Annotated in this window: 47 protein-coding genes and 2 tRNA genes (2 of these 49 running past the window's edge); 19 read left to right on the top strand and 30 right to left on the bottom strand. The window is 36.4% G+C overall.

Features of this window, described 5'->3' with window-relative positions:
• Positions 1–122: the end of a TolC family protein gene (locus ACFO3O_RS10580; RefSeq protein ID WP_379978575.1), read on the top strand. 1,339 nt of this gene lie to the left of the window's left edge; 122 of the gene's 1,461 nt are visible here — the last part of the coding sequence; its start codon lies off the left edge, out of view; the stop codon is at positions 120–122.
• Positions 123–360: 238 nt separating this feature from the next.
• Here the strand turns inward: ACFO3O_RS10580 and cmk are convergent, their stop codons facing one another.
• From cmk to lon, 3 genes are all read right to left on the bottom strand, one after another.
• Positions 361–1,053: a (d)CMP kinase gene (gene cmk, locus ACFO3O_RS10575; RefSeq protein ID WP_379978574.1), complete on the bottom strand. Its 693-nt coding sequence runs from the start codon at positions 1,051–1,053 to the stop codon at positions 361–363.
• Positions 1,054–1,485: 432 nt separating this feature from the next.
• Positions 1,486–2,502 (bottom strand): type IX secretion system protein PorQ, encoded by a 1,017-nt coding sequence (gene porQ / locus ACFO3O_RS10570; protein ID WP_379978609.1) that lies wholly within the window; start codon positions 2,500–2,502, stop codon positions 1,486–1,488.
• A gap of 153 nt (positions 2,503–2,655) precedes the next feature.
• On the bottom strand, positions 2,656–5,106 hold the full coding sequence (lon, locus tag ACFO3O_RS10565) for an endopeptidase La (protein ID WP_379978573.1): 2,451 nt from the start codon (positions 5,104–5,106) through the stop codon (positions 2,656–2,658).
• Positions 5,107–5,719: 613 nt separating this feature from the next.
• Here lon and ACFO3O_RS10560 point away from each other — a divergent pair.
• The 4 genes from ACFO3O_RS10560 to ACFO3O_RS10545 are packed head-to-tail and all read left to right on the top strand — an operon-like array spanning position 5,720 to position 8,675.
• Positions 5,720–6,298 (top strand): RNA polymerase sigma factor, encoded by a 579-nt coding sequence (locus tag ACFO3O_RS10560; protein ID WP_379978572.1) that lies wholly within the window; start codon positions 5,720–5,722, stop codon positions 6,296–6,298.
• Positions 6,267–6,815, top strand: coding sequence for a hypothetical protein (locus ACFO3O_RS10555; protein WP_379978571.1), 549 nt, complete (start codon positions 6,267–6,269; stop codon positions 6,813–6,815). Before ACFO3O_RS10560 ends, ACFO3O_RS10555 begins: the two co-directional genes overlap by 32 nt.
• A gap of 22 nt (positions 6,816–6,837) precedes the next feature.
• The gene (locus ACFO3O_RS10550; RefSeq protein WP_379978570.1) at positions 6,838–7,923 is read left to right on the top strand and encodes a hypothetical protein; all 1,086 of its coding nucleotides are present in this window, start codon (positions 6,838–6,840) and stop codon (positions 7,921–7,923) included.
• A gap of 32 nt (positions 7,924–7,955) precedes the next feature.
• A complete protein-coding gene (locus ACFO3O_RS10545; RefSeq protein ID WP_379978569.1) occupies positions 7,956–8,675 on the top strand; it encodes a head GIN domain-containing protein in 720 nt (239 codons plus the stop codon).
• Between the two features lie 59 nt (positions 8,676–8,734).
• Here ACFO3O_RS10545 and ACFO3O_RS10540 read toward each other — a convergent pair whose 3' ends face one another.
• From ACFO3O_RS10540 to ACFO3O_RS10505, 8 genes are all read right to left on the bottom strand, one after another.
• Positions 8,735–9,487 (bottom strand): metallophosphoesterase, encoded by a 753-nt coding sequence (locus ACFO3O_RS10540; RefSeq protein WP_379978568.1) that lies wholly within the window; start codon positions 9,485–9,487, stop codon positions 8,735–8,737.
• 73 nt (positions 9,488–9,560) lie between these two features.
• A complete protein-coding gene (locus ACFO3O_RS10535) occupies positions 9,561–10,625 on the bottom strand; it encodes a hypothetical protein (protein WP_379978567.1) in 1,065 nt (354 codons plus the stop codon).
• 177 nt (positions 10,626–10,802) lie between these two features.
• Complete coding sequence (locus tag ACFO3O_RS10530) at positions 10,803–12,104, bottom strand: MFS transporter (protein WP_379978566.1); 1,302 nt, start codon at positions 12,102–12,104, stop codon at positions 10,803–10,805.
• A 66-nt stretch (positions 12,105–12,170) separates the two neighbouring features.
• Positions 12,171–12,998 carry a M48 family metallopeptidase gene (locus ACFO3O_RS10525; RefSeq protein WP_379978565.1) on the bottom strand — a complete coding sequence of 276 codons (828 nt, stop codon included), beginning with the start codon at positions 12,996–12,998 and terminating at the stop codon, positions 12,171–12,173.
• A 44-nt stretch (positions 12,999–13,042) separates the two neighbouring features.
• Entirely contained in the window at positions 13,043–15,439 is a 2,397-nt protein-coding gene (locus ACFO3O_RS10520) for a glycoside hydrolase family 31 protein (protein WP_379978564.1), read from the bottom strand.
• Between the two features lie 160 nt (positions 15,440–15,599).
• Positions 15,600–17,516, bottom strand: a complete 1,917-nt coding sequence (gene glgB / locus ACFO3O_RS10515; protein WP_379978608.1) for a 1,4-alpha-glucan branching protein GlgB — start codon at positions 17,514–17,516, stop codon at positions 15,600–15,602.
• A gap of 2 nt (positions 17,517–17,518) precedes the next feature.
• The gene (locus tag ACFO3O_RS10510) at positions 17,519–18,787 is read right to left on the bottom strand and encodes a glucose-1-phosphate adenylyltransferase (RefSeq protein ID WP_379978563.1); all 1,269 of its coding nucleotides are present in this window, start codon (positions 18,785–18,787) and stop codon (positions 17,519–17,521) included.
• A gap of 7 nt (positions 18,788–18,794) precedes the next feature.
• Positions 18,795–20,204: a glycogen synthase gene (locus ACFO3O_RS10505; protein WP_379978562.1), complete on the bottom strand. Its 1,410-nt coding sequence runs from the start codon at positions 20,202–20,204 to the stop codon at positions 18,795–18,797.
• A gap of 258 nt (positions 20,205–20,462) precedes the next feature.
• On the opposite strand from ACFO3O_RS10505, the gene msrB (ACFO3O_RS10500) reads away from it, so the two are divergent.
• The 3 genes from msrB (ACFO3O_RS10500) to lpdA all read left to right on the top strand — a co-directional run bounded on the left by msrB (ACFO3O_RS10500) (position 20,463) and on the right by lpdA (position 22,917).
• On the top strand, positions 20,463–20,945 hold the full coding sequence (gene msrB, locus ACFO3O_RS10500; RefSeq protein WP_379978561.1) for a peptide-methionine (R)-S-oxide reductase MsrB: 483 nt from the start codon (positions 20,463–20,465) through the stop codon (positions 20,943–20,945).
• Positions 20,946–21,017: 72 nt separating this feature from the next.
• A complete protein-coding gene (gene msrB, locus ACFO3O_RS10495; protein ID WP_379978560.1) occupies positions 21,018–21,410 on the top strand; it encodes a peptide-methionine (R)-S-oxide reductase MsrB in 393 nt (130 codons plus the stop codon).
• A gap of 130 nt (positions 21,411–21,540) precedes the next feature.
• Entirely contained in the window at positions 21,541–22,917 is a 1,377-nt protein-coding gene (gene lpdA / locus ACFO3O_RS10490; RefSeq protein ID WP_379978559.1) for a dihydrolipoyl dehydrogenase, read from the top strand.
• A 70-nt stretch (positions 22,918–22,987) separates the two neighbouring features.
• Here lpdA and ACFO3O_RS10485 read toward each other — a convergent pair whose 3' ends face one another.
• From ACFO3O_RS10485 to ACFO3O_RS10465, 5 genes are all read right to left on the bottom strand, one after another.
• Positions 22,988–24,805: a hypothetical protein gene (locus tag ACFO3O_RS10485; protein ID WP_379978558.1), complete on the bottom strand. Its 1,818-nt coding sequence runs from the start codon at positions 24,803–24,805 to the stop codon at positions 22,988–22,990.
• Between the two features lie 4 nt (positions 24,806–24,809).
• Positions 24,810–25,235, bottom strand: a complete 426-nt coding sequence (locus ACFO3O_RS10480) for a hypothetical protein (protein WP_379978557.1) — start codon at positions 25,233–25,235, stop codon at positions 24,810–24,812.
• Between the two features lie 156 nt (positions 25,236–25,391).
• A complete protein-coding gene (gene aroQ / locus ACFO3O_RS10475) occupies positions 25,392–25,808 on the bottom strand; it encodes a type II 3-dehydroquinate dehydratase (RefSeq protein WP_379978556.1) in 417 nt (138 codons plus the stop codon).
• A gap of 108 nt (positions 25,809–25,916) precedes the next feature.
• Positions 25,917–26,477, bottom strand: coding sequence for a porin family protein (locus ACFO3O_RS10470; RefSeq protein ID WP_379978555.1), 561 nt, complete (start codon positions 26,475–26,477; stop codon positions 25,917–25,919).
• A 188-nt stretch (positions 26,478–26,665) separates the two neighbouring features.
• Positions 26,666–27,229, bottom strand: coding sequence for a porin family protein (locus ACFO3O_RS10465; RefSeq protein WP_379978554.1), 564 nt, complete (start codon positions 27,227–27,229; stop codon positions 26,666–26,668).
• A gap of 301 nt (positions 27,230–27,530) precedes the next feature.
• Here ACFO3O_RS10465 and xerD point away from each other — a divergent pair, with 301 nt between their 5' ends.
• Complete coding sequence (gene xerD / locus ACFO3O_RS10460; protein WP_379978553.1) at positions 27,531–28,436, top strand: site-specific tyrosine recombinase XerD; 906 nt, start codon at positions 27,531–27,533, stop codon at positions 28,434–28,436.
• Between the two features lie 87 nt (positions 28,437–28,523).
• Here the strand turns inward: xerD and ACFO3O_RS10455 are convergent, their stop codons facing one another.
• The 8 genes from ACFO3O_RS10455 to menA all read right to left on the bottom strand — a co-directional run bounded on the left by ACFO3O_RS10455 (position 28,524) and on the right by menA (position 37,520).
• Positions 28,524–29,840, bottom strand: coding sequence for a M24 family metallopeptidase (locus tag ACFO3O_RS10455; protein ID WP_379978552.1), 1,317 nt, complete (start codon positions 29,838–29,840; stop codon positions 28,524–28,526).
• Between the two features lie 83 nt (positions 29,841–29,923).
• Complete coding sequence (locus ACFO3O_RS10450) at positions 29,924–30,394, bottom strand: hypothetical protein (RefSeq protein WP_379978551.1); 471 nt, start codon at positions 30,392–30,394, stop codon at positions 29,924–29,926.
• Positions 30,395–30,463: 69 nt separating this feature from the next.
• Positions 30,464–31,102, bottom strand: coding sequence for a vWA domain-containing protein (locus ACFO3O_RS10445; RefSeq protein ID WP_379978550.1), 639 nt, complete (start codon positions 31,100–31,102; stop codon positions 30,464–30,466).
• A gap of 68 nt (positions 31,103–31,170) precedes the next feature.
• Positions 31,171–33,363, bottom strand: coding sequence for a YfbK domain-containing protein (locus tag ACFO3O_RS10440; RefSeq protein ID WP_379978549.1), 2,193 nt, complete (start codon positions 33,361–33,363; stop codon positions 31,171–31,173).
• A gap of 115 nt (positions 33,364–33,478) precedes the next feature.
• Complete coding sequence (locus ACFO3O_RS10435) at positions 33,479–34,570, bottom strand: AMP-binding protein (protein WP_379978548.1); 1,092 nt, start codon at positions 34,568–34,570, stop codon at positions 33,479–33,481.
• Positions 34,571–34,637: 67 nt separating this feature from the next.
• Complete coding sequence (locus tag ACFO3O_RS10430) at positions 34,638–35,561, bottom strand: CPBP family intramembrane glutamic endopeptidase (protein WP_379978547.1); 924 nt, start codon at positions 35,559–35,561, stop codon at positions 34,638–34,640.
• On the bottom strand, positions 35,552–36,601 hold the full coding sequence (locus ACFO3O_RS10425) for an o-succinylbenzoate synthase (RefSeq protein ID WP_379978546.1): 1,050 nt from the start codon (positions 36,599–36,601) through the stop codon (positions 35,552–35,554). The genes ACFO3O_RS10430 and ACFO3O_RS10425 overlap by 10 nt, the downstream gene beginning before the upstream one ends.
• A gap of 10 nt (positions 36,602–36,611) precedes the next feature.
• The gene (gene menA / locus ACFO3O_RS10420) at positions 36,612–37,520 is read right to left on the bottom strand and encodes a 1,4-dihydroxy-2-naphthoate octaprenyltransferase (protein ID WP_379978545.1); all 909 of its coding nucleotides are present in this window, start codon (positions 37,518–37,520) and stop codon (positions 36,612–36,614) included.
• Between the two features lie 105 nt (positions 37,521–37,625).
• Here menA and ACFO3O_RS10415 point away from each other — a divergent pair, with 105 nt between their 5' ends.
• Entirely contained in the window at positions 37,626–39,320 is a 1,695-nt protein-coding gene (locus ACFO3O_RS10415; RefSeq protein ID WP_379978544.1) for an alpha-amylase family glycosyl hydrolase, read from the top strand.
• A gap of 43 nt (positions 39,321–39,363) precedes the next feature.
• Here the strand turns inward: ACFO3O_RS10415 and ACFO3O_RS10410 are convergent, their stop codons facing one another.
• From ACFO3O_RS10410 to ACFO3O_RS10400, 3 genes are all read right to left on the bottom strand, one after another.
• Positions 39,364–39,906, bottom strand: coding sequence for an NADPH-dependent FMN reductase (locus ACFO3O_RS10410; protein ID WP_379978543.1), 543 nt, complete (start codon positions 39,904–39,906; stop codon positions 39,364–39,366).
• A 98-nt stretch (positions 39,907–40,004) separates the two neighbouring features.
• Positions 40,005–41,522, bottom strand: coding sequence for an OmpP1/FadL family transporter (locus ACFO3O_RS10405; RefSeq protein WP_379978542.1), 1,518 nt, complete (start codon positions 41,520–41,522; stop codon positions 40,005–40,007).
• Between the two features lie 35 nt (positions 41,523–41,557).
• Positions 41,558–42,754: a hypothetical protein gene (locus tag ACFO3O_RS10400; protein WP_379978541.1), complete on the bottom strand. Its 1,197-nt coding sequence runs from the start codon at positions 42,752–42,754 to the stop codon at positions 41,558–41,560.
• A 102-nt stretch (positions 42,755–42,856) separates the two neighbouring features.
• Between ACFO3O_RS10400 and proS the strand changes: the two genes are divergently transcribed.
• The 6 genes from proS (at position 42,857) to ACFO3O_RS10370 (ending at position 48,571) form a co-directional block, all read left to right on the top strand.
• Complete coding sequence (gene proS, locus ACFO3O_RS10395) at positions 42,857–44,335, top strand: proline--tRNA ligase (RefSeq protein WP_379978540.1); 1,479 nt, start codon at positions 42,857–42,859, stop codon at positions 44,333–44,335.
• Positions 44,336–44,419: 84 nt separating this feature from the next.
• Positions 44,420–44,491 (top strand) — tRNA-Glu (locus ACFO3O_RS10390).
• Between the two features lie 82 nt (positions 44,492–44,573).
• Positions 44,574–44,645 (top strand) — tRNA-Glu (locus ACFO3O_RS10385).
• A gap of 30 nt (positions 44,646–44,675) precedes the next feature.
• Positions 44,676–44,927, top strand: coding sequence for a 30S ribosomal protein S20 (rpsT, locus tag ACFO3O_RS10380; RefSeq protein ID WP_379978539.1), 252 nt, complete (start codon positions 44,676–44,678; stop codon positions 44,925–44,927).
• Between the two features lie 214 nt (positions 44,928–45,141).
• The gene (gene rplS / locus ACFO3O_RS10375) at positions 45,142–45,492 is read left to right on the top strand and encodes a 50S ribosomal protein L19 (RefSeq protein ID WP_379978538.1); all 351 of its coding nucleotides are present in this window, start codon (positions 45,142–45,144) and stop codon (positions 45,490–45,492) included.
• An 853-nt stretch (positions 45,493–46,345) separates the two neighbouring features.
• Positions 46,346–48,571 carry an NADP-dependent isocitrate dehydrogenase gene (locus ACFO3O_RS10370; protein WP_379978537.1) on the top strand — a complete coding sequence of 742 codons (2,226 nt, stop codon included), beginning with the start codon at positions 46,346–46,348 and terminating at the stop codon, positions 48,569–48,571.
• Positions 48,572–48,686: 115 nt separating this feature from the next.
• Here ACFO3O_RS10370 and ACFO3O_RS10365 read toward each other — a convergent pair whose 3' ends face one another.
• From ACFO3O_RS10365 to ACFO3O_RS10355, 3 genes are all read right to left on the bottom strand, one after another.
• Positions 48,687–50,804 carry a DUF7619 domain-containing protein gene (locus tag ACFO3O_RS10365; protein ID WP_379978536.1) on the bottom strand — a complete coding sequence of 706 codons (2,118 nt, stop codon included), beginning with the start codon at positions 50,802–50,804 and terminating at the stop codon, positions 48,687–48,689.
• Between the two features lie 85 nt (positions 50,805–50,889).
• Positions 50,890–51,651 (bottom strand): LytR/AlgR family response regulator transcription factor, encoded by a 762-nt coding sequence (locus ACFO3O_RS10360; protein ID WP_379978535.1) that lies wholly within the window; start codon positions 51,649–51,651, stop codon positions 50,890–50,892.
• A gap of 3 nt (positions 51,652–51,654) precedes the next feature.
• Complete coding sequence (locus ACFO3O_RS10355) at positions 51,655–53,616, bottom strand: tetratricopeptide repeat-containing sensor histidine kinase (protein WP_379978534.1); 1,962 nt, start codon at positions 53,614–53,616, stop codon at positions 51,655–51,657.
• Positions 53,617–53,885: 269 nt separating this feature from the next.
• Between ACFO3O_RS10355 and ACFO3O_RS10350 the strand changes: the two genes are divergently transcribed.
• The 3 genes from ACFO3O_RS10350 to ACFO3O_RS10340 all read left to right on the top strand — a co-directional run.
• Entirely contained in the window at positions 53,886–56,261 is a 2,376-nt protein-coding gene (locus tag ACFO3O_RS10350; protein WP_379978533.1) for a TonB-dependent receptor, read from the top strand.
• Positions 56,262–56,306: 45 nt separating this feature from the next.
• Positions 56,307–57,194 carry a DUF4249 domain-containing protein gene (locus ACFO3O_RS10345; protein ID WP_379978532.1) on the top strand — a complete coding sequence of 296 codons (888 nt, stop codon included), beginning with the start codon at positions 56,307–56,309 and terminating at the stop codon, positions 57,192–57,194.
• A 66-nt stretch (positions 57,195–57,260) separates the two neighbouring features.
• Positions 57,261–57,671, top strand: the beginning of a protein-coding gene (locus tag ACFO3O_RS10340) for a DUF4249 family protein (protein WP_379978531.1). Its footprint extends 486 nt past the window's final position; 411 of the gene's 897 nt are visible here — the first part of the coding sequence; its start codon is at positions 57,261–57,263; the stop codon falls past the right edge of the window.

The following is a 57,671-nucleotide window of genomic DNA, read 5'->3' as shown; positions in this document are numbered from 1 at the left end:
TAGTGAATTCTAGAGAGCGAAGTCTGATTGATTCGTATTTAAAGCAGAATAAACTTCAGAATAGTTTCTTAAAGACAAAAGCAAAACTTTTTAAGAGTATTGGGGTACGACCTGAGTTGTAATTTCTCAGCTATTGGTCTTTAGCAATTGGCTATTAGCGTTTTGCACGTTGTAAAGGATATAACTTTCCGTTTACACTCTTCTATGACACAGATGCTAGTATACGAACGGAAATTAGACTAGAATAACTTGATTAACGATTGCTGATTATTGATTATATGTCCCTAATATAGATTGTCCATTTTAAAATTAAACGTACAACCAACTAACAGCTAACGATTAATAGCCAACAGCTACTGACTAAATACGCTTTGCTATACGGTCTTTAGCAAGCTGTAGGATCGTATGAAACTGATCTTCTACATTGGTTTCTGTGTTGTCAATTTCTATAGCGTCTGCTGCTTTTACTAAGGGAGAATCTTCACGAGTAGTGTCTATGGTATCACGTTCTATCACATTGCTCAACACAGATTCGTAGGTAACGGCATCCCCACGTTCTAGGAGTTCGTTATAACGTCTTTTTGCGCGTTCTTCAGCGCTAGCCGTCATAAATATTTTAAGTTCGGCGTTAGGAAACACAACCGTTCCTATGTCCCGACCATCCATAACAATTCCCTTAGCTTCGCCCATACGCTGTTGTTGTTCTACTAATTTAGCGCGAACTTCAGAGACGGTTGCAATAGGGCTGACAAAAGAAGACACCTCAAGTGTTCTGATATACGATTCGACGTTTTCTCCGTTCAAGCAGACATCTGCTTTTCCGGTTGAGGAGTTTTTCACGAAAGTGATCTCTACCTCATCTAATTTTTTAATCAAGGATTCTTTGTCAAAAAAACCATCACTTATGAGTCCTTCACGCATGGCATAGAGTGTTACCGCGCGATACATCGCACCTGTGTCTACGTAAATATATTCAAGCCAGTCCGCGAGTTGCTTGGCAACTGTACTTTTTCCTGTGGATGAATATCCGTCTATGGCAATGGTGATTTTCACGAAAGTGAGATTTAAAAACACGAAAGTAGAAATTAGAACGGTAGGGATGAAATAATATGTGATTTTTTATTGGGAAGCGAATCCTTGAAAATCGAAACTGAAAGTGAAATTTAGATTTAGATTTAGATTTAGATTTAGATTTAGAAAGTGTAAAGTATAAAGTTATACTGGATGCTGGATGCTGGATGCTGGATGCTGGATGCTGGATGCTGGATGCTGGATGCTGGATGCTAAAAATTATTTTTTTGAGATTTGGAACTTGTATTTTTTACTCCTGACATAGATTGACTACCATGCAATAGAGAACTACAAACAAAAGCTCCTCACCTCAGCGAGGGGAGGTGGATGTATTGAGGAACGAAATACAGACGGAGGGGAGTGTAGTTACTTATACTTACGATTCTTGTTGGGAAACAAAATTTACAATCTATCTTACTGCAAATCAATATTCAACCCAAACAAGCTACTTGCGGCTGCACTATTAAAACGCGCGTAGGCATAGTTAAAACGGATCTTATTAATCTTGATGCCAATCCCCGCGCTAATTCCTGCAAAACTCCGCTGATTAATAATACGTAATTCTTCACTACGTCTAAAGTTATAGCCTAATCTAATATTAAAACCGCTTCTTGGAAATAACTCAACCCCAACAATCGTATGCCGGATAACATTATCTAAAAAACCGATTTCTTCGCCTGTGGTATTCCCATCAAGATCTGTGATGCCTCGTGCTTCATTCTCAAACGCAATATTCCATAGTTGGAGGTTTTCAAAAGTAAGATGCCATCGTACTGGTACATTGGGTACGATTTGAGAAATTCCAGCGTCTATTTCTAGGGGTAGTTTTTCAAAGGTATCTACATACGGTGTAATTTGAGTTCCGAGATTACGTACCACAGCGGCAACATTGAGGTCCCATTTCTCATAATTATAAATAAATCCAAGATCTACCGCTACGCCCGCAGATGTAAACTGTTCTAATTTGGAAGTAATCAATTTTACATTGGCACCTACATGAAAATCTGTACGAGCGATATTAGTCGCATAACCAAGCGATAAGGCGGCTTCACCACCCCCAAAATCTCCTGTTGGATTTCCGTTTTCGTCTCTTCCATCAAAAGTTCCGTAATTAATATAGGTAATCCCTGCATGAATTACTTGGGTTCGTCTATCCCATAAATAGGCATAACTTGCTGTACCATAATTAATATCTGCCAGATAATTCACATAATTTACAGACAACTGATTGTCCATTCTGTAGTTAATCGTAGCCGGATTAAAGAGTGCAGAATCGGGATCATAATCATAATTAGTAATGACTTTACCGCCCAATGCTGCTTGCCTAGGAGAAGTTGTTAAATTAAGAAACTGATACGTCGCCCGACCTCCTAATTGCGCATCACAAAAGGTAACTGTAAAAAATAATACGAAAAATAAGTATTTCTGCATGCGACTCATTCTAGTCTTTGTACACTATGTCATTTTTGAGATGTATTAGGTACTATCACAAAACGCGTACAAGTATAATATATTTTGACAGGAGCATAAAATATAAAGGACGAGAATATATTCTCGCCCTTTTGTTTTTTAATCTACTAAAATTTAAAGCTTTTTTGCGTTTTTTACCTTCTGTTTTGTGAGTGCTAGTTCTAAAACTTCACTCATATCTTTTACATAGTGAAATGTTAATCCTTTGAGATACTCTGCTTTGATCTCTTCTATATCTCTACGGTTTTGCTCACACAAAAGAATCTCTTTTATTTTTGCACGTTTTGCTGCAAGAATTTTCTCTTTGATTCCTCCAACGGGGAGTACTTTTCCTCTTAAGGTTATCTCACCTGTCATAGCTAGGCTTTTCTTTACCTTACGTTGTGTAAATAAAGACACGAGAGAAGTTAACATGGTAATACCAGCACTCGGACCATCTTTGGGAGTTGCTCCTTCTGGTACGTGAATGTGTACGTTATAACTGTCAAAAATCTCAGGATTAAGTCCTAGTGCTTCTGCATTTGCTTTGATATACTCCATCGCAATTGTAGCACTTTCTTTCATCACTTTTCCTAGATTCCCTGTGATAGTCAAAAGCCCTTTCCCTTTAGACAAGGCCGATTCAATAAACAGGATGTCACCGCCTACTCTAGTCCATGCTAGTCCTGTGACCACGCCTGCTACCTCATTATTTTCATACTTATCACGCTCTAATCGAGGAGCACCGAGTACTTCAATGATATCCTCGTTAGTGACTTTGACGTTATACTCCTCTTCCATCGCGATGTTTTTTGCGCCATAGCGTACCATTTTTGCAATTTGCTTTTCAAGACCACGTACACCGGATTCTCTTGTATATCCTTCTACAATTTTTTCTAATTGAGGCTTTGCTATTTTAATCTGCGTATCATTCATTCCATGCTCTTTAATTTGCTTTGGTAATAAATGACGCTTTGCGATTTCTACCTTTTCCTCAATAGTGTATCCCGTTACATTAATGATCTCCATACGATCTAATAATGCAGGTTGAATGGTATTTAAGCTATTTGACGTAGCAATAAACATGACTTTAGAAAGGTCAAACCCCATTTCTAAGAAGTTATCATGAAAATCACTATTTTGTTCTGGGTCTAGTACTTCTAATAAAGCCGATGATGGATCTCCTTGATTTCCTGCACTTAATTTATCGATCTCATCTAGAACAAATACAGGATTACTGGTACCTGCTTTTTTAAGGCTTTGGATGATACGTCCCGGCATAGCACCAATATACGTTTTACGATGACCACGAATCTCAGCTTCATCTCGCATACCTCCTAAGCTCATACGCACATACTCTCTTCCTAGCGCTTCTGCTATAGATTTCCCTAAAGATGTTTTTCCAACACCAGGAGGTCCATATAGACACAAAATAGGCGACTTCATATCATTACGTAGTTTTAAAACGGCTAGGTATTCTATGATACGGCGTTTTACATCGTCTAGTCCGTAATGATCGCGATCCAATATTTTTTTAGCGCGTTTTAAATCAAACTTGTCTTTACTAAACTCGTTCCAAGGTAAATCTAGGAATAAATCTAAATAGTTACGCTGTATGCTATACTCCGCTACTTGCGGATTCATGCGCTGCATCTTCGCAAGTTCTTTCTGAAAATGCTTTCCAACTTTTTCATCCCATTTCTTGTCTTTAGAACGAATACGCATTTCTTCTATCTCATCTTCAGAAGAAACCCCTCCAAGTTCTTCTTGAATGGTTTTCATTTGTTGATGTAAGAAATACTCACGCTGTTGCTGACTCATATCACTTTGCACCTTACTCTGAATATCGATTTTAAGCTCCAATTTCTGGCGCTCCATATCCATAAATTTAAGGGTTTCCAAAGCTCTTTTGTGAAGATCATTTACTTCTAGTAACTGTTGCTTTTCTGCAACTGTAAGATTCATGTTAGAACTCACAAAATTGATTAAAAAAGAATTACTCTCAATATTCTTAATGGCAAAAGAAGCCTCTGATGGAATATTAGGAGAATCTTGAATAATTTGTAAAGACAGGTCTCGTATAGAATCGATGACTGCTTTAAACTCTTTATTCGTTCCTGAAGGACGCTTTTCTGGATACTCAGCAATACGCGCCATCATATACGGTTTTTCAGAAGTCACTTCAGTGATTTCAAAACGTTTTTTTCCTTGAATGATGACCGTCACATTACCATCAGGCATTTTAAGGACACGTAAAATACGAGCTACGACACCCACTTTATGAATATCATCCGCCGTAGGGTTTTCGACCTCTTCATCTTTTTGAGCCACGACACCTACAATCTTACTGCCTTTATTGGCCTCATCTATCAATTTGATAGACGTATCTCTTCCTGCCGAAATAGGAATGACAACACCAGGAAAAAGTACCATGTTACGCAACGGTAAAATTGGAATACTATCAGGAAGTTCTTCTCTATTAATCGCTTCTTCGTCTTCTGGAGTCATTAAAGGAATTAACTCTGCATCTCCATCTATCTCTTGCAATGACAATCTGTCAAGGGTTGTAAATTTTGGTTTTGCCATATTTTATATACGCCACTATGTCACATTTCTGATCGGGTGGCTTCTTTATTTTTTTGATTAATTATCAGCATATTACATTTCTGAAGGCGCAAAGCTACCTATATATGCTGTTTCTACTATATAGAAGTCAATTCTTGTGCCAGTTTATTAGTGAAACGCTATTTTGAAAAGTCCGAAAGGCGAATTCAAAATAGTTAGTTGAACCTACCTATGCCGGCAGGAAGGCTAATCCCGCTGTTTACTGAACTTGTTTCAGTATCTAGCGGGATCTTCGGCTTAACATCTCGACCATTGGATCGAAGTATAGGGTTCATGGGTTGCCCTAAGGTTCCATACCCCTTATTATTTCAAAAAGTATATTTTCTCTTCTTATATATCTTTTTTTTATGCTTTCGCGAAAAGAGATTCAGCCATTCTCAATATATTATTTCATAAGAATAACATTCTAAAACATAAGAAAAACAGGCATGAACGACCATTAATAGTAAGAAAACCAATAGTTTTATTATCCATAAAGTAAACTAACTACAATACATTCAAAATATTTTTTCACGAAAGTGTAACAAACCAAAAAAGGACGCATCTTTATAACAGAAGTAACCAAAACCACCAAGTGACGTTAACCAATCGCGATATTACAGATCTTATTCCTTTGTGTAAACAAGGACAGCAAAGTGCACAGCTGGAAGTCTACAACCGTTACTACAAAGCGATGTACAACACAGCCCTGCACATTGTAAAAGATACCGCCGAAGCCGAAGATGTCATGCAAGAAGCGTTTCTTAATGCATTTACAAAACTAGACAGCTTTAAAGGAGAAGCGACTTTTGGGAGCTGGTTAAAACGAATTGTGGTCAATAAAAGTTTAAATAGCTATCAACGTATCAAAAAATTAGATGAGACGCCTATAGAAGATCATTTATACCGCATTGAAGATGATACCGAAGGTATTACCGAAACCGATTTAAGTCAGGTAAAAGCACAACAGGTTATCAAAGCGATGGATAGTCTAAAAGACAATTATAGACAAGCACTCTCCCTTCACCTCATCGAAGGGTATGATTATGAAGAGATGAGTACCATATTAAATGTAAGCTATGCCAATTGCAGAACGGTTGTTTCTAGAGCAAAAGACAGTTTACGAAAAAAATTAAACGATTATGAAGAAGGACGACATAGAACAACTATTTGAGCGCCTAGAAGGGCAACTTAGTGTTCAAGAACCAAGTAAAGATCATAAAGCGCGATTTTTAGAAAAATTGCAAAGCGTACCACAAACTAAGGAAGTTCCCGTACGTAAATTCAACTGGTGGAAATCCCTAGCCGTAGCAGCTAGTATCGCACTGATTTGTATGGTTGTGCTTACACGAAATACACTACCTGAAGGAAGAGAACTTGCCGAGGTATCTCCAGAAATGGAACAAACCCAACAGTTTTTTACACAAACAATAGAAAAAGAGTTATTTGAAATTAATAAACAAGCCACCCCAGAAACACAAGCTATTGTAGATGATGCTATCAAAAGGCTCAAAACCCTTGAAACAGATTATGACAAATTAAAAAATGATCTCGCTACAAGTGGTCAAGATAAGAGAGTTATTTATGCGATGATTAGTAATTTTCAAAACAGAATAGACTTATTACAACAAGTACTTGAACACATAGACGCCATAAAAAAATTAAATGAATTACGTCCTTCTACACTATAGAAGACCTAATCACACCCATATTATGAAAACAAAAATATATACCTTATTCTTTATTCTGCTCGCAATTCCTACCGTTGCATTGGCATACAATGGGTTTAAAGGACAGTACACCAAAGAGAAGAAAGTCAAAAAAGAATTTACGGTCAACCCAGATGCTCGCTTAAAAATAGACAATAGTTATGGAAACGTAAATATTATCTCTTGGAATCAAAACAAAACAGTCATTGAAGTCTTCATTAAAACCAATGGTAATAACGAAGAAAGAGTACAAGAGAAGCTCGATGAGATTGAAGTTGATTTTAATGGGAGCGCTAGTTTTGTGAGTGCGACTACAAAATTTGATAGAGGAGGCGGACGCTCTTGGTGGAAAAGCTGGAAAAGTAGTAATGTGAATATGGAGATCCGTTATGAAATTAAAGTACCTTTAACCAACGATATTGACATTAGTAACGACTACGGAGGGATCACTATCAACGAGATTCAAGGCAACGCAAAAATAAGCTGTGACTATGGGCAATTTACGATTGGGAAGTTATTAGGTGATGATAATAGTCTCAACTTTGACAACACCCACAACGTAAGCATCGAGTATATGAAAAGTGGGCGTATTACCGCAGATTATTCTAGTTTCAATTTAGAAAAAGCCGATAAAATAGAACTAAACGCAGATCATACCAAAAGTGAATTTGGCGAAGTACAAGACCTTAACTATGTATGTGATTATGGCAAATTACAGGCAGAAATTGTTGGCAAACTCACAGGAAGAGGGGATTTTTTATCCACAACCTTTGAAACCATTCAAGGCGATGTCAACTTAAATACAAGCTATGGTTCCTTGCGAATCAACGAACTTGCCCCTAGTGCTGGTGATGTGGTGATTCAAAGTGATTTCACAGGTATCAAAATAGGGTATAATAGCACCTATAATTTCACTTTTAATATTTCCTTAGAGTATGCTGGCCTCAGTGGTGAAGATGATCTAGAAATCACAAAAAAACGTATCGAATCTTCAGATAAGTATTATGAAGGATATTACGGAAATGCCAATAGTCAAAATAATATTAACATCAACTCCGAATATGGCGGAGTTACATTCTCAAAATTATAATTAATATCAAATCAATCTAAAAATCAAACAGTATGAAAAAAGTAATCACAATCTGTCTCATCGTAGTAAGCGCATTGCAAGTTCAAGCACAATGGTGGGGAAAAGGAGAAAAAGGAAATGGAAACATTACTACAATCACTAGATCTGTAGGCAGTTATGATGAGGTAAACGTAGGAGGATCATTTGACGTAGAACTTGTAGCTGGAAAAGAAGGTACCATCACAATACAAGGAGATAGTAATCTTATGGAATACATTGTCACAGAAGTACGCGGCAATGCGTTAAAAATTAAAGTAGAAAATAACAAAAACATACGCCCTAGCAAGAAGATTAGAATCACGGTTCCTTTTGAAGAATTAGACGAAGTAACACTCGCAGGGTCTGGAAACATGTGGAATAAAGATGTAATTAAAACCACTAACTTTAAAACATCTGTCGCGGGTTCTGGTGATCTTACACTTAAACTCGATGCAAGTAGTGTAGATGCAAGTGTAGCTGGCTCTGGAGATTTAACACTCACTGGAAACAGTAGAGACATTGATGTAAGTGTAGCAGGTTCTGGAGAAGTACATGCAAAAGAATTAAGAGCAGAAAATGCATCTGTAAGCGTAGCGGGTTCTGGAGATATTTCGGTGTATTGTAGTAACAGTATCAGAGCTCGCGTAAGTGGCTCTGGAGATGTTGATTATTATGGCAACCCAAACAAACAAGATACTAAAGTCTCTGGGTCTGGAAATATAAAAATGCACTAAGTAACCTATACATATTCATATAAAAAAAGCGCTCGAGATGAGCGCTTTTTTTGTGCATACTATACAGATATTATCTTTTCTAGATTAAATGAATAATGCTCTTGAAGCCCCATATAACCAAATTGATTGGTCATCATTTTAGTACTTCCTATTTCAAAATCTTTTAAATTTCTGTGACTATGTCCATATATCCAATAATCAATATTGGAATTTAAAATAAAATTTGTTTTTTCAACACAAAACGCATCGTTAAGCAAACTATTTTTAAACTCAGCAGCCATACACAACTCACTTGGTAAATGATGGGTAACGACTACTTTTTTTCCTTCTCTCTGTACTTCGCTTTTTATAAATTCAAAACAAGCATCATGAAGTGCATTAAAATGATCAATAGTAAGCTTTTTGTTCTGATACTGTATTTTTCTAAAATCTGTCATTCCTCTTAAGACTGCAAGAATATTTTTTTGAATTCGAGACCATAATGTTGAAAATATAAAATAAACTCCGTCTATCGTTTCTGTATGATTATTTACAAGAAATACATTACTCCTAATAGCTTCTCTAGTAGAGACTAATCCAGTAGATACATCATAGCCACCATAATATTCGTGGTTCCCTGGAATCAAGTACACAGCCTTAAAATCATCAGATACTTTTTTTATAAAATCAAGCGTACCCATCTGATCATTTATATAAAAAGTATCTCCTGCTATAATTAATATATCCCCCTTAGGAACTAATGGGTTTTCTAAAATCCAATTTCTGTTTTGCACTAATTCTAAATGTAAATCAGAACATATTTGAACCAACATATCTCATTTTATTATAAAAAAAGAGGCAGTAAAACCGCCTCTTTTTAGTATTTCTATGTATCGCAGTAATTACTTACACTTCTATATCTATAATACCATTTGTAATGGTGATAATTTCTCCGTCAGCATTCATCATAGGACCTGTGAAGGTTCCAATGATAACCATTCCATCATTCTCAGTTATATTGCTTGAAAATTGAGTTTCTCCATTCAAAACAGGTGTATATGAAACCCCGTCTATGGTCAATACCACACTTTGAAGTATGTTTTCTCCTGTTTGTTGTAGTACTACATTAAATTGAAAGGTATCGTTTACATCTACATCCGTGGCGGTCACTTCAAAGGTTGAACCATTAATAGGTGCTTCTGCTACATTAAAGTTTTTAAAATCTCCATCTATAGTCATACGCACAGGACCATCATCTTCTGGAGGTGAGCAGTCACCAAGTTCGTCAATAATTGCTTGTAAACTTCCGTTTTCATCTCCACAAGCAACGATTTGTTCTTGTAAAGCAAATGAGTAATTACCACAAGCTTCTGTATACGCATCTGCATCTGTAACATCAACCATATCAAATATGGCAAGAGCTTCTTCGCTAGCAGTAATGGCGTCAGCACAAGCCGCATCTACACACGAGAGTCCATTAATAGTAGCTTGAATACTTCCATCTGCATCTCCACAAACGGCTAATTGAGTTTCTAAGGCAGTTCTGTATGCATTACATAACTGAACTTCGTTTTCTGGAGACGCATTGGCAAATGCTGTTTGAGCAGCTATTGCGGCAGTTGTGGCCGTATCACAATTGTTTGATGAATCGTTACAATCACTAAAGCCACTTACGATTACAGAAATTGCTGGGTCATTAATATCAGTATCACATGCTAAAATATAAGCATCTAAAGCATCAGACACCGCAGCACAAGCAGTAATTATTTGTTCTGGAGGTGCATTTAGAAAAAGTTCATAGGCCTCTTGAAGCGCTAATGATGCGGCTAGACATTCTTCCGTATTGGTTGTAATTACTTGTCCGTCGGGTGTAGTAAAGAATTCTCCTTCTAATTGCTCGTCATCACAAGAAATAAAAGTTGTGGCTAAACATAATAAAAGAAAAGATAAATAGTAGGATATTTTTTTCATGCTTATGTAGGTTTGTAAACTTGTAACGCAAACTTAAGTAAAATATTCTACTCTTATTTACTAAAATGTTTCAATATAAAGGGGAATCCTTTTTTATACGCTTTCAAAGAGCGTAGCGATGCAGGAGTTTATGCTGAGTTTGACGAAGCGCGAAAGCTTACACTGCAATAAAAAACACTATTCTTTGCCTTCCTTTGGGACCCTTCTTAATAGTAAAACCCCCACTCCAAAAAACAGAATCAAAAAGATAATAGAATATCGCATACTCCCAGTGAGTTCCTGCATGGCAAGAAACATAAGCATTCCAAAAACAATTCCTATTTTTTCTGAAACATCATAAAAGCTAAAATAGGAAGTCGTGTCATCTGTCTCTGGAAGAAATTTAGCATAGGTAGAGCGTGAAAGTGCTTGTACACCTCCCATAACAAGGCCCACTACCCCTGCTGTAATATAAAATTGAATAGGTGTATAGACAAAAAATGCCCACGCACAAATAGCGATCCAAATCAAGTTAATCACAATAAGTGCATTGATATTCCCAATTTTTGAAGATAGCTTTGATGTTAAAAACGCTCCTAATACAGCTACCAACTGAATTAATAAAATACTGGTGATAAGTCCTAATGTTTTATCAGTCTCTCCCCAATCTAACTCTTCTGCTCCAAAATACGCTGCTGCTAGCATCACCGTTTGCACGCCCATACTGTAGACAAAGAAAGCAATCAAATATCCTTTTAAACGAGGTTTATGTTGCATCTCTACCCATATTGCTTTGAGTTCTCGAAAGCCTTGGTAAAAAACATTCTTAGACAACTTCCCGTCACTTTTATTTCCTTTAGGTAAATAGATATAGGTATACTGACTAAAAACAATCCACCAAACACCTGTGAGTACAAAAGACCAACGCATCATTTTTACTTTATCTTCTCCATTTTCCTGACTCATAATTAAAGCTAAGCAAGCAATTAGAAGAATCACACTTCCTACATATCCTAAAGAAAAGCCTTTGGCGCTTATGCTATCATGTTGATCTTTGTTTGCGATGTCTGGCAAGTATGAATTATAAAACACTAAACTGCCCCAAAAACCAATGAGAGCAAGAAAGTAACAGGAAAGGCTTACATAAATGTGATCTATAGAAAAAAGGTATAATCCTATGGTACTCAATGCCCCTAAATAACAAAAAAGTTTTAGGAAAAATTTCTTGTTTCCCAAAAAATCAGCTACCCCAGAGAGTAAGGGTGAGATGATCGCAACCACAGAGAAAGCGACTGCTGTAGTCGCAAAAATCAAGGAACTGCTCTTCCACTCTTTTCCGAAAACAACAAGGGTATCTATTCCTTTTATTTCAAAAATAGCATCATAGAATATGGGAAATATCGCCGATGCAATTACTAAGCTATATACTGAATTTGCCCAGTCGTAAAATGCCCAAGAATTTAAGAGCTTCTTGTCTCCTTTTTGTAATACTTTCTTCATTCCACTAAAATAAGAAAGCTACACGATTGTGTAGCTTTCCTTATAATAAATTATTTTAAATATTATTTATTTAAATGTAGTCACGCCAAATTTTGCTGCTTCTTGTTTCGCAAAGGGTGCTTTGGCAGTAAGATTTGCAATTCTTGTATCATTAGAAGGGTGTGTACTTAATATTTGTGGTGGCGCTTGTCCATTACTCGCTTCTTTCATGCGTCTCCATAAGTTAGCTGCCTCCTCAGGATTATATCCAGCTATTGCTGCAATCACAATACCAATCTCATCAGCTTGTGTCTCGTGAGAACGACTAAAAGGCAACATCCCTCCTACTTGTGAAACAAGCCCATACGCTTGCATCCAAGTCGCTTGTTGTTCTTGACTTTGCCCTGCAACGCCTGTTCCAACAGCTACACCTAACGCTCCTATTTGCTGTAATTGTGCAGCACTCATACGCTGTGCGCCATGATCTGCGAGTGCGTGGGCCAACTCATGCCCCATCACCATTGCGAGACCCGTCTCGGTTTGTGTGATTGGTAAAATACCTGTATAGACGACAATCTTACCACCTGGCATACACCAAGCATTGACAGTGCTATCTTCTACGAGGTTATATTCCCATCTGTAATCTTTTAGATAACCAGGTTCTCCTAGTGAAGTAAGATATCGTTCAGCAGCAACAGCAATTTTCTCTCCTACACTTTTTACCATATTTGCATCAGGGGTCCCTGTAAGCACTTTACTTTCAGAAAGAAACTGATCATATTGTTGAAACGCCATCGGAAACAGCTGAGCATTACTCACAAAATTCAGTGTTTTTTTACCTGTAAAAGGACTTGTCTTGCAGGCACAAACTAATACAATAGTCAGTAAAAAAGTAAATAATTGCTTTGTTTTCATAGTCATCAATTTTTAGTACTCTAAAGTTACAAATTATCTGCAATTTACGATAGATGCAGTTCGGTAAAACCTTTAGGTACGATCAAAGAACAGGTTTTATCGTCATACTGAACACTTTTTAGAGATACCTTGGTATTGTCTAACTCAATCGTTTTTATTTTAAAAGGCAATCCTATCAAATGAATCCTGTAAGTATCATAAGGCGTAATGTACGTTCCTCTTTTGTGTTGTTGTATAATCCAATCATCTTTACGACCAGACATTTTAAACGTTCTGAAGCTATATCTTTCTTTAGTATAATCATATCCGTCTTGTGCATCTTCATAAAGATCTGACGAATTTTTTCCTAGAGCATAATAGACTTCAAGCTCTACTTGTTCTAATTTTTTCTCTCCTACGTATTGTTGAATAGGATATTTAGGAATGATAGCACCTGCTTTTACAAATAAAGGCATACTATCTACATCGGCATCTACCCATTGTTCTTTTCCTCCTTCTACAGGAAGTTTGTCCCAGTAATTATACCAAGTTCCTCTTGGAATATACATACGCCTACCTTTTGCATTTGGCTCTAAAACAGGGCACACTAATATCTGATGACCAAATACAAACTCATCTGTTCTATAATGTGTCTGCGGATCGTCTTGATCAAAGTACACCAATGGTTTTAAGAGCGGTGTTCCGTTTTGAGTATATTCATAAAACATGGTATATAAATACGGCAGTAATCGATAACGAAGGTTGATAAACTTACGAGCAATATCAGTCACGCCTGGATCAAATGCCCAAGGTTCTTGATCTCCATGATGCCCCGAAGAGTGTGTTCTACAAAATGGGTGAAACACACCTAATTGGATCCATCGTGCGTATAATTCTCCTGTGGGTTGCTCAGCAAAGCCTCCAATATCAGTTCCTGTAAATGACATTCCAGAGATACACATACGCTGCACCTGAATATTTGCTACCCATAAATGTTCCCAACTTGCAATATTATCACCTGTCCATGAAGAGGTATATCGTTGTGCACCACTATACGCAGATCGAGTAATTACAAAAGGCCGTTTGGGATAGGCAAACTTTTTTACACCCTCATAGGTCGCACGTGCCATTTGGGTTCCATAAATATTATGTGCTTTTCTGTGACTACAGGGATTTCCATCATAGTCATGACGTACATCGGGTGGAAATGTTTTTCCTGGCACCTCCATAACGGCTGGTTCATTCATATCATTCCACACGCCTTTTACCCCTATGTCACCTATCAATTCTTTAAAAAGTCCCGCCCACCAAGTACGTACTTCTGGATTGGTATAATCAGGAAAGTTACATTCTCCTGGCCACACTTTTCCTTTCATATACGGTCCATCGGCACGTTTACAGAAATAATCATTTTCAACACCTTCTTGATACACACTGTAATCTTTGTCTATTTTGATCCCTGGATCTATGATGACAATAGTTTTAAAACCATCATCTGCAAGTTCTTTGACCATGCGTTTTGGATCGGGGAAGTATTCTTTATTCCATGTAAAACAGCGAAAACCATCCATGTAATCGATATCCAGATAAATTCCATCACAAGGAATCTGAAGTTCTCTAAACTTCGCTGCAATTTCTTTTACATTGCTTTCTGGGTAATAACTCCATTTACACTGTTGATACCCCAATGCCCACATAGGTGGTAATTCTGGAACTCCTGTAAGATTCGTGTAACTCTTTACCACATCAGACATAGAAGGGCCGTAAATGAAATAATAATTCATCTCACCTCCTTGTGCCCAAAAACTCGTTACACTCATACGTTCTTGACAGAAATCAAAAAATGTTCTAAACGTATTATCAAAGAAAATCCCATAGGATTTCTTTTTGTTGAGTCCTATGTAAAAAGGAACACTTTTGTAGATCGGATCTTGATCTTTTCCAAAAGCATATTGATCTGTTGCCCAGTTTTGCACTCGTTTTCCACGTAGGTTCATATGCATAGGCTTATCCCCTAATCCATAATAACTTTCAGCATGTTGTGCTTTTTTACTCATTTTTACGATGTTACCACCGTATTCAAAGCTTTCTTCGTAATGAAAACCAAGTTCATCCTCATTGATCAGTTCTCCTTCATGATCATAAATCTTTACTTGTAGACTTAATTTCTCTATGTGAACCACTAATTTTTTGGTTGTCACAATATAATGGAGTTCATCACTGGTTACTTCCAGATGATTGTATCCTCTATGTGCATCTTCATCGATGGCATAGGAGAAATCATTTTCAAAAGCACCGCCTGTAGCATATCTAAAACGCAACACACTGTCTCTTATGACAGTGAGCTGTAGGATTACATGATTTTCAGTTTTAAAATATAAGGTATCGACTTCTTTATTAAAATCTATAATTTGGTTGGGAAATTGATTCCCTTTTTGTTGTAATTCGGTATTAATAATCATAGCATCATCATTTTGTTATTCAAATAAACACTATCTATTTAAAAGATGGAAATTAATCGTAATAAGTTATTAACGCTAACGTTTTCGTAGTGTGGTTATCTTGTTTTTTTGTGATTTTGAGTGCGCTTTCGCGAAAGCGTATACCCTCTTTTTCCCTTAATTAAAGTTTCACTTTTAATTCCAAAACGATCCCAGCTAGCGGTGGCACCATAATTTCTGCTGAATGAGTCTTACCATTCCATGAAGTTTTAGAAACCGTCATTTTTTTGTTGTGGTATTTTCCTGTTCCTCCATACATAGATGCATCACTGTTGAAAATTTCGAGCAAGCTTCCCTTTGAAGGTAATCCGATACGGTATGTAGGACGAGGTACAGGGGTCATATTAAATACCCCAACAATAAGCGTATCAGGGCTATTTCCTCTACGTATATAGCTCAACACAGCATTTTCACTATCATCATGAGCAATCCATTCAAAACCTTCTGGTTCAAATTGCTTCTCATATAATGAGGGCGTTGATCTGTATAAATGATTGAGATCTGCTACTGTTTTCTGTACGCCTTTATGATTGTCATATTGTAACACATACCAATCAAGTTGTCCCTGAAAATCCCATTCGGTTCCTTGTCCAAACTCACTTCCCATAAAAAGAAGTTTTCCTCCTGGATGGGTATACATATAGGAATAGAGCAATCTAAGGTTTGCAAAGCGTTGCCATTCATCACCAGGCATACGCCCTAAAATGGATTGCTTTCCGTAGACCACCTCATCGTGTGACAACGGTAACATGAAGTTTTCTGTAAACCCATAGGTCATACTAAAACTAATCTCATTATGATGATGATTTCTATATAACGTATCACGTTTGAAGTAATTTAAGGTATCGTGCATCCACCCCATCATCCATTTCATCCCAAAGCCTAACCCTCCTGTAAATACAGGCTTACTTACCATAGGGAAACTGGTAGACTCCTCGGCGATGGTTTGTACATCTGGGAAACTGGCATACACTTCTTGATTGAGCTCTTGTAAGAAACTAATCACCGCTAGGTTTTCTCTTCCTCCCTGATCATTAGGTTCCCATTCGCCTTCTTCTCTACTGTAATCTAGATATAGCATAGAAGCAACTGCATCGACTCGAAGACCGTCTACATGGTACTGGTCTAACCAAAAAAGGGCATTACTTATCAGAAAAGAGCGTACCTCATTACGTTCATAATTAAAAATCAATGATTTCCAATCTGGATGATAGCCCTTACGACGATCTGGGTGCTCATAGCAAGCGGTTCCGTCAAAATTCCCTAGACCGTGTGCATCTTCTGGAAAATGAGAAGGTACCCAATCTAAGATTACACCAATATCATTTTGGTGTAATGCATCGATCAGTGTCATTAATTCTTCTGGATATCCAAAACGAGCCGTCGGTGCAAAATATCCTGTAAGTTGGTATCCCCAACTTGGATCGTAGGGATACTCCATAATAGGCATGAACTCTACATGCGTAAAATTCATTTCTTTTATGTAGCTTACTAACTCAGTTGCGAGTTCTGAATAGCTTAGACTTCTATTTTCTTCTGTGTTTCGTTTCCAAGATCCTAGATGTAATTCATACACAGAGTAAGGTGCTTGTAAGCTATTGTGCTTATGTCGCTTTTTCATCCACGCTTTATCTTTCCAGACATGGTCTGTACTGTACACAATAGAAGCTGTTTTAGGCGGATGTTCTGCGCGTCTTGCAAACGGATCTGCCTTTTCGGTAATGATCCCGTTATGGTTAGAATGTATCTTGTATTTATACGTATCACTATGACCTACTTTTGGAATAAATCCTTCCCAAATACCACTTGAATCCCAACGAACTTGAAGTTTGTGTTGTCCATCTTGCCAGTGATTAAAATCACCGATCACTGATACTTGGTTTGCAGTGGGTGCCCATACGGCAAAATAGGTGCCTTTAACACCATCTACAGTGCAAATATGCGAACCCATTTTTTCGTGCAAACGAAAATGCTTTCCTGCTTTAAACAGCGAAATATCAAAATCTGTAAAAAGACTGTAGGTTTGTACGTTATCCATCATTAAATAATGGTTCCTGAAGGGATCAAAGCTCCATTTTTAACTACGACGATTCCATCTCTTACCACATAGGTATCTGTCTCTGAATCTTCCAAATGCTTTCCTCCTGTGATACGAACATCATCTCCTATCTTGGCATTTTTATCAATGATACAGTTTGTAATAAAACAGCGATCTCCAATCCCTTCATGAGGGATTCCCTTAGCACGGGCAGCATCAATTTCTTCTAGGTCTAAGAAGCGATTACTTCCCATCACATACGAGTTTTCTATCACCGTTCCTTTTCCAACTCTTGAACGTATTCCGATGACAGAATTTGCAATGCGACTTCCGTGAATGATACTTCCTTCGGCAACAATAGATTTCTCTAGTGTAGTTCCAGATATCTTTGTGGGTGGTAATACACGAGGACGGGTTAATATGCTTCGATCTCTGTTAAATAAATTAAATTTTGGGATATCTGCAGTGAGGTCAATATTGGCTTCAAAGAAAGAATCAATATTTCCTATATCTGTCCAGTAGCCTTCATAGGCATAACTTAATACTTTGTGTTCACTAATGGCTTGAGGAATAATTTCTTTTCCAAAGTCATTAGTATCTGTTCCATCTAATAATTCAATTAATAAGTCTTTATTAAAGATATAGATTCCCATTGAAGCTAGGTAGTGTTTCCCATCTTTCTTCATAGCGGGAGACACATTAGATTTCCAATCTGGCAAAAGACTTGTTTCTGGTTTTTCTATAAAAGAACTAATAGTTTGATCATCATTGGTTTTTAAAATCCCAAATGAGGTCGCGTCTTTTGCATTTACAGGTAAGGAAGCGATACTAATTTTGGCATCTGAAGCAATGTGGGCTTCTAGCATTTCATTAAAATCCATTTGGTATAATTGATCTCCAGATAGAATGAGTATATATTCAGACTCATAGCCTTTAAAATGGTGCATACTTTGACGCACGGCATCTGCCGTACCTTGAAACCATCCTTTATTTTCAGGAGTTTGCTCTGCTGCAAGGATATCGACAAAGGCATCAGAAAAATAGCTAAACTGATAGGTATGTTTGATATGCTTATTTAAAGAAGCTGAGTTAAACTGCGTCAACACAAACATACGTTTGATATTTGAACTTAAACAGTTAGAAATAGGAATATCCACGAGACGATACTTCCCTGCAATCGGTACTGCAGGTTTTGATCTCATTTTTGTAAGTGGATATAATCTTGATCCTTGTCCTCCTCCTAAAATAATAGCTAATACCTTTTTATTCATTTTTCGTCTATTTTAACTTATTATATAAAGATACATACATTTGAGCTGATTTTTCCCAGCTATGTTCTATTTGCATCATTGTTTTTTGAATTTCTTTAAATTTCTTTTGATCCTTAAAATGTGTAACAGCCCTACCTACACTATACACAACATCTTCTACTGAGGTGTTATTGTGGCAAATCCCAAAACCATTTTCTTCTCCAAGATCAATCACGGTATCTTTTAGTCCTCCAGTACTTCTCACAATAGGCATACAGCCATAACGTAAGGAGTACATTTGGTTCAATCCACAAGGTTCTACGCGACTAGGCATCAATAAAAAATCGGCTCCTGCATATACTTGATGAGACATGCGTTCTTGATATCCAATATAGGCATTATAACGACCTTTATACTTTTCTATAAGATCGGATAATTGAGTCTCGACTTCGGGTGCGCCTGAGCCTAATATAATGACATTAATATCATATTCTTGTAATGCTTTATCTATCATTTCTGGCAAAACATCGGCGCCTTTTTCCCATACCAAACGACCAATAAACCCAAAAAGAGGTTTAGTAGAATCTAAGCCAAATTCTTCACACAAGGCTTCTTTATTTGCTTTGCGTCCAGATTGTCGAGTGCGGATGTTGTAATTTTTATGTAAATAGACATCGGTGGCAGGATTCCATGTTTCGGTATCTATTCCATTTAAGATTCCTTCGCATTTTGCACTTTCATGCGCTAGTAATGACTCCAATCCATTTGCTTTTTGTTTTAATTCTTCCATATACGATGGAGAAACCGTGTTCACCCCCCATGCACATTTTATGGCAGAAGCCAGCGGGTTGATCATTCCCCCCCAGTCAAGAAGACCTATATCGCTTTCGCGAAAGCGTGGTAAAATTCCTCCCATTTCATGAGGAAATTGCCCCTGATATTGGGCATTATGAATAGAGAGCACGGTGGGAATACGTTTAAGTAGTGAAAAATCCTCACATCGATTCATCATAAAAGGAACTAATCCTGTGTGATGATCGTGACAGTGCACTACATCTGGCAGTTGTTTCTGCTGTAATATCCACTGAAGCACTACTCTTTGAAAAGCCATAAAACGTAATGGATCGTCTTTATAACCATACACTTCTTTACGATCTGTTAGGCCTGTGACACGAACCAAAAACAAGGAATATCCCAAAGAAGCATCCTCTACGGACAGCACCTCTGCAAAATACGTTTTTTGCTCCATCACAAGGTTAAAACAAAAATCGACCACTGTCATTGCTTTCTTGACATATGCCGTTTCATAGTACGGCATGATGACTGTGGCATTGTTTCCTATCCTATTTTGATATTTAGGTAAGGCACCTACTACATCTCCTAAACCGCCTACTTTTGCTACAGGATAGCACTCTGCACTCACATGTATAATGTTCATATATATTGGTTGATTTTTATGAGTCCAATAATTTAAGACAAATCTCTTGTTTTACGCGTATTAATTTGTGAAAAATACATTAAAAAATCGATACATTTAGTTCAACTAAATAGGAAAATAAGCTAACTATTATGTCACTAGTGTATTTACAACGTTGTAGTACTATTTAAGTATCTTCATTTTTAGTATGTCATTTTAGAATAGTTTTAACGACAAAAAATTCGATAAATCGTATTTTTACAAAAAAGAAAAAAAGCCATGATTAAACAATGCGCCCTTGCTTTATTTATAGTACTACTAGTAAGCTGTAATGGTAAAGCACAAGAGAAAGAACCTGAAGTATTTCCAGTTCAAAAAACAGATGCTGAGTGGAAAGCCCAATTAACAGAAGACCAGTATTATATTTTACGTCAAGAAGGTACCGAGCGACCTTTTTCTAGTGAACTCAATAAAAACTACAGTAACGGAACTTACAAATGTGCTGGTTGTGGCACAGCTGTTTTTGAAGGGAAACATAAATTTGACAGCGGTACTGGATGGCCAAGTTTTGATCGCCCTGTTGAAGGAAATGTCGCTTACTCAACAGATCGAAAGCTAGGATACACCAGAACAGAAGAGCATTGTGCAACTTGTGGCGGTCATTTAGGACATGTCTTTAATGATGGTCCAAGGAACACCACAGGGAAACGCCACTGCATTAATGGAGATGCCTTAGTATTTGAGCCTGAAGGAGAAGAATAAAAGACTACACATACAAATGTGGTTTAGAACTAATTTTAAAAAGATTTCCGTCTTCACGGAAATAATAATATTATGAAAAAATATCCCGTTGATAAAACAGAAGCCGAGTGGCTAGAGGAACTAGGTCCAGAACGTTATGCGATCCTTAGAAAAAAAGGAACCGAACGCCCTTTTACAGGAACATACAACCTCCACTCGGAAGATGGTACCTATCAATGCGGGGCTTGTCACACGAAACTATTTGATAGCACCAGTAAATTTGATAGTGGATGCGGATGGCCAAGTTTTGATGCTGCTATCGAAGGCACTGTAGAATACATAAGAGATACAACATTGGGTATGATACGCACCGAGATTGTATGTGCTAACTGTGGATCACACTTAGGCCATGTTTTTAATGATGGCCCCACAGAAACGGGACAGCGATACTGTGTAAACTCAGCTAGTATTGACTTCAAAGAATAAGTATTTTTAAAAATAATAAGGTATTAATCTTCAAATTAGAATCCTAAAAAAACACTTTGGGGTTTTAGTTTTAAGATATGGTGTTTAATATGTATTTTCGCACTATATAATAGACCAAAAAAATCTAACTATGAGCAAGTACGATGTGATCGTTTTAGGGAGTGGCCCTGGCGGATATGTAACAGCTATTAGAGCTTCTCAACTGGGTTTAAAAACTGCAGTTGTAGAAAAAGAAAGCCTTGGAGGTGTATGTTTAAATTGGGGATGTATTCCTACCAAAGCATTACTAAAAAGTGCCCAAGTTTTTGAATACCTTAAACACGCAGAAGATTACGGTCTTAAAGTAGAAAACGCTGATAAAGATTTTACAGCTGTTGTTAAGCGTAGCCGTGGCGTAGCAGAAGGAATGAGTAAAGGAGTTCAATTCCTAATGAAAAAAAATAAAATAGATGTCATTGAAGGCTACGGAAAAATTAAACCTGGCAAGAAAGTAGATGTCGATGGAAAAGAATACAGTGCAGATCATATCATCATAGCAACAGGTGCTCGTTCTAGAGAACTACCTAGTTTACCTCAAGACGGAGAAACGGTGATTGGGTATCGTAAAGCTATGACTTTAGAGAAACAACCTAAGAAAATGATCGTGGTTGGTTCTGGTGCTATCGGTGTTGAGTTTGCAAGTTTCTATAACTCTATGGGTACAGAAGTAACTATTGTAGAGTATATGCCAAATGTAGTTCCTGTAGAGGATGAGGACGTTTCAAAACAATTTGAGCGCTCTATGAAAAAAGCTGGTATTACCGTGATGACAAATAGCTCTGTAGAGAAAGTTGAAAAAACGGAAAATGGCGTAAAAGCTACCGTCAAAACTAAAAAAGGAGAAGAGGTCTTAGAAGCAGATATTGTATTATCTGCGGTAGGTATTAAAACAAATATTGAAAATATAGGCCTAGAAGATGTAGGTATTGTTGTAGATAGTGATAAGATTATCGTAAACGATTGGTACCAAACAAATATCCCTGGTTACTACGCTATTGGTGATGTCACTAAAGGACCTGCACTTGCTCACGTAGCCTCTGCCGAAGGAATTACGTGTGTAGAGAAAATTGCTGGAATGCACGTTGAAGCGATCGATTATTCTAACATCCCAGGATGTACATATGCAACTCCAGAAATTGCAAGTGTAGGAATGACAGAAAAGCAAGCTAAAGAAGCTGGTTACGAGCTTAAAGTAGGTAAATTTCCATTCTCTGCCTCTGGTAAAGCCAGCGCTGCGGGAACAAAAGATGGATTTGTAAAGGTGATTTTTGATGCTAAGTATGGAGAATGGCTAGGATGCCATATGATCGGTGCAGGGGTTACAGATATGATTGCCGAAGCTGTACTTGGACGTAAACTAGAAACTACTGGTCATGAAGTTTTAAAAACGATTCACCCACACCCAACGATGAGTGAAGCCGTCATGGAAGCTGTAGCAGATGCATATGGTGAAGTGATTCACTTATAGAAGCTAGTATTAATTCATAAAAAAACCTTATTCAGTTGAATAAGGTTTTTTTATGAATTAGTTTTATATTTTAATTAGAGGTAGAAGGAATTGAACCAATATTAAAAGAAGGGATTGGCAACCTCAGCCCAAAATACCAATAAGGATCTCCTGTAAATACATTAATGGCAATTCCAGACTGAACATAATCGTGAAGTATGGACACCACGATACCAGTTCCTAACTCTGGTACATCGTCGCCGTCAAAATCTGGAGCAGAGATATGAAGACCAATTCCCCAGTCCAAAATACGATTATAAGCAACACTTTTTCTTCGTATTTTCTGATCAAATAGTCCTTTAAAAATTAAATTATAGTAAGGAGCCATTTGAAATTGTGTTTGTACATTGGTTCTAGCCAACGGATCTGCAAAAATAACACCTACCGTGCTTTCTATATGAGGTAACACTCTAAACATGTACACCTCTCTATTCTCGGTATAGATGGTTTTCTGTTTTGTCGCTATTTCAAACTTAAATGCGATTCGATCGCCTCCTTGTCGAATACCCGTTGTGTACAAATCCAAATCAGCTTGATTTGGCAGATCTTTTAAGGATAATTTAAAAACCTTATTGCTAAATTTCAATAACCCAAAATCTACAGGAGCTCCTTGCAAGAGTTCTTTTAGTTTATAAATATTTGTTTTTTCCAATGTGGTATCTAGCCACGTTTCTAAGTGGTCTTTTAAATTCGCTGCAAGCTCTTCTAATGCATCAGCGTTTGTAATGGTATCATCAAGCAATGTTTTAATGTCATCATACACCTTCGTAGCTTGAGTTAATAATGCCTTTCCATCGCTTTTAATAAAATCTAAGTCGGTTTCTATTTGTGATAACACTTGTATCACGGGTAACTGATCATTTATAGATAAGCTCTCATAATAGGAGATACGTTGTTTTACCGTGCTTTTAAAATTCTCAATATTTGTTTTAAGAGCATTTATTTCTGTAACAATAGGTGTAATATTATCACCGACTATTTGTTGTGCTTGTATGCTTAAAGAATCTACAAGCGAATTGAACTGCCCTGTAAGTACTTCTTCTAGTTGTTTCACTTGTATATCGATGGTGTTCTTGATTACAGATAAACCTTTGTCCTTATTCTCTTTTGCTAGTGCAGTCGCTTCTTGTAAATCTGCTAGTTGTTTTTCAGTAGGGAGTATTCTCCATCTGTCTACTTCATAAGAAGGTTGCGGTTCAATAGAATCAAAACCAGGAATATGCAGAGCTGTATTTTGATTATTTTTCTTGTACAACCAAGCACCAAACTGAACATAGACCCCTTGATCTTGAGCAAAGTCGTCTACTTGCTTGGTCATGCGATCTAATTCTACTTGTGCTCGTTGATAGGTAGGTCCTGGTCGTATGCTAACATTTCTATCATTGGGATCTCCAAACTCAATATAGGGACTCACATCCCAAAGTTCTACGACAGAGATGGCAGATTGCTGCATGGCAGCTGCCCACTTTTTATTTAGATCAGGTTTTTCTTTAAAGGTTTCGTAATTATACGAATTTAACAGACTATCGAATGCTTTGAGAACTTCTTTACGTTCTTTTAGTGCCTTGGTAAGTTTCTCTATTTTTCCTGCAAGATCATCAGGTAATCCTGTGGTATTTTTTTCCAATTTAGATGTAATCACCCCCATATCTAAATCGATTTGCAAAATACTATTGATATCTACCACACGATTATCAGTGTACAGAGAATCTTTTTTCTGATACCCTCCATCTCTATCTTTTTCTAAAATAGAAAAAACAGATACGTTATCTTGCCCATAAGATATAGTTACTGAAAAGCAAAAGCAGTAAAGAAATATAAGAGCGCGGAAATATATTTGTATACCCATAGATTTATTGATTTAAGTCTTTATCGTAAGCCATCGCCAACATAATTGATTTTTCTATATAATATGTTGACCTGTTATCATACTTAGAGGATAATACCGCATTACCAATATTATTGAATACGTTGGAGATAGAGAAAATCACATATGTATCGATAGCATTCCAATCTATATCCTCTAGCCTTGGACTTACATGTAATCCCTTTAGTGTGTCTAGAATAAAAGTAACATTAGGAGCATGTACAGCTCTTACCCCTTTATAAAAATGATCATCAGAATTGATAGAAGTCGAGAGATTTTCTAGTGCATCTTTTGTTTGGTCATTATCACCTATTACTAGAATAAGGGTCGCTGGTTCATTTTTTAAAGCATCGTCAAAGTCAGCACTCGCTTGAGCAGCATCGGTTTTGGATAATAGTATAGGTGTTATCATAAGAGTATATTTTGGAAAAAGCGTTTATAGTTTAAAAGTATAAAATTACATCTAAAGGAAACACGTAAAAATACCCGATTCCTAGTATATTTTTAATTACTTAATTAGCAAATAATAGAAAGCGACCACATATTTTAGGGCTTTCAAAACGACGACTTACTTCATAAAACTCTGGATAGCGAGCTCATAACTTTGTAAACCAAACCCTAAAATAACGCCTTTTGCATATTTTGAAATATACGACTGATGCCTAAATTCTTCCCGTGCAAATGTATTAGAGATATGCACTTCGATAACAGGAATTCCGATAGCAGCAACCGCATCTCCTATACCTACTGAAGTGTGCGTATAGGCCGCTGCATTTAAAATAATACCATCATAAACCTCATCAGACTCTTGAATATGTGTAATTAACTCTCCCTCTAGATTTGATTGTACATACGAAAGTTCAATGGCTGTGTATTTAAATTGTAGTTCTCTAAAATAATCTTCAAACGATTTTCCTCCATATATTTCTGGCTCACGTTTTCCAAGGAGATTAAGGTTAGGGCCATTAATGATGTTTAGTTTCATAAAGAGTTTGCTTTCGCGAAAGCATAAAAATACGACATTACAAGACATAAAAAAAGTGCTTCCTTGTTAGGGAAGCACTTTCTAAATGATGGTAATTCTTTTTATTGATTAGTTAAAGAAATATCCGATAGATAAAGAAAAAACATTATTTTTTCTAGTTAAAATATCACTAGTATCTGTAATTCCTAGACCATAGCGTGCTTGAAAAAAAAGTCCCTGATCTAATCTGTATTGTGCACCTGCTGCTAATGAAAATTCAATACTTTCAGTTTCAACTTCTGAAGATTCCCCACCATCAGTGTCAACTTCTGAAGTAATATTAAAACCTATTTGAGGACCTGCTTGAATGCTTAGCCCTTTAACAATATTAAAATCTGCTAAAACAGGAACATTGATATAATCAAGTTTAATTGTAAAATCCTGCCCTTCAATACTTGCTGTTCCTCCTTGAGCTGAATAGACTAGTTCGGGTTGTATAGAAAATTTTTCTGAAATACCAATACTGGCGACAGCTCCAACATTGAAAGATGTTCTTCCGTCAATATTATCTGTTAAATCCCCACTTATGGATGCAAAGTTAGCTCCTGCTTTTGCTCCAAAAGAAACATCTTGTGCATTAATACTAGAGGTAATCATAAATACCAAAAAGGCTAAAAAAGTAGTTTTCATAGATTTTAAATTAATTATTAGTAACACATAACTAACAATTAAAAAAAATCGTATAAATTAACAAGAAAAAATCTTACCCCAAGGAATTTTTTGAAAAATATTATAATAGATTACAACATTACAAGGCATAAAAAAAGTGCTTCCTTGTTAGGAAGCACTTTCTCTATATTACTAATTTCTTTTTTAAATTAATTGAAGAAATATCCAACAGATAAAGAAATTACGTTATTCTTTCCATCTATATCACTAATGATATCAGAAAGCCCTAATCCATAACGCGCTTGGAAAAAGATCCCTTGATCTAATTTGTATTGAGCTCCAAAAGCTAATGATAAATCAATAGTTTCTGTATCGTCAATATCTACAGATCCTCCATCTGCGTCAAGCTCTGAAGTAATATTAATACCTACTTGTGGACCTGCTTGTAAACTCAACCCTTGTCCTACTTTAAAATCTGCTAAAATTGGCACATTGATATAATCAAATTTCACAGTGAAATCCTCACCCTCTACATCTGAAGATCCCCCTTGAGAAGAATATACGATTTCAGGCTGTACAGAAAATTTTTCAGAAATACCAATATTTGCTACTACACCAACATTAAATGAAGTTCTTCCATCAATGTCTTCTCCAAGATCTCCACTCAAAGAAGCAAAGTTGGCTCCTGCTTTGGCTCCAAAACTAACTTCTTGAGCATTTACTCCTGTTGTAATCATAAATGCAGTTGCGGCTAAAAGAATAATTTTTTTCATAATTTTAAATCTATTTAGTTTTTGTTTTTAATTAGTACACATAGTTACAAATTGTTACACTTTAAACTTGTAATTTTAATTGTAAATTTTTCTTAAAAAAAGAAAAATTGAAAAACCAACGCATTGAAATAGTAATCTGAAAATCAAGAGTATCACAAAGAAATACTCAAAAAAAATTATACTGATGCTTATATTTTTTAAACCAATCTCACAGGACATTCTCATACTTTATAATTAAAAAAGTATTTTAGACTTCTTATTGCCTTTTGCAAATAACGACAGGTTCTAAAAGAGAATGTAGATGAATTGGAAAAACGGTATTACTGACTATAAAAACTACCTACGCATAGAACGTGGGCTATCTGATAATACCATTTCTAATTATGCGAGGGACCTCATCAAACTCGTTAGATTTTTTGAAAAACATGAGATTAAAAACAATCCTATAACGATTACAAAAGAAGAAATTCAAAAATTTATTTATGAGATAGCCAAAGAGGTACAACCACGGTCACAGGCTCGAATTATATCAGGGCTAAAAGGTTTTTTTAATTATTTGATTTTTGAAGATTATAGAAATGACAACCCTACAGATCTTATTGAACCCCCAAAAATAGGTCGTAAACTACCTGACACGCTTTCTGAAGAAGAAATAGATCGACTTATTGCTGCTATAGATTTAGGACATCCACAAGGAGAACGTAATAGAGCCATGCTAGAGTGTCTTTATGCTTGCGGCCTTCGTGTATCAGAATTGATTTCTTTACAACTCTCAGATTTATATTTTGATGAAGGGTTCATCAGTGTGACTGGAAAAGGAGATAAGCAACGTTTTGTGCCCATTAGTACGCATACCCAAAAATTTATAAATCTCTATCGGAATGAAATTAGAGTTCACAGCGCTCCGAAACCTGAATTCAGTAATACTTTGTTTTTAAATCGTAGGGGGCGTCAGTTAACACGCGCTATGCTTTTTACGATCATCAAAGATTTGGCTGTCAAAGCAGGCATCCAAAAAACGATAAGCCCACATACATTTAGACATAGCTTTGCAACACATTTACTTCAAAATGGTGCTGACTTACGGTCTATACAACAAATGCTAGGACATGAGAGCATCACTACTACAGAGATATACATGCATATTGACAGATCCCAACTTTCAGATGTGTTACATAAGTTTCACCCTAGGAGTAAAGAAAATTAATAGTGTAGTTTACGCTTTCGCGAACCTGCCTAGCCGGCAGGCAGGAGCGTAAAAAACAACATCACATTTTAAGATCAGACACTAAATCTAATCTATAAGAATTAAATTTTCTTGTCTTCCAGACACGTAACTGAATCCGTTTTCTCCCCAAAAACCTGCTTCCTCTAGCATAATACGGATATCTTTTTCCCATTCCGGAATTGTCACCGTGGTATTAAGTTCAATTGCATAAGCGGTATTTTCATACAACGGATAATCGCCCGTGCCAGGCACACCTCCTTGGCTATCCCACATCCCAATAGTAGGTCCCGCTGAGTGTCCATACAATCCTAATGGATGTGTATAAATAGAAGGGACCAGCTTCTCTTCTCTACCCTCTTTCAATGCCTTTAAGAGAATTTGATTTCCTGTTTTGCCAGTCGTAAAATTAGTGGTTAAAATATCTTGTACTCGGTTTCCATCAGCTAAGGCATCTACAAGAAATTGAGGCGCTTGGGTCTCTCCATCTTTCAAAACGTAGGCATGTTGTTGACAATCGGTATTTAATCTCAAATAAGTGATTCCAAAATCACAATGTAACAAATCGCCTTTTTGAATGACTTTTCCTTCGGGTCTATTCGAAAACGATTCTATGTGGCTCGCCAATTTCTCATTACTACGTTGAATATCAACCGTAGGATGAAACCAGGTTTCTACGCCCATATCTGTCACGCGTTGCCTCAAATACCAAACCACATCATCTGTTGTGGTCGTTCCAGGAGTGATCACTTTGGAACTAAAAGCATCTTTAATAATATCATGTGTGATATCTACCAATTGCTCAAAATACTCCATCTCTTTGGATGTACGTGTTTCTATCCAACCTATCGCTAGCTTTTCTGCAGATACAATTCTAGATGCATACGCAGGTGCTAGTGCTTCTATAAATTCATTATAATCAGTTTTTACAACCCCATCTGCAAGTCCAAAATTATCAGAATAATTAAGGCCTATTTTTTTGGGGTCTCGAGCTTCGATAATTTTTATGAGAGCTTCCCATTGATCTGGCTCTTTCTCCTTATCCCAAGCAGAGGTAATGCTTTTACCAATATTATATCGAGCAACAGCTAGTTTTTCGATACTATTTTTTTCTTGATCTCTATAAAAAACAAGAATGGTACGTCTGCGTGCATTCAACCAAGTGGCTGGTAACATTGTTTTAATCACAGGGTCTTCATTATATTCTCTAGAAATGATCACCCACATATCAATATTGACCCTATCCATAAGTTTTGGAAGTAACACGTTAAAACGATCTTCTAAGATATCGTCTACAACAATAGCTCGTTCGCGTTCTGATAGTACTTGCGCTGAAGCAACAACGGATACTAGGATAAAGAAAAAGGTATATACTCTTGTCATCATACATTCATTTAAATTGATCACTAAAATTACGTAAAATTAAAAGAGTGCCCTTCGGCACTCTTTTAAAAATTGTATAGTAGATTTTATCCTTTTTTATTTTTCTTTTTTCGCTTTGCTTTCTTTTCCTTCTTCTTTTTTTCCTTAGCTCTATTCCCAAATTGTTCTTCTGTAAGTATTTGCTCTACTTGATCTTCTGTAAAAACTTCTTTAAGTGCTTTTTCAAACTTCTTTTGCTCTGCATTGATTAATTTTTGTTTGTCTTCAAATTTTAATTCTGGATCGTAATCTATATCAACACGTGCTCTGTAGTAGTCTTTTAAATAAGTACGTAATACTTCCTTTTGAAATACATCTATACCTAATATTTCTTTGTAAAGAGTCGCTTTTTCTATACTCATTTGGTTAACGTCTGGCTTTTCAGGTTCTCCAGCCTCAGTTGCTCTTGGTGGTGGTGAATAGCCTCTTTGACCTCTAGCGATATTACTTATATTTTGAGCTTCTATAGAGAATGTCCCTAAAAAAAGAAGAAGTGCAAAAACAATTTTATAATTCATTTCAAAAATTTTTACAAAGATGCGATCTTTTATTTACATATGAAACGTTTCAAAAATGATGCCTTACTTTTAATCTTTAATAATTTCAAGTACTTCTGGTAAAATACTAAGCGCCGTGATAGCGATAGCACCTCCTAACTTATAAGGCTGTCCTGCTTCTTTACGTTCCGCTCTTGTTTTTTTATGTTTATTTTCTTTTTCCTTTATAGCATTGGCAGCTATCGAGTTTCCTGTCACTTGATCATTACGCATCATAATTACTTTATTCTCTGATGTTTCTACAAAGTAGCTTTTTGCAAATTGATATGCCACATCAATACCATCTTTAGCTGTATCTGTATCTTGCTCGGTAATCGTGTATATTTTCTGCAACTCTGTTAAAATATGACTTGCATTAGAGGCTTCTGTATAAGACACGATGGTCTTATTACTCCCTCCATAAGTGCCTATAGCTATTTTATCTTCTGGCTGCAATCTTTTAAGTAACAATTGTACCCCTTGCTCCAAGAAAAAACGATGATCGGAAGACACACCTGAAGCATTAGTTTCTATTAATAAATAAATTTGTTGTGGTTCTTCATTTGGATATGAATCGGCAGCATGTGTGATTAAATCTTTTAGTTTAATGACGGTCGTAGACACATCTTCTTGCGCGGTGAGCTGTAGGGTTATCAATACAAGAACGATGGAGATAATGTATGTTTTCATGGCTTTAGGTTTTTAATTGTTTCTAAATATTATAAACTGTTTCTTAAAAATGTATGAGCGATACATTATTATCGTTTTGACTTTACAAGACGAATAAATTCTGCTCTAAAACCATCCTTATCCTCTCCTCTTCCTGATTGTGCGAGTATTAACACATCATCTTGGGTAGTATTTTCTGTAAATTTCGAATCTCTTAATTGCATTCCAAACATTGCTACTGCTGAGATAAACTTTGCATCTTCACTAGCCTGATCGACTGGCTTTACCCTATTATAGACAACTTCAGAAAACAGTTTACTTTGTGTTCCTTCTGGAGCTTTATATCTAAAATTTACAGTAAGCAACTCTTCAGACATTGATATTGTGTTCTTAAATTCTGATTGGTATTTTAGTGTTGCATTTGGAACTGGATCAAAAGATGAATTTATTGGAACAATTTCATAAAGTGCCGTTACTGTATGACCACTTCCAATTTCTCCTGCATCTTTTTTATCATCAGCAAAATCTTCATTCGCAAGTAATCTATTTTCATACCCTATCAAACGATATGATTTTACAAGCGCTGGATTAAACTCTACCTGAATTTTTACATCTTTTGCAATAGTATATAATGTTCCTCCAAATTCTTTTCCTAAAAATTTATGCGCCTCTTGCATGGTGTCTATATAGGCATGATTTCCATTTCCTTTATCGGCAAGGGTTTCTAGTTTTGAGTCTTTATAATTTCCCATACCAAAACCTAAACAGGTTAAAAAAATACCAGAATCTCTTTTCTCTTCAATCAAACGTTGCATCTCATTGTCACTACTTTGCCCCACGTTAAAATCTCCATCAGTAGCTAGAATTACACGGTTATTTCCTTTTTTAACAAAATGCTTCTGAGCAAGCTTGTAGGCGAGTTCAATTCCTTGCCCTCCCGCAGTAGACCCACCTGCATTCAAATTATTGATAGCATTCATAATCTTTTCTTTCTGATCTCCTGAGGTAGGATCTAAAACAACTCCTGCAGCTCCTGCATAAACAACAATAGAAACCTTATCTTCTTTGCGAAGCTTATTCACCAAAACTTCAAAAGCAGATTGTAATAAGGGTAATTTATTAGCACTCGACATAGATCCAGAAACATCAATCAGAAAGGTTAAGTTTGTTACAGGTAATTCATCTGTGCTTAATTCTTTTCCTTTAAGACCAATACGTACTAACTGTGTATTTTTATTCCACGGAGTTTGAATAACCTCCGAATGTACTGCAAAGGGCTTATTATCTGTAGGTGGTGCGTAATTATAATCAAAATAGTTAATCATTTCTTCAATCTTTACAGCATCTATAGGAATTTTCTGACCATTATTAATCATTCTACGTACATTACTGTACCCTGCTTTATCTACATCTATTGACATGGTAGAGAGTGGATCTAATTGGACACTTTTAAACTGGTTTTCAAATAACGCCTTATAACTTTCATCATTCTCTACACGGTAATTGCCTTTTTTAGTCGTAATAACAACACAGCCATTCCTTGCTTGTGATCCAAATAGTTTAATACTCTCGGCAGATGCATGAATAGTCTTTCTCTCTATTTGATGTTCATCTATATTTTTTACTAAATCTACCTGTGATGGGTGAATAGGGATTCCATCCACTATATATATAGGACTATTTTTAGTGACTTCATTTTGATCTGGATTCTTCGTTCCTGTTATAACAGTAGGATTATTAAAAGGAATCGAAGGACTCGTTACAGTTCCACCTCCATTAATGCTATTATATCCTCGTATTACTACACGTGTTGCATTTCCAGAGGCTCCACTTTGACTTGTGATAGCCACTCCTGAAGCTTTTCCTGACAGCACTCGACCTACATTGACTTCTGTGCGGTTTTCAATTTCTTGAGAAGAAACTTCACTCACAGCATATCCTAAAGCCTTCTTTTCTCTTTTTATTCCTTGTGCTGTGACGATAACCTCATCTAATATATTATCTGATACTAGTGTTACATTAATGGTTGTTTGTGTTCCCACGGTCATTTCTTGTCTTATATATCCTACGTAAGAAAAAATCAATACATCAGTCATTTTTGCATCAATTATGTAATGACCATCAAAATTTGTTGCTACTGTTTTTGAAGTTCCTTTTATGAGAACACTTGCTCCCGGAAGTGGTCCATTTTCTTCACTTACGGTTCCCTGTACAGTGATGGTTTGAGCAAAAAGAGGTAACTGTAGTACTAATAAAATGGCAATTTGAAATATTGTTTTCATGGCTTTAGATTTTTAAATTCAATCCAAACCTACCTTAGAATGACTAGGTATCAAATAGCCAATGAGGGAACCAACCTATTGAATGAGTAAAAGCTACTTTCTACACTAATAGAGTTTATGCCTTAAGGACTTTATATACAGTTTGACCTCTTTGAAGTTTTCCATTTGCAGTGCGCTCAAACCTTGAAACAGAGAAAATGGTTTTAGGAATTTCATATTTTTCAAAGTCAGTTAAGTCGTATTCCGCTTTCGCGAAAGCGAACGCCTCCTCCTGTTCTACAAACAGCACCAACTTCTCTCCTAAGGCATCATCTGGGATTCCTGCGACAAAAAACGGCACATGAATCATTGAGGACAGTTTTTGCTCTATTTGCTCAGGATACAATTTTATCCCGCCGCTATTAATCACATTATCCACACGTCCTAACCAGATAAACTTTTTATAGGTCTCTAACGTCACCAAATCATTTGTAATCACGGGATCGCTACTTACCCTAGGAGCTTTTATCACAAGGCATCCTCGATCATCGGTACTTACACTTACGTTGGATAAGGTTTTAAAGGGAATAAGACCTTCCTTTTGCTTTTTAGGATTGACACGTCTAGCAGCAATGTGCGTAACCGTTTCGGTCATTCCGTAGGTTTCATATACTTTGGTAGAGATTCCATGTAATCGCTTTTTTAACGCTTCAGAAATAGTACCCCCGCCCACAATTAATTTTGAAAGGAGATGCAACCTTGATAAAGAATTATCCAACTGAAAAGGGGTCATCGCACAAAAATCATAACGTCTATAGACGTGATCTAAAGGATTAGAAGTAGGCTGTGCCATGTCTATATGCCATCCTAAAACTAGAGCTCGAACGAGCATCATTTTACCCGCAATAAAATCGGCAGGTAAGCACAACAATGCGGTGGTTTTCTCAGGGAGTTTAAAATGCTTGGCTGTTGCCTTTGCACTATTAAACATATGAATTTTCTTAATTTTTATGGCTTTTGGAGACCCTGTAGAACCAGACGTTTTGACGGTAACATATGACTTGTCATTTAACCAATCTATTAAAAAAGCACCTACAGACTCTTCGTAGGGCTCACCTTCTTTAATAAATTCATACGCTAGTGATCGCAAAGAGGCTATGGAATAATGGATTCCATTGAGTTTAAATTTAGGATGTACGCGTATGTAGCGATCTGGATTTTTCTCCATAATAAGCCAAAGTACAAGGTTTATATAAAACAATAGTTACCTTAATGTAAGGCAATTATTATTAATTTTATAAGACTCCCTCTTCTATAACCTCTTTAGGAAGAATATCACCTGTTAATTTTTCTTTCCAATGTGTCCATTTGTATTTCTTGGCAAGAATTAAAAGAAAAATAGGGTATACAACTAAAACGGGTATAATAATTTCTAAACCCGCTCCTGGTGACGTAACTGTTTTAAAAGCAGCATCTGTTTGCAGTGCAGAATATTCTGCTGTTACAAGTGTTGCTGCTAGAAAATTATTTCCAAAATGGAAACCCAATGCTAATTCCAACCCATCATCCATCAATGTCATAATACCTAACAACAAACCAGTTCCTATATAAAAAATCATAATAATAGGTCCCATTTCTGCTACTTCAGGGTTTGCGCTGTGAAAAACGCCAAAAAGTACAGACGTAATAAGTAATGGAAACCAACGATTACGAACTATAATACCTACTTGTTGCATTAAATAGCCTCTAAAAAGCCATTCTTCCAAACCTATTTGAAAAGGAAATAAAATAAGCCCTACCATCACAAGAATTGTAAAGTTAGTAGGGTCAAACTGTATAACATAATCCTCCGGAGAAAAGTAATAAGCGATGGCAAAGCTTCCTATTGTGTAAATGGCAACCATTAGAAAACTAAAGAGAATTCTTTTAAAATCTATTTTAGGTCTAGCAGTAGTAAGCGTTATGATACTTCTTTGATGCAAAGCCCAAACAAGTAAAAAGAGGACTAGAAGCAGCGGAATAAAAATGCCCAAATTAACGGCTAAAAACACATTCTTATTAGGAAACATTTCTAACATGGCATCCATACTTGCCTGAGGATCTATATCTACAAAAATAAACACTAAGAGATTTACTATAAAAATCCCCATTGTGATGATAGTGGTTAGTACAAATTTCCACGTTTCATTTTCTCCCTTATACGCTTGTTCTATAAACATAATGTATCTGTATTAAAATCCCAATCTAACTGATTATTATAATGTAATGCCCCTTCTTTTACTTCCAGAGGCGATGGTATATTGTTTGTAAAAAGGCTCCCAGTTCCTAATCCTTGGGGTCCTTTAGGGTGTAGCTCATACGTCCATTGTGCAATGGCATTGAGTCCTATGTTGCTTTCTAGCGCAGAGGTAATCCACCAACCTATATTTAATGCTTCTGCTTGGTCTATCCACTCTTCGCTTCCTTGAAAGCCTCCTATAAAACTTGGTTTTAAGATAATATATTGCGGCTGTATGGTTTGTAATACCGCTCGCTTCTTTGGTATATCTGTGATGCCAATTAACTCTTCATCTAGCGCTATAGGGATGGGTGTTTCTGCACAGAGTTCTTTCATTTGCTCCCAGTTTCCTACAGCAATAGGTTGCTCTATGGAGTGTATATCTAGGGTTGCTAATTGTTGTAAAACTTCTTTTGCTTTCGCGAAAGCGAACCCACCATTAGCGTCTACACGCAACGTGATTTTTGAAGCATCGTAATGCTTCCGTATCATCTGAAGCAATGCCATTTCTTTTTCTAAATCAATAGCACCGATCTTCATTTTAATACAATCAAAACCAGCTTCGAGTTTTTCTTCTATCTGATCTCTCATAAAGATCTCATCTCCCATCCACACGAGTCCATTAATAGCAATGGCATCTGTATGGTTTGTGAATTTTGAAGGAAATAAGACAAAAGGATCTAAAGATTGTAACGAAAGGAAAGCCATCTCCACACCAAATTGAATACTTGGAAACTCCTTTAATGCTTCCCACAATATTTTTGGACCTTTAGAAATGTTTGCGCATGTCCATCGTAAGTGTTCCTCATAATCAGGTCGATCATCATAACTCAAACCTCTTAAAATTCCACATTCTCCTATCCCTTTTTTTGTGCCATCCTCAATAACAATATACCAGGTCTCTTTGGTTTTTAAAATACCGCGAGATGTACCGCTTGCTCTTTTAAAATGAAGAATATGTTTATGATAAGTAGCTTTCAAAAAAAGAAATTTAAAGTGTCAAATACGTAATTGCAAAAAATAAAACAGAAAGTAAAAAAGTAGATAACGCAACTACTTTTAATTGCGGATCTAATAGCGTGTGATCTTTTGTCTTTTGTACTTTGATAAAATGGGCTAGTAAAGGTAAAAATGCCAAACAACTCATAAATAAAATGGGCTTCGCCTCTGAAAGTAATAAATATCCTAACCAACTTAAAATACTACATCCAAATAAAATATTATGGTAACGTAAAGCTCCAGATTTCCCTAGTATTACAGCCAGTGTATTTTTTCCTACTTTTTGATCTTGTTCTCTATCTCGCATATTATTAAGATGCAATACTGTTGTAGACAATAAGCCTATGGTGATAGCACCTAAAAAATGAACTACAGGAAGTTCTTGGGCATATAAAAAATAAGACCCCATAACGGCAACAAGTCCAAAAAAGAGAAACACAAAAACATCGCCTAACCCCTTATATCCGTAGGCACTTTTACCTACGGTGTATTTTATGGCAGAAACAATAGCACTAATGCCTAAAAACATAAATAATAGGGATAATAGCAATTGATCTTCACCAAACGCAATATAGATCAAAAACACAACTACAAGAATGGTAATGATAGATGTAACGATAATTCCTTTTTTAAGATCTGAAGCAGTAAGTAATCCACTTTGCATAGCTCGTGCAGGCCCTACACGATCATCATTGTCTGTTCCTTTGATACCATCCCCATAATCATTTGCATAATTGGAGACAATCTGAAATCCTAAGGTAGCTAGGAGCGCACAGACACATATTCTCCAATCAAAAAAACCAGTACGTACCGCCATTGCCCCCCCTACTAATATTCCTGATATTGATAATGGCAACGTGCGTAATCTAGCCGCTTGAATCCAAGCTTTTAAAGATGACATAAATGAATTTTTATAATATCAAAAATACTTATTTTCTTTCGCTTTGCGCTAAAAGAGATGGGTTTTTAAATGCATTTTAGTAGCTTAGCTTTTCAAATGATCCTTATGAAGAAGTACACATTCTATTCCTTATGTATGATATTGTTTTTAGTATCAGCTTGTAAAAAAGAAAATGCTAAAAAAAATACGCCTAATATTATTGAAGAAGAAGTAACAACGCCTACACCCTTTTTATGGGAGGCATCAAATATGTATTTTTTATTGACAGACCGTTTTTATAACGGGGACCCATCTAACGACCTTCAGTTTGACAGATCAAAGAAAACGGGTGTTTTACGAGGATTTGAAGGTGGGGATATTAAAGGGATCACAGCTAAAATAAAAGAAGGGTATTTTAATGAATTAGGCATTAATGCCCTATGGTTTACACCTGTTGTAGAACAAGTACACGGAGCTGTAGATGAAGGTACAGGTATCACCTATGGATACCATGGGTATTGGGCAAAAGATTGGACACAACTAGATCCTAACTTCGGAACGATGGAAGATCTAAAAACATTGGTCGATCTCGCACATGACCATGGAATCCGAGTGGTAATGGATGTCGTGCTAAACCATACAGGTCCCGTCACAGATCAAGATCCTTTTTGGGGAAAAGAGTGGGCAAGAGAAGATCCGAATTGTAAATTTTCTACCTATGAGAATACAACCGCCTGTAGCCTCGTAGAAAACTTACCAGATATACTTACTGAAAGTACAATAGAAGTAGACCTCCCACAGCTTCTTGTTGAAAAATGGAAATCAGAAGAACGCTACGATCAAGAAATAAAAGAACTAAATGCTTTTTTTGCCGAAAACAACTATAAGAAAACGCCACGTAATTACATCATAAAATGGCTTACAGATTATATACGCGAACTAGGAATAGATGCGTATCGTGTAGATACAGCAAAACATGTGGACGAAGCCTCGTGGGTGGTTTTACGAGCGCAAGCAGAAAAAGCTTTTGCTGCATACAAAAAAGAACACCCTGATAAGGTACTAGATGATAACGATTTCTTTATGCTAGGCGAAGTGTATAACTATTCTGTAGATGGTGGACGTTCTTTTGATTTTGGAGATGGCACAAAGGTAGATTACTTTGCAAATGGCTTTGACAACCTGATCAACTTTCAGTTCAAATATGATGCCCAAGGAGATTATCACACGCTATTCACAAAGTATGACAGTATCAATAGCAACTCACACAAGGGGAAAAGTATTACCAATTATGCAACTTCTCACGACGACGGACAACCCTTTGACATTACCAGAGAAAAAGCCAAAGAAACAGGTACAAAACTATTACTTACCCCAGGTATATCACAGATTTATTATGGAGATGAAAGTGCTCGAAACCTTATTATAGAGGGAACCCAAGGAGATGCTACACTCCGTAGCTTTATGAATTGGGACGATCAAAAGAATTCTCCAAAAACAAAGGAAATACTAGAGCATTGGAGAAAGCTAGGACAATTTAGAGCAAACCATCCCGCTATAGGGGCAGGAAAACATACAGTGCTTAGTAATAATGATCCGTACTATATCTTCAGTCGTCGTCTTACCAAAGACGAGTACACAGACCACGTTATTATTGGTTTGAATCTTCCATTAGGAAAAAAAGAGTTTATGGTTGATGACGCTTTCGCGAAAGCGGACTACCTCATAGAAACCTATTCAAAACAAAAAGTAAGAGTCATTGACGGAAAAGTTAGTTTCACTTCTCCTTTTGATATTGCCCTCTTAGAAATGGATAATTAAGCTAAAAAATCATTGTAACTTTGACTTATTATCATCTATTACCCTAGCCTTCTATTTCTTGTAAAAAAGAAGCAATCACCTCTCCCACACCTATCGCTAGAGCCGGATTTGTGATTGTGTGTGTAGACGTATCAAAATTATCCTGAAATGAAGGAAAACTAAAACTTTCGACAACAGTGCCACCAAAACGTGGCAATACTTCTTTGGCAAATTCTAATGCTGTTTTACCTCCTCTCGCTCCTGGAGACGTACTCATTAATAAAATTTTTTTATCACTCAAAAAATTACGATCTACTCTAGACAGCCAATCAAGGATATTCTTGAAAAAAGCAGAGACGGATCCATTATGTTCATTAACTGATAAAATAACCCCCTCACTTTCTAAAATTTTATTCTTAAGAATTGTGGCGTCTACAGGAAACCCTTGTTCCGTTTCTATATCTATAGAGTACATTGGAATTTCAAGAACTTTCAAATCTATAACCGAAACTGAAGCGCTCGTGATTTGAGTAGCTACATGCGTTATTAAATCTGCATTTATAGAGTTTTTACTATTACTTCCTGCAAAAGCGATAATTTTTTTCATGTATGTTTTTTTTAAAATAGAAATGAAAGATACTACAAAAACGCCACAAAGTATTCCGAAGAATGCTTTGTGGCGTTTCATTTTAAGATGTTTTTATTCTATAAACTGAAGGTAAGTGTACCCACAATTGCAGTATTATTTCTAGCTATAGATGCTTGACTTGTAAGACCTGTATTAAACAGTGATTGATTACGATCTTGCTCAGATCGATCAACAGCAAAGTCAAATTTTACATTTCCCCAATTATACCCAGCTCCTATTGAATACCCTGTTAAGTCTCCCAAGGTCTGTCCGTCTTGGTAAGGACTCTCTTGAAAACGATATCCTGCTCTTAAGCTCCATTCCTTAATACGATACTCCCCCCCTACTTTAAAGGTGGAGACACCTTTTAACGTATTTGCTATCGCTTGATTTTGTCTTTGAAAAAAAGGATCATTGGTCGGTCTAAATGTTAGATTTGAAAAGTCTGAATAAGAGTAATCAAAACTTATGAGGCCTTGCTTTCCGAAAAGATATGCAAAACTTCCTGAATATTTTCCAGGTACTTTAAGTTCATAATCTTGAAAAATATTAATAACTCTCGGATTTACTAACACGTCAAATTCGCCTTCAGCGTCACTACCCGAGGTAGAAATAATTTGCGAAGCTTCTTCTGAAATAGTATACCAAGTAGGAGAATCATAGGTCAAGCCTACACGTACGTTCTGATTTATTTTTGCAATCGTTCCTAATTGGAAAGAAAAACCATTAGAAAGAGTTCGCAAATTATTCTCAAATCGAACATTTGTGATTAAACTTTCTTCGTTATCATTAGATTCAACCAACAATGTTGACTGGTTATAATCTGCAAAGTGTGAATTAAGATTTAACCCGAATGAAAGGCGCTCATCATACTGAGCTGCTAAATTAAAAGAGGCTTTACTATTATAACCTTCTGACCGTAATAAATATTCTTGATCGAAACTATTTCCTGAAATATTTGAGACGTATGTTACATTATTAGGGTTGTCTAAATTTACAGGATCAATAATAAATGATTGAAAGCCAAGAAATGCTTGTTGTGCTTCAAAACCTTCTTGTTCTCCTAAAAATTGGTACAGGCTTGAAATGCTTTCTCCACTCTGAAGCTGCAATAAATCTAGAGGAACTCCCTGCGCAAATTCTGAAAAATAATTTGCTATAGAAATATTTCCTGTCCCTGAAGCAAAAAAGTCATCATCAAAATTTAAAGTACGATCATAATTAAAAGCAAGCGCAATTTTATTCCATTTTGAACTTGGATTAGCTTCTATTAGAAACACACCTCCTGCCTGATTAAAAGAAACATCACTATCTGAAGTTGTATTAAAATTTCCAAAATAATTTATATCACTTTCGTAATTATCTACTGCCAGTGTAAATGAAGTAGTTCCTCTAGTAAAAATAGCACTACTTGCAGGGTTAACCCCTATCGCACTTAAGTCTCCTCCCAATGCTCCAAAGGCACCTCCTAATGCTCTAAAACGAGCAGTACCAGTAATATCTGTAGTTCCTAAACGCAGACCATCTGCTATACTTTGTCCATAGGAAGTGAGTGTCACACATGTGAGTGTAACGATGAAAACTATTTTTTTCATAATAAATCTAGTAAAATAAATGAAAGAATTTTAGACTATCCTCTTCTTCCTCCGCTACGAGAACCTCCACCTCTTGATCCGCTTGAAGATCTTGAAGAACCTCCTCCTCTAGAAAATCCACTACTTCTTGAAGATGACGATGGTCTACTGAAAGAAGGTCTAGATCTTGATGAACTAGGTCTCGTTGCTGGACGTGAAGATGGTCTACTTGCTGGTCTTGCTGATCCTTGAGGACGCGTTCCTCTTGGTCTGGCATTTCCACTAGGTCTTGTAGAACCTCCACCTCTAGAAAAACTAGGACGATTATTTCCGTTAGGTCTTGTTGCTGAAGCGGGACGATTACCACCTCTACTATTGCTAGGTCTTGCTGCATTAGCTCCACCCCGAGTGACTCCATCTCTATATGTACTACCAGTCCCTCTTGAATTTCCTCTGCTTATTGTTGTTCTAGGTCTTGTCGTTCCTCTATTTCTTGAAAATGTTGATCGAGATGAATTACGACTAGCGAATGCGTTTCTGGTTGCTGTTCTTCTGGCATCTCTTTGTGCTACTGCAGATCTTGATATTCTTCTTCCATTATTGTAAGCTACTGCATTTCTTCCTCTATTATATCTACTTCCGTATGCAAAATTATTAAATCCTCCGTTTCCAAATCCTACACAGTAGTATGGATTGTAAAAGTTTCCAAAACCAAAATATGGGTTAAAGAAACCTCCAAATCTAGGTCCCCAGAAACCACCACCCCAGTATGGATTACCCCAGTAGCCTCCACCCCAATACGGGTTACCCCAGCCACCTGCCCAGAGTCCGCCACCCCAGAAGCCACCGCCCCAAAAGCCGCCACCCCAGAACGGAGTATTGTCATATACATTTACAATTATACTTTCGGTTTGATCTCCCCAAGCTCCGCGATTGGTATCATAACCATCACCTTCAACATATGCTTCTCCATTCTCAGAGGAATATGCATCTACATCGGTAAATATTGCATCTTCTTCTATGAGATCTCCTAAAGCCTCAGCTTCTTCTTCAAAATAATTTTTGTAGATAAGATCTTTTGCGCTTAAACTATCTGTTACTTTCTCTTGAGATGTAACAGCAGGAGTCCCACTGTAAATACCATCATCATCATATACAGATTGTGAAGAACTACAGGATACTAAAGCAATAGTAGCTAATCCTGAAAAAAGGAATGTTTTTAGAGTGAGTTTAAAAGTGGAAGAAAGTTGCATATCTCTAAAGTGTTTAATTGTTGTTCGTACTAAAAATAACTAATTTCGCATTAATTATTATTTTCTAATTAAGTCACAAATTTTGTGCCAAAACAACCTTTTATGGGGAAGAACTTAACAAAGAGAAGCGAAGATTACTCTAAATGGTATAATGAGCTTGTTGTAAAAGCAGATTTAGCTGAAAATTCTGCAGTACGTGGCTGTATGGTCATCAAACCTTATGGGTTTGCTATATGGGAAAAAATGCAAGCAGAACTCGACAAAAAGTTTAAAGAAACTGGTCATGAGAATGCATATTTCCCTCTTTTTGTACCTAAAAGTCTTTTTGAAGCTGAAGAAAAAAATGCAGAAGGTTTTGCAAAAGAATGTGCTGTTGTCACTCATTACAGACTTAAAACCGACCCTGATAATGAAGGTAAACTTATTGTAGACCCTGAAGCAAAACTTCAAGAAGAACTTGTGGTAAGACCTACAAGTGAGGCCATTATATGGAATACCTATAAAGGCTGGATACAATCCTACAGAGACTTACCCTTATTGATTAACCAATGGGCTAATGTGGTGCGCTGGGAAATGAGAACACGTCTCTTTTTAAGGACAGCAGAATTCCTATGGCAAGAGGGTCATACAGCCCATGCCACCAAAGAAGAAGCTATTGCTGAAGCAGATTTAATCAATAATTTATACGCAACTTTTGTAGAAAATTTCTTAGCTGTTCCTGTTATCAAAGGTCTTAAAACAGAAAGTGAACGTTTTGCTGGAGCTGATGAAACCTTCTGCATAGAAGCGTTAATGCAGGACGGAAAAGCTTTACAAGCGGGAACTTCTCACTTCTTAGGGCAAAATTTCGCGAAAGCATTTGATGTAAAATTTGCTACCAAAGAAGGAAAGCAAGAATATGTATGGGCAACATCATGGGGAGTTTCTACGCGACTTATGGGAGCACTTATTATGACACACAGTGATGACCAAGGTCTTGTATTACCCCCAAATTTAGCACCCTACCAAGTAGTTATTGTTCCTATATATAGGAATCAAGAGCAACTAGATGCCATATCACAGGTCGCTAATGAAATTGTAAATGATCTACGACTTCATAACGTATCTGTTAAGTTTGATAATAGAGACACACACAAACCTGGATGGAAGTTTAATGAATATGAATTAAAAGGAGTACCATTACGAATAGGGATCGGCCCAAAAGATCTAGAAAAGCGAACTGTAGAGCTAGCTAGAAGAGATACACTCACAAAAGAGTTTGTTCCAAAAGAAGATGTTGTAAAAACGGTGGTACAATTACTTAAGGAAATACAAGATAATTTATACAATAAAGCAAAAGATTACAGAGATTCACATATCACGGCAGTACAAAACTTCGATGAATTTAAAGAAGTTTTAGAAACCAAAGGAGGCTTTATAAGTGCGCATTGGGATGGAACAAATGAGACTGAAAATAAGATCAAAGAGCTTACAAAAGCAACAATACGCTGCATTCCTTTAGACAATCCAAAAGAAGATGGAATTTGTGTTTATAGTGGTGCTCAATCTACCCAAAGGGTACTATTTGCCAAAGCATATTAAAATGTTTTAAAAAAAGTTCAATTTAGATTTGTGTCGTATTAAAATAGTTGTATTTTTGCATCCGCAATTTAAGCAATTGTTCTAGGCCCGTTCGTCTATCGGCTAGGACGCATGGTTTTCATCCATGTAAGAGGGGTTCGATTCCCCTACGGGCTACAAAACGAAGTACAAAGAAAAAGTACTGATCACAAAAAGAGACGCTCTTTTGTAATTAAACTTTTACTTTATACTTTACCTAGGCCCGTTCGTCTATCGGCTAGGACGCATGGTTTTCATCCATGTAAGAGGGGTTCGATTCCCCTACGGGCTACATATTTTATCATATAATTAAAATAAAACAATGGCAAATCACAAGTCAGCATTAAAGAGAATAAGAAGTAACGAGTCTAAAAAGTTGAGAAATAAGTATCAGCACAAAACTACTCGTAATGCAATTAAAAAGTTACGCGATGCATCTTCTAAAGATGAAGCAACAACTCTTTACCCTGCTGTAGCTTCAATGATAGACAAGTTAGCAAAACGCAATATTATTCATGATAATAAAGCGGCTAATTTAAAATCAAAATTAGCGAAGCACGTAGCAGCATTATAAGTTACAACCTTTCAAACAACAAAAAAACTTCTACAACTCTGTAGAAGTTTTTTTGTTGTTTATGAATTCTTCTAACACAAGAATTCGAAAGCAAAAAAAACATTAAAATAGCATTGCCTAAGTAAATTAAAATTGTACTTTTGCATCCGCTTAGATCAACCTCTGACGAGAATCGTGAATGTTGTACTAACTTAAAAAACAAAAATCCATCATTATGGAAGATTTAGTAAAATTTGTACAAAACGAATTTATAACAAAAAATGATTTGCCAGAATTTAGCGCTGGTGACACTATTACTGTATACTACGAAATTAAAGAAGGTGAAAAAAGCCGTACACAGTTCTTTAGAGGGGTTGTTATTCAATTAAGAGGAACTGGCAGAACTCAAACATTCACTATCAGAAAAATGTCTGGTACTGTTGGAGTAGAACGTGTTTTCCCATTAAACCTACCTGCTATCCAAAAAATAGAAATAAACAAGAAAGGAAGCGTCCGTAGAGCTCGTATCTACTATTTCAGAGGCCTTACTGGTAAGAAAGCGCGTATCAAAGAGAAGCGCTCTTAATCCCTTCTTACAATTATAAAAAAACCTTCAATTTTAAATTGAGGGTTTTTTTATACACAATTGTTAATAACCTAAGTTCATAAGTAGTTGATAATTAAAATTATATAATTTTTGATTTTGTATTCTAATAATGACTACTTTTAAATAAGCTTAATACGAGATAAGCATTATGTTCATATTGTATTAGCCAATTCAAGTTTCAAAAAAACGTACGTTATCAAGAAACTCGGTCGAAAAATCACTAACAAGAAACGCTGCAAAAGCTAGATGATTTATGAATGGATAGAGTACATCTATCGTATAATGAACATTAAAAAGTCTTAAGTGTACCCGACCACATCAAAACATTATATCATAATTTAAGAACTTATGATATGTGTTTTGAAAGATATTTTAATTAGTTTTTATAGGAATGGCAACATCCCTTACAAAACGTAAAGTTTAAACCAATTAAAATATCTAAAAAGCCATATCAAGCATGTATATGCATTGATATGGCTTTTATTTTTATAAGAATCCAAAATTACACCTAGACAATACGGGATCAAGAGAGATCAAGAGGGATCAAAACCAATTGTTGTGTTTATGCAAATATTCTAGTTAATCTAAATAGGATCATTCCTAAAAGTTTTGGGATTTTAGGAGTATACAAATTAGTTGGGATCAAAAAAATAGTTGATTATTGCTAAAGGACACCCCGAAATTTCAAATTAGCTCGCACGGTAATACATCTTCAAAAAATTAACCTTATTCTAGCTTCTTCAGTATTATAATAAATGCATTCTAATAGCTATATTTGCATTCCTTCTTAAGTCTTCTTTGACTTAAACTAAGCAAAAAACAATTACTTTATATGGCAAAAGCTACAACTAAAATAAAATACACGTTTACAGACGAGGCTCCAATGTTAGCAACTCACTCGTTTTTACCTATCGTAAAACGTTTTACCCAATCTTCAGATATCCAAATAGATACAGAAGACATTTCACTAGCGGGTCGAATTATAGCTAACTTCTCAGAATACCTTACTGATGATCAAAAACAAAGTGATGTACTTTCCTATTTGGGAGAACTAGCTAAAAAACCTGAAGCTAATATCATAAAACTTCCAAATATTAGTGCCTCTATACCTCAACTTATAGATGCTATAAAAGAACTACAAAGTCAAGGATACGCGATTCCTGATTTTCCTGAAGAGCCAGAGACTGATGAAGAAAAAGCGATACGTAAACAATTTTCTAAGGTTTTAGGAAGTGCCGTAAATCCTGTATTAAGAGAAGGGAACTCTGATCGTCGTGCACCCAAGCCTGTAAAACAATACGCAAAAAACAATCCTCATAGTATGGGTGCTTGGAGTGCAGACTCAGCCTCGCACGTAGCGACCATGCAAGAAGGTGATTTTTGTCATAATGAAAAATCTTTAACCATTTCTCAACCTGGAAATGTACGTATTGAACACACAGATACTTCTGGCAACAAAACAGTGCTAAAAGCAGCAATTCCCGTATTACAAGATGAGATCATAGATGCTACAGTGATGAATAAGAAAGCGCTTATTACTTTCTTAGAAGAGCAGGTAGCCGATGCAAAAGAAAAAGGCATTCTGTTTTCATTACACATGAAAGCGACCATGATGAAGGTTTCAGACCCTATTATTTTTGGACATGCTGTACGTGTGTTTTTTGCCCCTGTATTTAAAAAATATCAGAATCTATTTGAAGAGATAGGAGTTGATGTTAATAATGGATTTGGAGATTTGGTTTCCAAAATCCAAGAATTACCAGACGCTCAACGAAAAGAAATTGAGGATGCGATTCAAGCATGTTATGCCGATCGCCCAAGTGTAGCCATGGTCGATTCTGACAAAGGAATTACCAACCTACACGTTCCAAGTGATGTTATTATAGATGCATCTATGCCTGCTATGATCCGAACTTCTGGAAAGATGTGGAACAAAGACGGAAAATTACAAGACACAAAAGCAGTTATTCCAGATAGTAGCTATGCTGGAATTTATCAAGAAACGTTTGATTTTTGCAAAAAACACGGTGCTTTTGATCCTACAACCATGGGTACAGTTCCTAATGTAGGATTGATGGCTCAAAAGGCTGAAGAATATGGTTCTCACGACAAAACCTTTGAAATTGAAAAGGATGGAACTGTTGCTGTAATAGATGATCAAGGTAACACATTATTGGAGCATTCTGTATCTCAAGGTGATATTTGGAGAATGTGTCAAGTAAAAGATGCGCCTATTCAAGACTGGGTAAAATTAGCCGTAAAAAGAGCTCAAGCTACCCAAACACCAGCTATCTTCTGGCTAGATGAAAACAGAGCACACGATGCCCAACTCATAGAAAAAGTAAAACGCTACCTTAAAGATCATAATACAGAAGGACTTGATATTCAAATTATGTCTCCTATAAAAGCGACACGCTATACATTAGAAAGAATCAAAAAAGGAGAAGATACTATCTCGGTTACAGGAAATGTACTAAGAGACTACAATACAGATCTCTTCCCTATTCTAGAATTAGGGACGAGTGCAAAAATGCTTTCTATCGTACCGCTTATGAACGGTGGAGGGTTGTTTGAAACGGGTGCTGGGGGTTCTGCTCCAAAACATATACAACAATTTTTACAGGAAGGGCACTTACGTTGGGATTCTCTTGGAGAGTTTCTAGCACTAGCCGTCTCTTTAGAACATACCGCAGAAGCCACTGGAAATAAAAGAGCTGGCATACTTGCAGAAGCACTAGATGATGCTACCGTAAAGTTTTTAGAAAATAAAAAATCTCCTTCTCGTAAAGTAAATGAGCTTGATAACAGAGGAAGCCATTTTTATTTAGCTATGTATTGGGCACAAGCACTTGCTTCTCAAGATGAAGATCAGGATATAAAAGCTGAGTTTGCCCCTTTGGCTAAGGCTATGGAGCAACACGAACAAGCCATTATTGATGAGTTAAACAGTGCTCAAGGATCGCCAGTAGATATTGGAGGGTATTACCATGTAGATACTCAAAAAACAACTGCTGCGATGAGACCTAGTGCTACTTTTAATGCAATTATAGACGGATAGTACGCTTTCGCGAAAGCGTATACAGGTATCTTAAAACCTGTTTAAAAGAGTATTAAAAAAACGAGTGCCACAACAGCACTCGTTTTTTACATTTAAACCTAACCTAACTAATTCTTTATTTCTTTATAACTCTTTTAGTCACTTCACCACTATCAGTCTTGATAACTAAAAAGTACATTCCGTTGGCAAATTGCGAAATATCTATCGCTATAGATGCCGTGTTTTCCTCATTAGATAAGACCGCTCTTCCCTGCATATCATACATCGTTATTATCTGTATAGCAGAAGTCGCCTCTATGGTGACTACTTTATCACTTGGATTTGGGTAGACGGCAATCACTTGATTCACTAAAAACTCATCTACAGAAAGCGTTTCAAAAGTAGTGTTTGCTGTATTTGTAGTAATCGGAAAATTAAAATCAAAGTAAATAGCTGCATCTGCTGCTACAAAATCTGATACCACTAAGTCACTGTTAGTTCTGACTTTTAGTAAGATGTTCCCATGTCCTCCTGAAGAAAGATTAATATTTTCAAATACAAACGTGACAAGATTCTCTGTAATAGAAAGACTCATCGCATCAGAGGCATTTAAAATCTGTAATGAATTGATATCAAAATCTACTGGATCTATCTCTGTAGTCACCACTACATTTTGCGCAGGAGCATTTCCAGTGTTTTCAAAATTGATGACATAGTGTAAAAAGTCTCCGATAAGGGAAGAAGGCGCTACATCTCCCTGCAAACACGTTATATCATTAGGATCAAAAGAACCTACGACAACCTCATTATACTCAAATGAATTGTCATCTGGGGTTTCCTCTGTTTGATCAATTGCGATATTACTTGTAAAGGTTAAAACATCATCTATATTAACAGGTGGCGTTTCTGTAGGATCATTTACATTTAAAACAATATCTACAAATCGACTTTCAAAAGGTTGCAGGTTTGTAAAATTAAAAGATAACAGCCCCGTACTTTGCGCATCGGGTGTTGTCGTAGAAGAAACAAAATCTAATACAGCATCATCATATGTGAAGTCTACCGATCCTGATAGCGTCTGATTCCCTTTGTTTTTATAAACCAACTGATAGGTAGCATCAAAACCAGGTCTAGATCGAAAAATAGGTGCGATCACAACTTCGGCATCTGGTCGGATTCCATTTGCAGTCACACAAAAATCTTGGATTGTAGTACTGTTATCTACGACAGGAATGGTAACACTCGCTGGAGATGGATCAACAGTAAAATAAGAAGCGTCCTCAAAGTTAGCGAGTATAGAATACGTACCTGTCTCCCCTACATACAAATTATATATCCCGATCGCATCTGAATACACAGAAGAATCTGCTGGATCTGGATCAAGTCCTACATTAAAATTCAAATAAGGAATCACAGGATCTCCTGAATCACAGCCATCATTATCCAAATCGAATTGAGCCACACCTTGTATGGTATTAAAATCTCCGCCTGGTTGAAAATTACAATAAGAATTTACCACATAACCTCCGCCTGCAAAACTTTGAATCTCTGAAACCTGATCAGCATCTGCACATACGTACGTTAAGCTTGGGTTATTTCCTAAAAGCCAATTTTCTAACCAACTGCCTGAATCTATATTAGCACTCTCATCGCTTCCATTTTTTATAAACACAGTTTCTAACGCTTGATTATTTATAAAACTTAAGCCTATTAAATTGGTATTTGCACTAAAATCTAGTGTAGTTACACTTGACGCAAATAATGAAAAATCAGTGAGCGCTATATTATTTGAAAGATCTATTGCTGCTAGAGGATTAGAATTAATCCGTAGGATTTCTAAATTAATATTATTAGAAACATCTAAAGTTGTAATAAAATTATCTCCTATTTCCAGACTTTCTAAAAATGTATTAGAAGTAACATTCAAAGATGTTATCTGATTGCTCACGCAATTTAATGTCGTTAAAAGTGTATTTGAAGACAGATCTAAAGACGTTAAGAGATTCTCAAAACAATTAAGACCCGTAATATTTGTAAATGCTTCGATACCTTGCAAATCTGCAATATTTTGACTTGCCACATTAAGCATTCCTGTTACAGCTGCAGCTTCTGATACCTGAATCTCGCCATCTGTATTGGTATCTACGCCAATAGTGATCAATCTATCTTTAAAATTAGCATCAGGGATGTTGACTATTTGCGCATTCATAAATCCTGCAACAAAGAGTACTAATAAGAGTGTAGTTTTTTTCATGGTGTTTAATTTTAAATAAACTTACTATTGATTTGTCAATTTTTAAGGGGTCAATGAGTAAGTGATGGATTCGAATTAGAATTCGTTACATCGATTTTAATATTTCTTGTAATCGTTCTCTTTTTCTTTGAGAAATAGGCAAACGACTCTCGTCTGTCATGACCACATAACCGCCGTCTTTTTTAATGTAGGATTTTAGATAATTCAAGTTAATAAGATGCGACTGGTGGATGCGTTCAAAGTTATGCTCTTTAAGAAGTTCTTCGTATTCTTTTAAGGTCTTAGAGATTAGCACTGGCTTTGTATTTTTAATATAAAACTTGGTATAATTGTCTGCACTTTCACAGCGTATAATATCACTGATATCAAACAGATGAATCCCATCCGATGTAGACAGGGCGATACGCTTAAAGTTATCTACATTCTTCCTGATATTCTCCAATAATAAATCTATATGAGAATAGTCATTCTTCTTTTCGATAACGGCTTCTATTTTTTCGATGACCTTTTGCAATTCTTCTGGGTCAACAGGTTTCAACAAAAAATCCAACGCACTAAATCGAAACGCTTTAATTGCATATTGTTCATGAGCTGTTATGAAAACCACATTCGTTTTTATGGTTTTATTACGCTCAGAAAGTTTTTCTAGAATATCAAAACCAGTTCCGTCGGTAAGCTGAATATCTAAAAACACCACTTGCGGCTCTAAGGCGTCTATCACCTCAATACCTGTAGTCACACTATCTGCTTCTCCTATAATCTTAATACTAGGCGCAAAACGAGTAAGCAAACCCTTCATACCTTCTCGAAGGTTCTTATCGTCATCTATTAAAATAGCCTTTATCATATATTATTCATTTACATATCGTAACGGAAGCCGCAAGGTTACTTTTGTTCCTGTTACTTTTGAGGCGTCTGTCAACTCCTCTATGGCAATCGTTGCTATTTTTGAGGTAGACGCGGTAATCATTTCTAATCGTTTTCTAATAATATCAAGTGCCATAGACTTATGAGCCAATACCGAATTTTCTTTATTCAATTTTGAAGTATTAATCCCGATTCCGTCATCCAAAATAACACAAATCAATGATTCTCCCTCCAAAGAAAAATCGATCGTAATACTACCCTGATCTTTTTTAGGAATCACGCCGTGTATAATCGCATTTTCTATAAAGGGTTGTATCAATAAAGGGGGTAATGCTACATCATCTTCTATATCGCTACTTTTTGAAATTTTAAAGTTAAATTTATCATTAAATCGAAGCTGCTCCAACTCTAAGTAGTTTTGTAAACTTTCTATTTCTTTATCTATAGGAATGAGAGATTCTTTAGAGTACTCTAGGGTCAAGCGCATTAACTTTGAAAATTTAGAGAGATATTTGATCGCTGAGTCTGTTCCATTCTGTACAATAAAGCTAGAAATAGAACCTAGACAATTAAACACAAAATGAGGATTCATTTGCAAGTGTAATGCCTTTTGCTCATATTCAGCAAGCTCTTTTTGAAGTGTCAACGTTTTTTTAAGATGATTTCTATTATAAATCAAAAAACCAATCCCCACCAAAAGCAAGGCGATTAAAGCGCCGAAGATCAGCTTCATTTTTGAGCTTTTGGCTTCCTCTTTTAAAAGTAACTCCCGTTTATTATTTTCTTCTTTTTGAATCAGCTCTTTCTTTTCAAACTCATAATTCATCGCTGCTTCTACAGATTTTCGAATATCATTCTCCTTGAGTAGGCTATCCTTAATCGCCGTATATACTTTATAATGATCTAATGCCAAGGCTGACTTTCCGCTTTTTGCATAAATAGCACTTAATAATTTTTCTGAAGTAGCTTGTTGCTCTAAAACATGAATCTCTTCAGAAAGTTCTAGCGCTTTATTTGCCATTACCAAAGCGCGGGTTTCTTGACCCTGATCCAAATAAAACTGCGCCAGATATAAATACGTATCTGCCAATCCAAATTTATCATCAATACTTTCAAAAGAGACAATCGCTTTTTCCCAATTTTCAACAGCTAGATCCTTATAATTTCTAGAATCATAATACGCGCCAATATTATTATACCATTCTCCCAAAGCCCTAGGATTGGGGTTTTCATCAATACTCTTTTTAGCATCTGTATAAAAGGTGAACGCATTATCCAGTTCTTTTTGTTTAAAATAAATCGTGGCAATATTGGTTTGTGTAATTCCAATATTAGGGTTTTTAAGCTTTTCTTGAAGCGCTAGTGATTTTTTAAAATACTCCAAAGCCTTTGCGTCTAACGATTGTGACTTGTACGCAACCCCTATATTATTGTAAATTTTCGAACTTTGATTTTCATCACCCAACGCTTCATAAATGGCTGCCGATTTCAAATAATACTCAAGTGCTTTAGCATAGTTGCTTTGCTCAGAAAAAACAATTCCCATACTTCCGTACGTCCGTGCAATACCCTGATCAACTTCGGAGTTTTTAGTTTCATTGAGTTTTATACCCTCAAAAATAGCTTTTGCCCACACAAAATGATCCAATGCCTTCTCATACGATCCTAAAATAATATACGCTGTTCCTATGTTTAGGTAAGCATTTCCTTCCGCTATCGTATTGGACGTATTTTGAGCTAGTGCAAGAGCTTTTGTGCCAAAAACTAGCATTTCATTGGGATCACTGTACTTGAGCTCATTAGAAATTTCATTGTACAATCGCACTTTTTCAGGATCGTTCTTGGATTTTTCTAAAAGCCCTTTCAAACTATCTAATCGAGACGTTTGACTTTGAATTGTTATAGACAAGAACAGTAAAAAGAATAAAAGTATTTTTGATTTCATGTACGATAGCTTACTAAACGAATGTACTATTTACAATTCTATTTATGATATGTCAATGAGAATTTGATGGATTTGGATGAGAATTTGACCGCCATTCCTCCGGCAGGCAGGCTTTTCGCGAAAGCGTACTCAGAAATATTAGAATAGTGTTGTAACAAACTCTCTTAAAAATAGTCTGAAATCAAAAGTCTTTAAACAAAATCAAGGTTTCCCTTTTTTTAACACTCCATTTCAAAAATTGATATTAGTTTTACTTCAAATCCTTTTTCATGAAAAAAAGCTTCCTATTCCTAGTACTATGCTGTATTGGAATCTCCACTTCATTTGCCCAAGAAAAATTCACATTAAGTGGCACGGTATCAGATAGTGCTAGTAATGAAACCCTTATCGGTGTTAATATTTTATTTCCAGAAATCGCAAATGGTGCTGCAACCAATTCCTACGGATTTTATTCTATTACCTTACCTAAAGGTACATATCAAATCATAGTTAGCTACCTTGGATACGCCGAAATTACAGAAACCATTGTACTAGATAAAGACATCCGTAAGGATATTCAACTTTCACTAGCCACCGAATCTCTAGATGAAGTTGTCATCGAAGAAAAAGTAGAACGTGTCAAAATCAGAAAACCGCAAATGAGTGTCAACTCGCTCACTGCCGAAACGATCAAACGTATCCCTGTCGTATTAGGAGAAGCAGATGTGATTAAGTCTATTCTCTTACTTCCTGGGGTCACTAGTGCTGGTGAAGCGGCTTCTGGTTTTAATGTTCGTGGAGGTGCCGCAGATCAAAACCTCATCCTACTAGATGAAGCTATTATTTTTAACTCCTCACATTTGTTCGGACTTTTCTCTGTATTCAATCCAGACGCTATTAAAGATTTAAAGTTATATAAAGGAGGTATACCCGCACGCTTTGGAGGAAGAGTTTCTTCGGTATTGGATATTTATCAAAAAGAAGGGAATAGTAAAGAATTTAAAGCAAATGGAGGGTTGGGATTGATTTCGAGTCGTTTACTCCTAGAAGGGCCTATCAAAAAAGATGTAGGTGCTTTTTTAGTAGGAGGACGTTCTTCTTATGCTAATATATTCTTACCCCTATTTGATATTGACAACCGACTCTCTTTCTTTGACCTCAACACCAAATTAAATTATAAGATTAATGATAATAATAGCATCTACCTCTCAGGATATTTTGGGAGAGATGATTTTAGCATCAGCGATAGTTTTTCTAATAACTATGGAAATGCGGTAGGAAATTTTAGATGGACACATCTTTTTTCAGATAAACTTTTCTCTAATCTCTCTGTTATTTACAGTGATTACTTTTATGGCTTAGATTTAGATTTTGTGGGCTTTACATGGGATTCTGGTATTACCAATTTTAATCTTAAATATGATTTAAAACACTATCTCAATGAGAAAATTCAACTAAACTACGGGATTAATAATGTGTATTACGCCTTTAATCCCGGAAAGATAGAACCTAACGGTCCCGATTCTGGAATTGTAGAAGACCAATTGACAAAGCAATATGCTAATGAATTTGCTGCTTATGTTGATGTAGAGCATAAGATTACGGACAAGCTAAATATCCAGTACGGCCTGCGATGGAGCAATTTTATCCGATTGGGACAAGATGAAGTAAATGTGTATGTAGATGATAATCCAGTACTTTTTGATCCGTTTTTACTCGTATATCAAGGGGCTGAAATCAATAATGTAGATACTTCTTTCAGCAGAAGTGACAAACTTGCCACCTTCAATACTTTTGAACCGAGATTTGCCTTATCCTATGCCTTTAATGACGATACCTCTATCAAAGCGAGTTATACCTACATGGCACAGTATATTCACTTATTATCTAACACCAGTTCACCAACACCGTTAGATGTATGGACGCCTAGTGGTCAGTTTGTTCAACCACAATTATCAGATCAATACGCCATTGGATTCTTCAAGAATCTTAAAGAGGATATGTTCACCTTAGAAACAGAAGTATTCTATAAAGATATAGACAATCGTATCGATTATATAGACGGTGCAGATTTGATCGCCAATGATGCTATAGAGCAAGTGATTTTAAGTGGAGAAGCAAGAGCCTATGGACTCGAAGTCTTATTTCGTAAAAACGAAGGAAAATTTACAGGTTGGCTTGCGTATACGCTATCAAAATCAGAACAACGCACCCCTGGTAGAAATGAAAATGAAGTTGGTATCAATTTAGGACAATGGTACAATACGCCCTATGACAAAACCCATGATATTTCTGTAAATGCCAACTATGAACTTAATGAAAGATGGCGTTTTGGCGCCAACTTTATTTACCAGACAGGACAACCCACCAACTTCCCTGTTGGTCAATTTGAATTTCAAGGACTAGTGATTCCTACCTATGGATTTAGAAACGAGCAACGACTCCCTGATTTTCATAGAGTAGATGTTTCAGCTACATTTACTCCTAAACAAAACAAGGAGAGAAGATGGCGTTCAGAATGGGTATTCAGTATCTATAATTTGTATAGCAGAATGAACGCTGCTTCCATCAATTTTAGACAAAACCAAGAAACTCGTATGAATGAAGCGGTGCGAACTTCCATATTTGGGATCATACCGTCAGTAACGTATAATTTTAAGTTTTAAGAATGTTTACGCTTTCGCGAAAGCGTACCAGTTAATTCAAAAATAATGAGACAGGTCATTTACATTTTACTATTAACCATGTTTTTCACCAGCTGTGAAGATGTTGTTGATGTAGATTTACCAACACCACAACCTAGACTTGTGGTGGATGCATTGATTCGTCTCAATCTGGAAGAAAATGCCTCGCCTGTTCGCTTTAAAGCTAGTACGACAGGAGCATTTTTTGATGAAATCACCCCTACTCCGTTGACACGTATGCAACTTGTGAATGAAGATATTACAACCGCAGAAGGCGTTGTGTTTCTTACACAAGATCCTGATAACCCTAATGAATATGTTCCTGGAACTGATGAAGGAGGTCCAGATCCGAGCGGGATAGTGCCCAATGATTTTTTCTTAGATGGAAGACTCATTCTCACCTTTGAATTTGAAGACGAACTCTACTTAGCCGAAACACGATTTGCTCCTGCACCACCTATAGATGCTGTTGAGCAAGGAGATGGTATCTTATTCGATGAAGATGACACCGAAGTAATTGTCACATTTACAGATATCCCTCAGCAAGATAATTTTTACATATTTGATTTTGATTTCACCGAATTTCTAACCATAGAAGATCGCTTTTTCCAGGATCAGCAATTTGATTTTTCTTATTTCTATGATACCAATTTAGAAGCAGGAGATGTCGCAAATATTAGTATTCTAGGAGCCGATGAGTCCTTTTATAATTATATGGGACTTCTTATTGAGCAAAGTGATCTTACAGAAGGTGGCCCTTTTCAAGTACCCGTAACCACCGTTCGCGGTAACTTTTTAAAAGCAGAGGGAGTAGATAATATCAATATTTTTGATAATGTAGGCAGGCCCCAAGAATTTGTTCTTGGCTACTTTGCAGTATCACAGGAATTTAAAACCAGTATTACTATAGAATAATAGAATACGTATGCATTACTGTCTGCCGGCAGGCAGGTGCGAAAGTGTACACAACATAAGAAACAAATGAAAAAAATAATCTTTTTAATGTTCATCCTCTTTACCTTCACTAATTGCGAAGATGTGGTTGACGTAGATTTAGACTCAGAACCACCACGACTTATCGTAGATGCTTTGATACGTGTAGATACCGCACAAGATCTCACCGAAGCCAATATCAGAGTTTCTTTATCCTCTTCCTTTTTTGGAGAAATACAACCTGCAGAGATAGAAACTATGCAGATTATGAATGAAGAAAGCGGTGCTTTTGTACCTTACGAGCCTGTACCTGGAGAACCTGGATTATACCGCCCATTTCCAACAACGGTATCACCCGTATCTCCCGACAACAAAATCTTAACCAGTTTTCTTACCAACCCAAACCCTGTGTATGTCTTTACCGTGAGATACCAAGATGAGTTGTATTTAGCAAGAACC

Source organism: Dokdonia ponticola (assembly GCF_042653865.1).
Taxonomy (GTDB): Bacteria; Bacteroidota; Bacteroidia; order Flavobacteriales; family Flavobacteriaceae; genus Dokdonia; species Dokdonia ponticola.
Note: the sequence above shows the minus strand (reverse complement) of the source record. Positions and strands in the feature narration are given on the sequence as shown.

Coding starts and splice junctions, on each gene's coding strand:
- ACFO3O_RS10555 (WP_379978571.1), top strand. CDS start 6,267: ATGAAGAAGGACGACATAGAACAACTATTTGAGCGCCTAGAAGGGCAA.
- ACFO3O_RS10535 (WP_379978567.1), bottom strand. CDS start 10,625: ATGAAAAAAATATCCTACTATTTATCTTTTCTTTTATTATGTTTAGCC.
- proS (WP_379978540.1), top strand. CDS start 42,857: ATGGGGAAGAACTTAACAAAGAGAAGCGAAGATTACTCTAAATGGTAT.
- aroQ (WP_379978556.1), bottom strand. CDS start 25,808: ATGAAACTAAACATCATTAATGGCCCTAACCTTAATCTCCTTGGAAAA.
- rpsT (WP_379978539.1), top strand. CDS start 44,676: ATGGCAAATCACAAGTCAGCATTAAAGAGAATAAGAAGTAACGAGTCT.
- ACFO3O_RS10470 (WP_379978555.1), bottom strand. CDS start 26,477: ATGAAAACTACTTTTTTAGCCTTTTTGGTATTTATGATTACCTCTAGT.
- ACFO3O_RS10550 (WP_379978570.1), top strand. CDS start 6,838: ATGAAAACAAAAATATATACCTTATTCTTTATTCTGCTCGCAATTCCT.
- ACFO3O_RS10505 (WP_379978562.1), bottom strand. CDS start 20,204: ATGAACATTATACATGTGAGTGCAGAGTGCTATCCTGTAGCAAAAGTA.
- ACFO3O_RS10545 (WP_379978569.1), top strand. CDS start 7,956: ATGAAAAAAGTAATCACAATCTGTCTCATCGTAGTAAGCGCATTGCAA.
- ACFO3O_RS10350 (WP_379978533.1), top strand. CDS start 53,886: ATGAAAAAAAGCTTCCTATTCCTAGTACTATGCTGTATTGGAATCTCC.
- lon (WP_379978573.1), bottom strand. CDS start 5,106: ATGGCAAAACCAAAATTTACAACCCTTGACAGATTGTCATTGCAAGAG.
- ACFO3O_RS10480 (WP_379978557.1), bottom strand. CDS start 25,235: ATGATAACACCTATACTATTATCCAAAACCGATGCTGCTCAAGCGAGT.
- ACFO3O_RS10410 (WP_379978543.1), bottom strand. CDS start 39,906: ATGAAAAAAATTATCGCTTTTGCAGGAAGTAATAGTAAAAACTCTATA.
- ACFO3O_RS10370 (WP_379978537.1), top strand. CDS start 46,346: ATGGCAAAAGCTACAACTAAAATAAAATACACGTTTACAGACGAGGCT.
- ACFO3O_RS10520 (WP_379978564.1), bottom strand. CDS start 15,439: ATGATTATTAATACCGAATTACAACAAAAAGGGAATCAATTTCCCAAC.
- ACFO3O_RS10485 (WP_379978558.1), bottom strand. CDS start 24,805: ATGGGTATACAAATATATTTCCGCGCTCTTATATTTCTTTACTGCTTT.
- menA (WP_379978545.1), bottom strand. CDS start 37,520: ATGTCATCTTTAAAAGCTTGGATTCAAGCGGCTAGATTACGCACGTTG.
- ACFO3O_RS10430 (WP_379978547.1), bottom strand. CDS start 35,561: ATGTTTATAGAACAAGCGTATAAGGGAGAAAATGAAACGTGGAAATTT.
- rplS (WP_379978538.1), top strand. CDS start 45,142: ATGGAAGATTTAGTAAAATTTGTACAAAACGAATTTATAACAAAAAAT.
- ACFO3O_RS10540 (WP_379978568.1), bottom strand. CDS start 9,487: ATGTTGGTTCAAATATGTTCTGATTTACATTTAGAATTAGTGCAAAAC.
- ACFO3O_RS10455 (WP_379978552.1), bottom strand. CDS start 29,840: ATGATGACAAGAGTATATACCTTTTTCTTTATCCTAGTATCCGTTGTT.
- ACFO3O_RS10355 (WP_379978534.1), bottom strand. CDS start 53,616: ATGAAATCAAAAATACTTTTATTCTTTTTACTGTTCTTGTCTATAACA.
- lpdA (WP_379978559.1), top strand. CDS start 21,541: ATGAGCAAGTACGATGTGATCGTTTTAGGGAGTGGCCCTGGCGGATAT.
- ACFO3O_RS10365 (WP_379978536.1), bottom strand. CDS start 50,804: ATGAAAAAAACTACACTCTTATTAGTACTCTTTGTTGCAGGATTTATG.
- ACFO3O_RS10405 (WP_379978542.1), bottom strand. CDS start 41,522: ATGAAAAAAATAGTTTTCATCGTTACACTCACATGTGTGACACTCACT.
- ACFO3O_RS10510 (WP_379978563.1), bottom strand. CDS start 18,787: ATGAATAAAAAGGTATTAGCTATTATTTTAGGAGGAGGACAAGGATCA.
- ACFO3O_RS10465 (WP_379978554.1), bottom strand. CDS start 27,229: ATGAAAAAAATTATTCTTTTAGCCGCAACTGCATTTATGATTACAACA.
- glgB (WP_379978608.1), bottom strand. CDS start 17,516: ATGGATAACGTACAAACCTACAGTCTTTTTACAGATTTTGATATTTCG.
- msrB (WP_379978561.1), top strand. CDS start 20,463: ATGATTAAACAATGCGCCCTTGCTTTATTTATAGTACTACTAGTAAGC.
- msrB (WP_379978560.1), top strand. CDS start 21,018: ATGAAAAAATATCCCGTTGATAAAACAGAAGCCGAGTGGCTAGAGGAA.
- porQ (WP_379978609.1), bottom strand. CDS start 2,502: ATGCAGAAATACTTATTTTTCGTATTATTTTTTACAGTTACCTTTTGT.
- ACFO3O_RS10345 (WP_379978532.1), top strand. CDS start 56,307: ATGAGACAGGTCATTTACATTTTACTATTAACCATGTTTTTCACCAGC.
- ACFO3O_RS10445 (WP_379978550.1), bottom strand. CDS start 31,102: ATGAAAACATACATTATCTCCATCGTTCTTGTATTGATAACCCTACAG.
- ACFO3O_RS10415 (WP_379978544.1), top strand. CDS start 37,626: ATGAAGAAGTACACATTCTATTCCTTATGTATGATATTGTTTTTAGTA.
- ACFO3O_RS10435 (WP_379978548.1), bottom strand. CDS start 34,570: ATGGAGAAAAATCCAGATCGCTACATACGCGTACATCCTAAATTTAAA.
- ACFO3O_RS10530 (WP_379978566.1), bottom strand. CDS start 12,104: ATGAAGAAAGTATTACAAAAAGGAGACAAGAAGCTCTTAAATTCTTGG.
- ACFO3O_RS10440 (WP_379978549.1), bottom strand. CDS start 33,363: ATGAAAACAATATTTCAAATTGCCATTTTATTAGTACTACAGTTACCT.
- ACFO3O_RS10450 (WP_379978551.1), bottom strand. CDS start 30,394: ATGAATTATAAAATTGTTTTTGCACTTCTTCTTTTTTTAGGGACATTC.
- ACFO3O_RS10400 (WP_379978541.1), bottom strand. CDS start 42,754: ATGCAACTTTCTTCCACTTTTAAACTCACTCTAAAAACATTCCTTTTT.
- ACFO3O_RS10360 (WP_379978535.1), bottom strand. CDS start 51,651: ATGATAAAGGCTATTTTAATAGATGACGATAAGAACCTTCGAGAAGGT.
- ACFO3O_RS10525 (WP_379978565.1), bottom strand. CDS start 12,998: ATGAAAACAAAGCAATTATTTACTTTTTTACTGACTATTGTATTAGTT.
- xerD (WP_379978553.1), top strand. CDS start 27,531: ATGAATTGGAAAAACGGTATTACTGACTATAAAAACTACCTACGCATA.